The sequence below is a fragment of the Methyloceanibacter sp. genome, assembly GCF_035650995.1.
Classification (GTDB): domain Bacteria; phylum Pseudomonadota; class Alphaproteobacteria; order Rhizobiales; family Methyloligellaceae; genus Methyloceanibacter.
The window spans coordinates 1-53084 of the sequence record NZ_DASRGO010000190.1; the positions used below are offsets into that span (position 1 = coordinate 1).

Genomic DNA, 53084 nt, shown 5'->3' on the forward strand with positions numbered 1-53084 from the left:
GAAGCAGGTCGTCGCCGAAAAGAAGAAGCAGAAGGCCCAGCAAGAGGCCGAGACCGATCACGACGCGCCCTACAATCCCTACACCGGCAAAGAGACGCTTCTCGACAAGGCTTTCGCCAAGCTGTGGAGCAAGAAGACTGACGCGCAGCCGGTCGACGACGTGCCCGAGCCGGATCCCACCGATAAGCGCCCGGAGGACGAGGGCAAGACCTCAATCGCTTCTTCGACCGGTCCCAAGGCGCCGCAGGTGCCCGATGCCGTCCTGCCTGCGCCACAGGACGATCCATTCCACCCGGCCGCACCCGACAGCTACAAGGGTGTCTCCTCCGGCGAGAATGCCAAGAATTACTGACGCCTTCGCCTGCCCGAGCGGGCGAGCATTCTTTCCGAATTGGCTTGAAAACGCAGGGCCAACGCCTGAAATTCGTGGATCATGACGCGGAGAGGACCGGCGGCACGATCCTTGCTCCGTATTGCTCGATGTCTCACGCAAGGCCTCGCTCTATGCTGATGTGGATGGTTGACCAGCTTGGCGCGCTGTTCGATGCGCGGCTCCCCTTTTTGCTCGCGTGCGCGAGCCTCGCCTCGATGGCGGTTGCCGTCGCGGCCGAAAAGCCCTCTTCGGAGCGCGCCACGACCTTCAAGCTGGCAAACGGCCTCGACGTGGTGGTGATCCCCGATCATCGCGCCCCCGTTGTCACCCAGATGATCTGGTACAAGGTCGGCGCCGCCGACGAGCCGCCCGGCTCCTCCGGCATCGCCCACTTCCTCGAGCATCTGATGTTCAAAGGCACCGCCACCATCCCGAGCGGCCAGTTCTCCAAGATCGTCGCGCGGAACGGCGGCGAGGACAACGCCTTCACCAATCACGACGTCACCGCCTATTTCCAGCGCGTCGCCAAGGACCGGCTCGCGACGGTGATGGCCATGGAGGCCGATCGCATGGCCAATCTCAGACTGACCGAGGACGACGTTGTCACCGAGCGAAACGTCATCCTCGAGGAGCGCCGCTCGCGCGTCGACAACGATCCGGGCGCCATCCTGCAGGAGCAGATGATGGCGGCGCTTTACCGGAACCATCCTTATGGCATCCCGATCATCGGCTGGGAGCACGAGATCGAGGGTCTCGACCGCAACGACGCCCTGACCTACTACAAACGCTTCTACGCGCCCAACAATGCGATCCTCATCGTGGCCGGCGATGTCGAGCCCGATGAGGTGAAGAAGCTCGCCGAGGAGACCTACGGCAAGATCAAGCCGAACCCCAATGTGAACGGCCGTGCGCGGCGAAAAGAGCCCGAGCATTTCGCCCCGGTGAAGGTCACGCTCGAGGATCCGCGCGCCGGCCGCACCACGGTACAGAGATATTATCTCTCGCCGAGCTACGCCTCGGCGCCCGCCGGCGAGGCCGAGGCGCTCGATCTTCTGATGCGCGCCGCAGCCTCGGGTCCGGTCAGCCGCATCTACAAGAAGCTCGTGGTCGAAAAGAAGAAGGCCGCCAACGCCGGCGGCTGGTATTCCGATTCCGGCCTCGATTCGGGACGGCTCGGCTTCTACGCCATCGCCGCCGAGGGCGTCTCGGCTGACGATCTCGACCAGGCGATCAAAAGCGTGATCGAGGATTTGCGCGAAGACGGAATCAGCCAAGCCGAACTTGACCGTGCACGAGCCTCTTATCTCGCCGAATTCGTCTACACCCAGGACAGCCAGTCGCGCATGGCGCGCCACTATGGCTGGCGGCTCGCGACCGGCATGACGATCCGGGACGTCGAGAATTGGCCCGAGCGCCTGAAGCGCGTGACCGTCGAGGACGTGCGGGAGGTCGCGCGGAAATATCTCGTCGACAAGAATTCCGTCACCGGCTATCTGCTGCCGGCGCCCGAATATACGGGCAGCATGGGTGAGACGCCGGCCTATGTGCCAGTCAAAGGCAAGTCCTAACCATGGTCCGGCGGGGGGCGTTCGGACTCGTCTGGCTCTGCGCGCTTCTCGTTCCTCTCGCCACCGCCCCGGCAGCCCAGGCTAACGATATGAAGATCGAGCGCGTCACGAGCCCCGGCGGCATCGAGGCTTGGCTCGTCGAAAGCCACGCCAATCCCCTGATCGCCATCCGCTTCGCCTTTCGCGGCGGCGCGACCCAGGACGATCCGGGCAAGGAGGGGCTCAGCTATTTCGTCTCGGCGATGATGGACGAAGGCGCCGGCGAGCTCGACGCGCTCGCCTTCCAGGAGAAGCAGCAAGAGCTCGCTATGCGCATGGAATTCGACGCCGCGCGCGACGTGATGCTCGGCAATCTCCAGACGCTGACCGAAAACAAGGACCAAGTGTTCGATCTGGTGCGGCTCGCGCTCGCCGAACCGCGCTTTGATGAGGATGCGATCGCTCGCGTGCGGGCCCAGATCCTGGCCGGCCTCAAATTCGACGAGCATGATCCCGAGACCGTCGCCTCGCTCGCCTGGGACCGGCTCGCTTTCCAGGGTCACCCTTACGGCCGTCCGATCAAGGGCACGCCGCGATCGGTTGCCTCGATTACGCGCGATGATCTCAAGTCCTATGTCAGACGCGTTTTCGCCCGCGACAAGCTCCTGATCTCGGTGGTCGGAGACATCAACCCCGCGCAGCTCGGCAAGGCGCTCGACCACATGTTCGGGGCGCTTCCCGCCAAGGCCGACCTCACTCCGGTCGCCGACGCCGCCCCGCCGCTCGGGCCGACGCAGGAGATCATCGAGATGGACGTGCCGCAATCGGTGGCGCAGTTCGGCCATCGCGGCATCCCGCGCAAGGACAGCGATTTCATCGCCGCTTACGTGCTCAACTACATCATCGGCGGCGGCGGCTTCGCCTCGCGGCTCATGGAGGAGGTTCGCGAGAAGCGCGGTCTGGCCTATTCGGTCTATTCCAACCTCTATCCCTACCAGCACGGCGCCGTGTTCGTGGGCAGCGTGGCGACCAAAAACGAGGCGGTCGGCCAGTCGCTCGAAGTGATCGAGGGCGAGCTGAAACGCCTCGCCGAGCAGGGCCCGACCGCAGAAGAGCTCGCCAACGCCAAGAGCTATCTCACCGGCGCCTACGCTCTCAGATTCGAATCGTCGTCCTCGATCGCGAACCAGCTCCTCGCCATTCAGATCGAGGATCTCGGCATCGACTATGTGAACCGGCGCAACCAGTTGGTCGAGGCCGTCACGCTCGACGACATCAAGCGCGTGGCCAAGCGCCTGATCGAGGCCGACCGTCTCATCACCACCATCGTAGGCAAGCCGGTGGCCGTCGCGCCTGTGGGAACCCCCGGTTAAGGACGAACATTGTCATTTCCGCTAGGCGGATATCCAGTGGTCGTCGCGGAGCGCGGAGAATTATCGATCGATGCCGTTAAAACAATCCGTGGAAGGCTGTCTCGACTCCACCGTCGGCAGCCTCGGGCTTCCGCAAGGCTCGCTTGACAAAAACCTCGACAAGCTTGAGGCGCGTCTCGTCGCGCTCCGCGAAGCTCACGCGAAGGGAACACTCCCGCTGTTGCGCGTCCCGAAGTGGCGGGACGACATCGAAGCCGCGCGCACGAGCCTGAAGAAGCTGACGCACGGCGCCCGCACGCTCGTTTTCTTCGGCACCGGCGGGTCGAGCCTCGGCGGGCAGACGCTGGCGCAGCTCGGCGGCTGGGGCATCCCCGGGGACGACAAGCACGGCAGCGAAGAGCGCCCGCGCACGCGCTTCTACGACAATCTCGATGCCCGCACGCTCGATCTTGCGCTCGCCGGCCTTGACCTCAAGACGGCACGCTTCGTCGTCATCTCGAAATCGGGCGGCACGCCCGAGACTTTGGTGCAGATCGCCGCCGCTCTCGATGCCGGGCGCAAGGCCGGTCTCGAGACGCGCATCCCAGAGCTGTTTCTCGCCGTCACCGAGCCGGCCGTGAAAGGGAAGCCCAACGGCTTGCGCGCGCTCTGCCAGCATTTCTCCATCCCCGTGCTCGACCACGATCCCAATATCGGCGGCCGCTTTTCGGGACTCACCAACGTGGGTCTCCTTCCGGCTCTCGCCCGTGGCCTCGACGTGGTGGCGCTGAGGGAAGGGGCACAGAGCATCATTGATGCGCTGCTGAACACCAGGAGCGCTTGCGACTTCGCGCCGGCAGTCGGCGCTGCCGTCGCTATCGGTCTTGCCGGGGAGCGCGGCGTGCGCGCGAACGTCATGCTGCCGTACAGCGACCGCCTGTCGCGTTTTGCCGCCTGGTATGTGCAGCTCTGGGCCGAAAGCCTGGGCAAACACGGGGAGGGGACCACCCCGGTCGCGGCGCTTGGGCCGGTCGATCAGCACAGCCAGCTGCAGCTTTATCTCGATGGCGCGCCACAGCACTTCATCACTGTGATCCGCGAAGATTGTGTTGGCCGGGGGCCGCGCGTCGCTCCGGACCTCGCCAAGCTCGCCCACGCGGAATATCTCGCGGGCCAGGCGGCGGGAGACCTGGTCGCCGCGCAGCAGCGCGCCATCCCCGAGGCCCTGATCGGAGCCGGGCGGCCGGTGCGGACCATCGATCTGGAAGTCCTGGACGAGCGCTCGCTCGGCGCGCTCATGATGCATTTCATGCTGGAAACGATCCTCGCCGCCCACCTGCTCGGTGTCGACCCGTTCGACCAGCCGGCGGTAGAATCGGGTAAAGTGCTGACCCGCCGGTATCTCGCCGGCGCCGAGGCACGTCATGGCGATACGCGAGCTCCCGCCTAATCTCGTCAACCGCATCGCGGCCGGTGAGGTCGTCGAGCGGCCCGCGAGCGTGGTCAAGGAGCTGGTCGAGAACGCGATCGACGCCGGCGCTTCGCGCATCGACATCGTCGCCACCGGGGGCGGTCTCGGCGTGATCCGCGTCACCGACGACGGTTCCGGCATGGACAAAGCGGACCTTGTGCTTTCGGTCGAGCGCCACGCCACCTCCAAGCTCGCGGACGACGATCTTTCCCGCATCCTCACGCTCGGCTTTCGCGGCGAGGCGCTGCCGTCGATCGGCGCGGTGGCCAGGCTCTCCATCCAGAGCCGCGCCCGCGGCGCGCATGAGGCCTACGAGATCGCCGTCGACGGCGGACGGAAAGCGCCGCTGAAGCCTGCCGCGCTTGGCGCGGGCACGCGCGTCGAGGTGCGCGATCTCTTCTACGCCACGCCGGCGCGGCTGAAGTTCATGAAGTCGGAACGCGCCGAAAGCGCGGCCATCGCCGACATGGTGAAGCGGCTTGCGCTGGCGAAACCCGAGATCGCCTTCAGCCTCGCCAATGGCGAGCGCACCACGCTCAGACTCGAGCCATGCCCGCCCGGCCTCATCGATCATGGACTCACGCGGCTCGGCCGCATTCTCGGCGAGGATTTCGTCGCCGACGCGCTCGCCGTTGAGGGTGCGCGCGGGGAGGTGAACCTCGAAGGTTTCGCCGGACTTCCGACGTTGCATCGCCCCAACGCCGCGCAGCTTTACCTCGTGGTGAACGGGCGCCCTGTGCGCGACAAGCTCCTCGCCGGCACGGTGCGCGCGGCCTATGGCGACCTCCTGCCGCAAGGCCGCTATCCCATGCTCGCTCTGTTCCTCACGCTGCCCCCCGAGGAGGTGGACGTGAACGTCCACCCGGCCAAGACCGAGCTCAGGTTCCGCGATCCGAACGGCGTGCGTTCGCTTCTGATCGGGGCGCTCCGCGATGCGTTAGCCAAGGCCGGTCACCGCGCCACGGCCACCCTCTCTCAGGCGGCGCTCGAGCGCATGACGCGGCCCGACCTCGGCCGCGCGCCTGAAGCACAGAATGCCGGCCGTTACCACGTCGCCTACACGCGCGAACGCCGCGCCGTGGGTTTCGCCGAGCCCGCGCAAGCTCCGCTCTCACCGCTCGCCGAGCCGAGCGGCGACACGCGCGGCATGCAGGCTGACCATGAGCAAGACACGGCGCACCCGCTTGGGGCTGCACGCGCGCAGCTGCGCGACACGTTCATCATCGCCGAGACCGAGGATGCCCTCGTCATCGTCGATCAGCACGCGGCGCACGAGCGGCTTGTCTACGAGCGCTTGAAGCGCGCCTTCGCCAACGGCGGCATCTCCCGTCAGATGCTGCTCATTCCCGAAGTGGTCGAGCTCGACGCCGAGGCCGCCGCCAATCTCTGCGCCGCATCGGGCGAGCTTGAGCGCCTGGGTCTCGTCGTCGAGCCGTTCGGCGCGAGCGCCGTGGCGGTGCGCGAAGTGCCGTCGCTCCTCGGCACCTTCGCCGTCAAGTCCTTGCTCAAGGATCTCGCCGACGAACTTGCCGAGACGGAAGGCGAGCAAGGGAGCCGGCTCATCGCCGGTCGCCTCGATCGCGTGCTTTCGACCATGGCTTGCCACGGAAGCGTGCGAGCCGGGCGGAGGCTCAGCCCCGAAGAGATGAACGCGCTCCTGCGCGACATGGAGAGGACGCCCTTCACCGGCCAGTGCAATCACGGCCGCCCGACCTATGTCGAGCTCAAGCTCGCCGACATCGAGAAACTGTTCTCCCGCCGCTAGAGCGAACCAAATCCGCTCAAGCCACGGGCCGCTCGCCAGAGCCTGTTGTCCCTGGATGCCCGGCTGAAGGCCGGGCATGACGAGGCGATTGGGCGAAGTCTTGCTCTAGGTCGCTCAGACTCTCGGAGCCGAGGGAAGCTCGACCTTTTCGGTCGACTTGTTCTCCGTCACGCAGGCCGCAAGTTCGGCGATCGCGTCGCGCGTGCCGGTGAGCTTGAAGCTGACTTGCATGCCGTCGGTCTGGATGGTCAGCACGCGCCCCTCGCGCATTGCCTCGATCACGGGACTTGAATTGTCGAGCGGGATGAGGATGCCGTGGGGATCGACCACTTTGGCGAGAGCGGGAATCGGATCGCGCGCATCGACGAGGAGGATGACGCCGTGCGTTTCTCCGACCTCGAACTGGCGCCGTTCGTCGGCGAGCACGAGACCCCAATCGTAATCCTTGCTGATGACGAAACCGAGCAGGATGCCGTCGTCAGACTGCGCCGTCATGGTGCAGTCGCGGAAGTTTCCGTCCGAATCGTAGTTGGCCTCCCCCTTCCAGACGCCCGACACGAACGAGGTATCCGCCGACAACGGGGTCACGGCCGCCGCCATGAGCAGTGGCCCCAGGAGCATGGCTCTGATGGTCATGGCACTCCCCCGCGAGGCCGCAATTTCCAGCATTAAAGCACAACCGATCGAGAGAGGGTACGTTGCGCCATCACGCTTGCGTGTTATCCCCGGACCGGGCGAGAGCGACGATGGTGTCGCCGTAGCGGCGCCGGTCGATTTCCTCGAACGGCGCGGGCCAGGCGATCTTGGTTCCGGCGCGCTCCTCGAGGACCGCGATTGCGTCCTTGCCCACCCAACCTCCTGCAACGGCGGACGCGAGCGCTCGTTCCCCCAGGCCTTTACCATAAGGGGGGTCGCAGAAGATGAGGTTGAAGGGCTGGAGCGTGCCCGCCTCGCCGAGCCTGGTTGCGTCCCGCCGCCAGATCTTGGTCACCCCGGTCAGGGACAGCGCCTCGATATTGCGGCGGATGGCGGCCCGAGCCGCGGCGTCATCCTCGATCAGGATGGCGTAGCGTGCCCCGCGCGACAGCGCCTCAAGCGCGAGCGCGCCGGTCCCGGCGAAGAGATCGAGCACCCGCGCGCCCTCGAATTCGAACTGCGCCGGCCCGTGCTCGATCACGTTGAACAGCGCCTGTCGCACGCGGTCGGAAGTCGGGCGCGTGGCGAGCCCTTTCGGAGCCTGAAGCGCGGCGCCCTTGAACTTCCCGGCGACGATCCGCATCGGCCTAGCCGCGGCGCGCCTTGCGGCGTTCCTTGATGGCCTGAGCAAGGCCAAGATCGACGGCAAGCTTCCGCCCGAGCTGATCGGCAAGGATCTTCGGCCTGACCTCCGCGACCGCCCCTTCTGCGAGGTCGCCGAGCACGAACGGCCCGAACGAAACGCGGATGAGCCGGTTCACGGTGAGGCCGAGATGCTCGGCGATTCGCTTGACCTCGCGGTTCTTGCCTTCGCGGAGCCCGAGCATGAGCCAGAGATTTGCGCCCTGCTCGCGGTCGATGCGCGCCTCGACCGGCCCGTAGTGGATGCCGTCGATGCTCACCCCCTCGCGAAGCTTGTCGAGAGCCTCTTCGCTCACGCGGCCGTGGGCGCGCACGCGGTAACGCCTGAGCCAGCCCGTGCTCGGAAGTTCGAGGTGCCGCGCCAGCTCGCCGTCGGTCGTGAGCAGCAACAGTCCTTCGGTGTTGATGTCGAGCCGCCCGACCGAGACGACGCGGGGCATGCCCTCGGGCAGGGCCTCGAACACGGTCTTGCGACCTTGCGGGTCCTTGTGGCTTGTCACCAGCCCGCGCGGCTTGTGATAGCGGAAGAGACGCGGCGCTTGCGCTTCGGGCAACGGCTTGCCGTCGACCGTGATCTTGTCCTTACCGCTTACGACAAAGGCGGGCGAACTGAGCACCTTGCCGTTCACCGCGACGCGGCCAGCCTCGATCATCCGCTCGGCATCGCGGCGCGAGCAGAGCCCGGCATGCGCGATCGCCTTGGCGATGCGCATCGGCTCGGCCGACCTGGCGACAACCGGATTCGGTTCCGAATGGTCAGATTTGGGCTTCTGCGGCCGCTCAGGCCTGGGCTTATGCGGCCCTTGACCCGACACTCGCTTCACGCCCACCTTGCCGCCCATGGACGAGAAGCTTGCAGATGCCGCCCGAACAGGCAAGGCCGCGCATCCCATGGACCTCGCCTTGAAAGAGGCCGAAACCGCCGCGGCGCGGGGCGAGGTGCCGATCGGCGCCGTCGTCATCGGCGCCTCGGGCGAAGTGCTGGCCAGCGCCGGCAACCGCACTATAGAACTCCGCGACCCGACCGCCCATGCCGAGCTGCTCGCCATTCGCGCCGCATGCGCACGGTTTGGCAGCGAGCGGCTGACCGATTGCGACCTCTACGTCACGCTCGAGCCCTGCGCCATGTGCGCCGCAGCCATCTCCTTCGCCCGCATCCGCCGGCTCTATTTCGGCGCTTCCGATGCGAAAGGAGGCGCCGTCGAGCACGGGCCGCGCTTCTTCGCGCAGCCGACCTGCCACCACGCGCCTGAGGTGATCGGCGGCTTGGGCGAAGCGCGCGCGTCCGCCCTGCTCAAGACTTTCTTCGCCGCGCGCCGCTAGACGAGCGAAATCTAGTCGGTCAGCATCAAGTTCCACTTGGAAGGGGTGTACCAGAGGCAGGCGCCAAGCGGCTTCGACCACAGGCACACTTGGCCTGGCCTTGGGCCCGGCAGGGTGCCGTTCCGCTTGGCCGTGAGCAGCGCCTGCTCCCACTGCGCGCCGGCGCTCTGGCGGGCGAGGCTCAACTCGGTCGACAGCGCAAGAACACACATTGCCAACAGCATTGTTCGCATGACAGCCTCCTCAAAGGAGGTCTGCCTTACTCGGTAGCCTGCTAATAATTCATGGATAGCAAAAGTATTTGCGCGAAGAAATAGAGTATTGCTTCAATCGACCTATCAATCTCTCGGGGTATTGATCCGCACTTTATTAAAATTTGGGCAAAAAGTCGTGGGTTCTGGCCGCCAGCCATCGTCGCTAGAACTGGAAATAGATGAAGCTCAGGGGCTGGCCCTCGCCGACCTCGAGAATGCAGAGCACGGCGACGGCGACGAAGCCGATCGCCACCGGCCAGGTCGGGCGGATCCACATGGCAAGCTCCGCGCTCGGCACCTTGATCATCGCGAGCGAGCCTGCGATCGCGATCGGCACCACCGCCGACCACGACCAGGTTCCAAGTCCGCCCTCGCCGGCAAGGCCGACGAGCATACGCTCCGCTGCTGCAAGATCCGCCGCCCGGAACAGCACGAACAGCAGGACTACGAAGGCCATGGTGACGGCCCATGAGACGAGCGAGGGGAGGGGAACGCCGTAGCTCTGCCAGAAGCGGCAAACGAGGAGGCCGATGCCGTGGGCAACGCCCCACAGCACGAAGGTCCATCCCGCCCCGTGCCAGAGCCCGCATAGGCCCATGGTGACGAGCGTCGCCCAGATATAGGTCGCCACGCCCTCCCGGCTTCCCCCGAGCGGGATGTAGACGTAGTCGCGCAGCCAGCGCGACAGTGTGATGTGCCAGCGCCGCCAGAAATCGCGCAGGTTCAATGCGCGGTAAGGCGTATTGAAATTGAGAGGCAGCATCAGCCCGAGCGTAAGCCCGATGCCCATCGCCATGTTCGAATAGGCGACGAAGTCGAACAGGATCTGCAAGGAGAAGCCGAGCGCGCCGGTCAGGGAATCGGCAAGCGTCGGCACCTCGGTGGTGGCCCGCTTGAACACAGGATCGACGATGCCGGCAAGCCGATCGGCGATGAAGAATTTCTCCACGAAGCCGATGAAGAATAGGATCAAGCCGCGCCCGATCCGCTCGTACACGCCGGTGCGCAGAGGGTCGCAGGCGAACTGCGGAATGATCTCGTTGTGCCGCATGATCGGCCCGGCGATGAGATGCGGAAAGAGCACGACGAAGAGAGCGAAGTCGCGCAGTCGGTAGCGCGGCGCATCGCTTCGTAACCGGTCGGCGAGATAGGAAACGAGCTCGAAGGTGTAGAAGCTGATGCCGATCGGCAGCACGAGCGAGGCCTTGGCGAATTCGAGGCCCGTCACCTGGGCAAGGATGGTCGCGCCGAAGTCGAGATATTTGAACAGGCCTAGCACGGAAAGATTGGCCACGATGGCGAGCACGAGCGGCCAGCGTGTGCTGAGCGTGATGGAAAGCTCGACCAGGAGCCAGGTGACGAGAATCTGTGAGACGAGCAGCGGGACGAAGCGGACGTCCCACCAGCCGTAGAACACGAGCGAGGCGGCGATCAGCCACCAGTTGCGCAGGCTCTCCCGCTGCGCCAGCGCATAGAATATGCCGACGGCGACCGGCATGAAGAGGAGGACGAACGCCTGACTGTGAAAGAGCATGTCGATTTACGCGTCTGGGCGGCAATCAATCGCTCGAGACCGCAACCGCCCGCGGGCCGTCCAAATAGCGCCAGTCTCCGGCCGGGTCGTCCTGACGGGTGGCAAGCGCCCGCTCGATGTCGGCGACGATGCGCTCGGCGATCCCGACCCGGTAATGGAGCGGGTCCCAGTAGTTGGCGTCGTCGGTTGTAATCTCGGACGCAATGTCGAAGTCGATCACAGGCGCTGACTTGCCCTTGGCGACGGCAACGATGCGCGCCTTGCACTCGTCGAGCCTCGCCGCTTCCACGGATCCGGGCAATGGCTGGCTCGCGACATGCACCGGCATGAACGCGAGCACCACGCGGCCCTCGAACCGCCGCGTGATCTCATCGAGCCAGGCGAGCGCGGGAAACCGCCAGCGCGATCGCTCCGTGCTCGTCGGCACGTAGGCGGGCACGGCGGCCACGATCGCGTGCGGCTCCTCGTCCTTCCATAGTTTATGCCTGACTTTCACCGGATCGTAGGCAGTCTCGGGCGGCGTGAACACTTCGTAGCCTGCCGGAAAGCGGGCCTCGTTGATGCCGAGCGCCACACCCAAGCGCCGCCCGCTGATCTCGATGGCGCTGGCATTCAGCATGTAGCCGAAGTCATTCCACGAATTGTCGTCGTACATCCAATCGGGAAAGCCGCGGAACGTGGTTCGCACCGTGTCGGCGTCGTCGTCGCACCAGACATGGTCCAATCCGATCAGGAGGGTGCGCGGATGGGCGACCTCGCGCATGAAGAGATCGGCGAGCCGGTACTGCTCGTAAGCCTGCCCGGCATTGATGGCTAGGTTGACGAAGCGTCCGCCGAACACGCGCTCGAGTTCGGCCGGGCGAAGCAGGCGCGAGTCGGAAGCGCCGATGACGGCCGAATCGTACGCGCCTGAACGGATCAGCGCGGGAAACTGGAAGCGCTGGTTGATGTCGGTGATGGCGTGCTCGGCGAAAAGGATGCGGGGCAGGTTGCCGTACGGGTTCATCGCCAGGATGAAGAGGGCGAGCAGGACGAGAATCGCCGCCGATCCGCCCACTCCGACCCATACGAAACGCCGCCACCCCAACATGCCGAGCGTCCGCCTGTTTTGGAACCCCCGGTTAGGGTTCGCATAGCAGCGGATCGAAGGCAATAGCGTCGCCGCGGCCGCGCCAAAAAGAGCGCAAAATCGCGGAAACTCGCAAGAATAACGAAACGGTCTAGGGAATAGGCGAGCCGTCCTTCGGCGTCCAATAACGCATGCTCGGCGGGTAATTCGTCTCCGGAAACTGCCGTTGCAGCGCCTGGGTCTCGTAGTCCCCCTTGGCGTAGGGCACGAAGCCGAAATAGAAGCCGTAGCCCCCAGGGCGTCGAGGCGGCGAATAGAAATAGGGATAGATCGGCGGCCGCCCGCGCTTGAAGATCGGCTCAGCGCCGACTGGTTCGGTCGCGTAGAACATCGCAAGGCCAAGCACGATTGCGCCCGCCGCCGCGAGCCGTCCCGCCAGTTTCGTGATCATCGCCTGTCCCCGCGCCGTTTGGTTTTCAGCTTCCGATTCTGACTCTTTCACTCCCACGGCGCTGTGACAAGCTCACAAAGCAATGGCGCGCGGGGTCGACCTTATCGATCATGCAATTCCGCCATGAATGTGTCCCCGTGCGCCATCGAGATCTCAGACACTCTCCGTGAGCACGAGGAAGCGGTCGATCATGGCGTTGACCTGCTCGGGCACCTCAAGCTGGCAGAAATGACCCGAGCCCACCACCTGGCCGAAATAGAAACGCGGCACGAGGGCGCGCAGCCGCGCTATATCGGCGCGCGGCGGCCATTCGTCGGCGGCGATGTACAGCATGGGCGCGATGAGGCGTCCCTTGGCCTCATCGGCATCATAGGCGTGGCCGCCCTGCAGCGCGGAGATCATGACGTGCTGCGGCGCCCGCGTCATGATGGAAAGGATGCGTGCGCGCCGTTCGGCGTCGTCGGTGGGCAGGAACAGCACCGCGTCGGCATAGTCGCCGATCACCTTGCGGTAGCCCGGTCCGCGCAAACCGTCGATGAACTTGGCGAGCGCAGAACCGACCGTCTGCGGCGGCGTAAGCCCGGCATCGATCGTGACGATGGCCGAGGGAAGCTCGGCATGTCTCGCCGCGAAGGCGAAGGCGACCACACCGCCCATGCTATGGCCGATGACGACCGGTTCTTCCAATCCGAGCTCGCGGACGACGAACGCGAGGTCGTCGGCGAACAGCTGCATCGTGTAGTCTTGCCGCGGCTTCTCGCTTGCCCCGTGTCCGCGCAGATCGACAGCGACCACGCGATGGCCTTGCTGCGCGAAATGCGCAAATTGAGGCGCGAAGAAGCTGTGGTCGCAGCACCAGCCGTGCACGAACAGGAGCGGCCGCTTCGCGCCCATTGCTTCTTCATAGAAGAGCGACACCCCGTCCCGCTTCAGCGTCGCCATGCGCCTCTCTCGGTCCTCATGCGCCCGCGCGCCGCTTGCGCTCCATCAACTGCCAGACCATCGGCGTGAAGATCAATTGCATGGCAAGCGGCATCTTTGCGCCCGGACAGACGATGGTGTTCGGCCGCGACATGAACGAGGAGGGCAGCATCGTCAGGAGGTAAGGAAAATCGATGCCGCGCGGATTTCGGAAGCGGATGATGAGCATGCTCTCGTCCGCGCTCGGCACGTCGCGCGCGATGAACGGATTTGACGTATCGACGGTCGGCACGCGCTGGAAGTTCACATGCGTCTGCGAGAATTGCGGGCAGATGTAATTGATGTAGTCGGGCATGCGGCGGAGGATCGTGTCGACGATCGCCTCCTGGCTGTAGCCTCGCACCGATCTGTCGCGGTGGAGCTTCTGGATCCATTCGAGATTGATGACCGGCACGACGCCGATCAGGAGATCGGCGTGCCTCGCGACATCGACCGTCTCGGTCACGACCGCGCCGTGCAGTCCCTCGTAGAACAGAAGATCGGTCCCGGCCGGGAGGTCTTCCCATGGCGTGAAGGTGCCGACCGTCTGCCGATAAAGAACGGCCTCCTCCTCGTCGTGCAGATATTTGCGCACTCTGCCGGCGCCGCTCTCGCTGTAGACGCGGAACAGGGTCTCGAGCTCCTCGAAGAGATTGGCCTCGGGGCCGAAATGGCTGAAATTCGCGATGCCCTTGGCGTGGGCCTCGGCCATCTTTTCGTGCATCTCTTCGCGGTCGTAGCGGTGGAACGCGTCGCCATAGACGATCGCGGCGTTCACGCCCTCGCGCCGGAAGATCTGCTGGAACGTGGTCGTGACCGTGCTCGTGCCAGCGCCCGACGAGCCGGTGATGGCAACGACCGGATGCTTTGCCGACATGTCCCCTCCCGCCGTCATATTAGAGGGGAAGGGCACAGCGGCACCAGTAGCGCCCTTCTATGAAAGAGAGCAGCAGTCTATCCCCGCGCCACGGCGCGCCAGCCGATGTCGCGGCGGAAGAAGCCGCCCGGCCAGTCGATCTTGTTCGCGGCGGCGTAGGCGCGGCTTTGCGCCTCGCGGATATCTTTGCCGCGGGCGGTGACGCCGAGCACGCGCCCGCCGTCTGCCAAGACGTGCGCGCCGTCGCGCTTGGTGCCGGCGTGGAAGACCTGCACGGCGGGATCGGCGGAGGCTTTGTCCAGCCCCTTGATCTCGGTGCCCTTCGCGTAGGCGCCGGGATAACCCTGCGCCGCCATTACGATGCAGAGTGCGGCGTCGTCATACCAATCGAGCGCGAGGCGGCCGAGCTTGCCGTCTGCCACCGCGACGAGGGCGGGGAGCAGGTCCGACTTGAGCCGCATCATCAGCACCTGCGCCTCCGGATCGCCGAAGCGCACGTTGTATTCGATGAGCTTGGGCGCCCCGTCCTTGATCATCAGGCCGGCATAGAGCACGCCCTTGAACGGCGTTTCGCGCTCGGCCATGGCGGCAACCGTGGGCCACACGATCTCATCCATCACCCGCGCGCAGAGCTCTGGCGTCATCACCGGCGCGGGAGAGTAGGCCCCCATGCCGCCCGTGTTCGGGCCCTTGTCGCCGTCGAAGGCGCGCTTGTGGTCCTGCGCGGTTGCAAGCGGGAGCGCGGTGACGCCATCGACGAGGGCGAAGAAGCTCGCCTCCTCGCCGTCGAGGAACTCTTCGATCACGACGCGCGCGCCGGCTGCACCGAAGGCGCCTGAGAAGCAGGCATCGATCGCCGCCTCAGCCTCCTCTAGCGTCGTGGCGATGGTGACGCCCTTGCCGGCGGCGAGCCCGTCGGCCTTGATCACGATGGGCAAGGCTTGGCCGCGCGCGTAAGCCTTGGCGGGGCCGGCCTCGGCGAAGCGGTGATAGACCGCGGTCGGGATGCCGTAGGCGGCGCACAAATCCTTGGTGAAGCCCTTGGAGCCTTCGAGCGCGGCCGCGGCGCGCGACGGGCCGAATACTTTGATGCCGGCGGCTTCGAGATCGTCGGTAAGCCCTCCGACGAGCGGCGCCTCGGGTCCGATCACCACGAGGCCGATGTCCTTGTCCTTGCAGAAAAGGGCGACTTCGCCGTGATTGTCGGCATTGAGCGCGACGCATTCGGCGGCCTCGGCGATGCCAGCATTGCCGGGGGCGCAATAGAGCCTTTCAAGCAACGGGCTTTGCCTGAGCTTCCAGGCGAGCGCATGCTCCCGGCCGCCGCCTCCGATCAGCAACACGTTCATGGCGCCCTGGCTCCGCTTGTCGCCCGCATATTCGCCCTGTATTGCATGACCTCACGAGGACACCAATGGCCGACCGGACGCAAGCCGCAACGCAGACTAATCTCGTCGAATATACCGTCTCTGAGCTCGCCTTCGCTCTGAGGCGAACGATCGAGGATGCCTATGGCCTGATCAGGCTGCGCGGCGAGATCTCCGGCTACAAGGGTCCCCACTCCTCCGGCCATTGCTATTTCACGCTCAAGGACGAGAACGCATGTATCGAGGCTGTGATCTGGAGCACCACCTTCCGGCGTCTCAAGTTCAAGCCCGAAGCCGGCCTTGAGGTCGTAGTCAAGGGTCGCGTCACCACCTATCCGGACCGCTCCAAGTACCAGATCGTCATCGACGATCTCGAGCCGGCCGGCATCGGCGCCCTCATGGCTCTGCTCGAGCAGCGCAAGAAGATGCTCGCCGCCGAGGGTTTGTTCCACGAATCGCGCAAGAAGAATCTGCCCTTCCTGCCGCGCATCATCGGCGTGGTGACGTCGCCGACGGGCGCCGTGATACGCGACATCCTGCATCGGCTTAAGGATCGCTGCCCGTGCCACGTTCTGGTGTGGCCGGTGCGCGTGCAAGGCGAGACCTGCGCCGTCGAAGTCGCCGCCGCCATCACCGGCTTCAACGGGCTTTCGCCTGGCGCTGTCATACCGCGGCCCGATCTCATCATCGTGGCGCGCGGCGGCGGAAGCCTCGAGGATTTGTGGGGCTTCAACGAGGAGATCGTGGCTCGCGCCGCGGCCAGTTCTGTGATCCCGCTTATTTCGGCTGTCGGGCACGAGACCGACTGGACCATCATCGACTACGTTGCCGACTGGCGCGCCCCGACTCCGACCGCTGCCGCCGAGCGCGCCGTTCCGGTGCGCACCGAGCTTCTGATCACGGTAACCGGCTATGGCTTGCGCGCCGCGAGCACCTTGCGCCGCGCGCTCGAAGCCAGGCGCGGACGCTTCCTCGCCGCCACGCGCGGCCTGCCGCGCAAAGGGAACATCCTCGATCTTCCCCGCCAGCGCTTCGACAACGCAAGCGGGCGGCTCAAGCGTGCGCTTCTCGCCAATGCCCGCGTCCATCGCACGCAACTCGAGCGCGCCGCGACGCGGTTGAGACCGCACATCGTGGCGCGCGCCGCTTCTGCCGCGCGCGACCGGCTGATCCGCGCCGACCGCGCCAAGCGGATGGCGATCCGCGCCATGCTCGACCGCGCGGGACGAAAGCTCGACGGAGACGCGAAGCTGCTCGAGACGCTGGGCTATCACAACGTCCTCGCGCGCGGCTTTGCTCTCGTACGCGATGCCGAAGGCTCCATGGTACGGCGCGCGTCCGAGGTGAAGCCCGGAGCTGCGCTCGACATCGAGTTCGCCGACGGTCATGTGGGCGCTCATGCCGATGCCAGTCCGCGCAAAGAGGCCGCGCGCAAGAAGCCGCGTAGCGGCCATAGCGACAAGCAGGGAACTCTGCTTTAACTCTGTCGCTGATAGTCGCTCGCGAACCCGCATCGAAGGGGCGCTTTGTCGAGAACACTGGCGCGCCGCATTTGCTGACTATATTGTGACAATAACCAACAACACGAATCGAGCCGCTTCGCTTTGATGAACCGCTTCGAACGCAACCTCGGCTTCAAGGGCGAGGCCAAGCTCAGATATCTCGACGGCGAGGTCCAGGTGCTCTCGCCGGGCGAGTTCGTGCGCTGCGCCGTGACAGGACGCTCCATTCCGCTCGACGAGCTCCGCTATTGGAGCGTCGAGTTGCAGGAGGCCTATGTCGACGCCCCCACCTCGCTGAAACGCTACCGCGAGACTCACCCCCGGCCTGCTGTCGTGAAGTAAGCCTCAGCCGTGCGGCGATCTGCCCATCCCACCCCGCGAGGCGAGAGCGCCGGCGAGCAGCGCTTTCAGCGCCGCCTCGTCCTCGAACTCGATGGCGACCGGGAAGGGACGGCAACGGAACTTGAGCTCCCCGAGCGGCGTGCCCTCCTCGTCGGGGATGCGCACGAAGTCCTTCTCGGTGGTGACCAGCATCGCCTTCTTTTCCTCCGCCTCCTTGAGCAGAGCCTTGGCCTCGCGGCGCGTGTAGCGGTGATGGTCGCCGAAGGAGCGCTTGGCGAGGACGCGGGCGCCGTTCGACGATAGCGTGGCGTAGAACTTCTCGGGCGCTGCGATCCCGGCGAAGGCGATGACGGGGAGAACGCCGAGCCAGCGCTTGTCCTGGCGCGCCACGACGCGCGCCCTGAGCACGGGCTTGCCGCGGCTCGCGAAATTCTGTTCGAGCGAAACGGCGTTGCCGCCCGTGCCGACGACGATAAGTGCGTCGGCACGGTCGATCTGGGGCGAGAGCGGGGCGCGCAAAGGCCCCGCCGGCATGACGAGCCCGTTGCCGATGCCGAGGCTCGCATCGACGACGATCAGGGACAGATCCTTGGCGAGCCCCGGATTCTGAAAGCCGTCATCCATGACGATGGCAGTCGCGCCGGTTGCCTCGATCGCCTCGGCGCCTCGGGCGCGGTCGGCTGAGATCATGGTCGGCGCCACCTCGGCAAGGAGGAGCGCCTCATCGCCCACCTCTGCCGCGTTTGCGCCCGAAGCGACGAGCAGGGGGCCCTTGCTCCTGCCGCCATAGCCGCGGGTGAGAAAGCAAGGCTTGGCGCCCAGGTTTGCGAGGCAAGAGGCGACGGCGATCGCGGTCGGCGTCTTGCCGCCGCCGCCTGCGGTAAAATTGCCGATGCAGATTACCGGAAGGCGCGAGCGATAGGGCGTTGAGCGGGCGAACTTGGCTTCGGCTAGTTTGCCGTAGAGCGAGCCGAGAGGCGCAAGCGCCGCCGACAGCGCGCCCCGTTGCCGGTACCAGAATGAGGGTGCCTCAAGAGGCATGTTGCAGCGTCGTCTTGGGCGGGAGATAGGGTTCAAGCGCGGCAAGCGTGCGCGGCAGCGCCCCGCTCATGGTGGCGATCACGGAAGCCGCGCGCGAGGCCATCAGCCGCCGCGCGTCGGCGTCGGCAAGGAGAGCAAGCGCTTCCTCGGCAAGACTATCGGCGCCCGCCACTTCCTTGCAGCCGCCGGCGCGCAGGAGCTCGGTATAGGAGTCGCGGAAATTCCGCCAGTTCGGCCCGGTGAGCACCGCTGCTCCGAGCTTGATCGGCTCGACCGGGTTCTGGCCTCCGCGCGGCACGAGTGAGCCGCCGACCAAGGCGACTGGGGCGAGCGCATAGAATAGGCCAAGCTCGCCGATCGTGTCGGCGACATAGATGTCGGTCGAGGCTTCGGGCAGCTTGCCTTCCGATCGGAGCGCAACCTTGAAGTTGGCGGCCTCGAGCGTCTCGGCGATCTGCGGCCCCCGCTCGGGATGACGCGGCACGATAATGGTGAGCAGGCTTTCCTCCTTGGCTTTCATCTTGAGATGCGCGGCCGCAACCATGTCCTCCTCGCCATGATGCGTACTCGCGGCGAGGAACACCGTGCGGCCGGAAAGCGCAGCGGCAAGCCGCCTCCTGCCCGGAAGGTCGGTCGGCGGAGGGGGAGCATCGGCCTTGAGGTTGCCCGCGTCGAGCGCACGGGAAGCGCCGAGCTGGGCGAAGCGCTCGGCGAGGGTATCGTTCTGGGCAAGCACGAGATCGAAGGCCGAGAAGATCGGCCGGCTCATGCCCGGGCGACGGCGCCAGCGCCGGAATGAGGAGGTCGACATGCGTCCGTTGATGAGGAGGAGGGGAATACCGCGCGCTTTGGTTTCCAGCACGAGGTTGGGCCAGATCTCCGATTCGACCAGCACGGCGAGGTCCGGGCGCCAGTGCTCGAGGAATCGCTGCACGAAGCCCTGGTTGTCGAGCGGCACATATTGGTGGCGCGCCCCCTTTGGCAGCCTTGCGCGGGCAAGCCGCGCCGAGGTTACGGTTCCGGTCGTGAGCAGGATTCTGACCTCGGGGTGCTCGGCGGCGATGCTTTCGATCACCGGCAGGGCTGAGTTGGCCTCGCCCACGCTCGCCGCGTGGAACCAAGCGAGAAAGCCCGCCGGCCGCGGCGCTGTCGCAAGGCCATATCGTTCGGGCCTGCGCTCGATCTCTTCCTTGCCGCGCCGTGTGCGCCAATCGAGGATGAGCGGGGCAAGTGGAACGGCAAGCCTGGTGAAGGCGCGATAAGCCTTGAGCGTGAACCCGGGCTTCGCCGCGTCCTCCCGGTTCAGGGGGTCGCGGGCGTGCGCGAGCCGGTAGGCGCGCGCCGTCACCTCGTTGAGGGCCTCTTCGACCGCCTGACGCCCGGCATCGATCGCCTCAGGATCCTCGCTCTTCACCTTGACCGGGTCGCCGATCACGATGGCAAGCGTAGAGAAGGGTAGGTTGATGGTGAACGCGCTCCAGGTGGGAAGTGCGATGAACCTCCGCGTGGCAATGGCGAAAGGCACCACCGGGCGTCCCGACATCGCGGCGAGCGTGGCGATGCCCGTGCCCGCCTTGCGCGCAGGGCCCGGGGGCACGTCCGCGGTCATCGCCACCGTCGCGCCAGAGGCGAGCGCACGTAAGGATTCGCGCATCGCCGTGGCGCCGCCGCGGTTCCGCTTCCGCTTGCCGGCGCCCGCTCCCCTGATCAGGCTCATGCCGAAGCGCTCGAGCACGGCCCCGATGATCTCGGCGTCGGCGTGGCGGGACACCATGGCCCGTACGTCGGCCGGGCGCTTCGGCTTCAGCTTCGGCAGCAGAAGAAACTGGCCGTGCCACATGGCGAGTATCTGCGGATGCTGGTCGAACAGCTTGGCGTCGGGGTCGGGCGGATCGCGCTTGATCGTGCTCGTCGCATAGACGAGGCGGATGTAGGCGGCGAGCAGCGCGCTGCCTATGGCCGCGGCGGGCTTCGATGCTAGCAGCCGTTTCAACATCAAGCTTTACGCGTTGCTACTCGCCGGCCACGGCGATTGCGCTTGCACTCTGGGACTCAGGCGCGGCAGCAGCGAATCCTCCGGCGATGCCGAACTGGGTCCGGTGCAGCCTGGTATAGAGGCCGCCTTTGGCGACGAGCTCGTCATGCCGCCCGGTCTCGACGATGCGGCCCTGATCCAACACGCAGATGAGATCAGCCTTCTTCACCGTCGAAAGCCGGTGGGCGATCATCAGCACGGTGCGGCCGCGCATCAGCTCCTCGAGCGCCAATTGCACTTTGGCCTCGGCCTCCGAATCGAGCGAGCTGGTCGGCTCGTCGAGCAGGAGGATCGGCGCATCCTTGTAGATCGCCCGCGCAAAGGCGATGCGCTGGCGCTCGCCCCCCGAGAGGAGCCCGCCGGCCTCGCCGACGCGTGTGTCGTAGCCGTTGGGCAGCGCCATGATGAAATCGTGCGCGGCCGCGGCTTTGGCGGCGGCGATCACCTGCTCCTCCACGATCGGCTTCGACCCGTAGGCGATATTGGCGCGGATCGTGTCGTCGAACAGAACCGGGTCCTGCGTCACGAGAGCGATGTTGTCGCGGAGCGAATCGATGGTCGTGAATTTGATGTCCTGCCCGTCGATCGTCACCTTGCCGCGCTCAGGGTCGAAGAAGCGGAGCGCGAGATTGACGAGCGTGCTCTTGCCCGAGCCCGACGGACCGACGAGGGCGACCGTACGGCCCGGCGGCACTTTCAGGCTCACCCCCTTGAGCACGGGATTTTGCGGCTCGTAGGCGAACGAGACGTTGGCGAATTCGATCTCGCCCCTTTCCAGCTTCAGCGGCTTGGCGTCCGGTGCTTCGCCGAGATGCACCTTGAGGTCGATCACTCCGAACACGCGGCTCGCCGCCGCCATGCCTTCCTGCAACTGCGTTTGCAGCGTGGCCGCGCTCTTGAGCGGCGTATAGATCAGAAGCGCCGCCGTCATGAAGCCCATGAAATGGCCGAGCGTGAGATCGCCGCGCACGCCCTTGGTGCCGGCGAAGAAGATCGCGAGCGCGAAGCCGAGCCCGGTCAGAAGCTCGATCGAGGGGCTCGACAGCGCGCGTGCGCGCGTGCCGCGCATGGTGAATTCGAGCGCGCGGTTGATGGTGATCACGGCGCGCTCCTGCTCGCGCTCTTCCTGGCGATAGGCCCGCACCACGCGCATGCCGCGCAAGGTCTGGGTAATGAGCGCGGAGAGGTCCCCTGTCTCCTGCAGCGATTTTGAGGTCGATTTCCGCATCGTGCGGCGCTGGCGCGACAGCATGAACCAGGCGAGCGGCATGAAGAACAGCACGAGCACCGCGAAGCGCGCATCCATGTAGAACATTGTGGCGACGAGGATGATGACCTTGAGATAGTTCTCGCCGAGGGTCACCAGCGAGCGGCTCGCCGTGGCGCGGATCAGCGTTGCGTCGTTGAGGAAGCTCGACAGCAGGCGTCCCGAATGCACCGTCTGGATGAAGCTCAGATCGGCGCGGGCAAGCTTGCCGAACATCTGGATACGGAGATCGGCGATGAAACGGTTGCCGAGATAGTTCACGGTGACATCGCCGACATATTCGGCGATCGCCTTGACGATGGTCACCGCCACGATGGCTGCGGTGATCAGGTAGACCATCTCCTGATTCTTGGCGACGAACACGTCGTCGGCCGTGCGCTGGATGAGGAAGGGAATGGCGCCGGTCGTGGCGGCGGTGAGGACCATGGCGATGCCGGCGATCAGGAGAAGGCCGATGCGCGGGCGCAGATGCTCGCGCCAGATGCGCACCACGATTTCTCCGGTCGAGTATTCGACCTGAAGCTCGTCAGCGCCCCGCGTGATGCCGCTGACGTCCCTGAACAACTGATCTTTCAAGCGCTTCCCCGATTTTCCGGCGGTTTCGCCGATGGACCCTGCCGCTCTTCTAGCACGCTGTGCCCCCGTGCCTAAGGCGAAAAACCTCGCCCGTCTCAAGCCCTTGCCATCAAGCCGCGCCATCCGCTTCGCCCGGGTCGAGCAACCGGTGCAGGTGCACGATGAAATAGCGCATATGCGCGTCGTCCACCGTGCGGTGGGCGGCATCCTTCCAGGCGTCGTAGGCCTCGGCATAGTTGGGATAGATGCCGACGATGTCGAGCTTCTTGAGGTCGCTGAACTCGATCTTGTCGAGCGATGTCAGCTCGCCCCCGAACACAAGATGAAGCAACTGCCTCTTGCCGGCTCTAGTCCCCGCCATGCCCACTCCTGCCGATCTCATCGAAACCTCGCGACTTCGGAAAACCGCCCGCGACTTTGCCGGATCGAGGGCTATAGGTCTACGCGGTTTGTGCGCTCGATGATGAGCGGATGGAGCTTCGGCCCGCTTGCGACCAGGCTCGGCAGGCGCGGCGAGGGCGAATTATAGGGATGCGACTTCCCCTTGTGATCGGTGATGATGCCGCCGGCCTCGGTCAGAATGACGGCCGCCGCGGCCAAGTCCCACTCGCTCTTGGCCGAGAGCGAGATGGTGGCGTCCGCCTCTCCGCAGGCCACCAGCGCGAGCCGGTAGGCGACCGAGTTCACCCACCGCGTCTGCACCTCGGGCCAAGGTTCCTTCCAGATCTTCTTCTTGAAAAGGCCGCCGCTTGCGATCAGCAGGGCCCCGTCGAGCGAGCTCTTGTCGCTTACCTTGATCGGCTTGTCGTTGAGGAAAGCGCCCTTGCCGCGCATCGCCGAGAAGAACTGCCGGGTCGCAGGATTGAACACGGCGCCGAGCACCGGCACGCCGTCCTCGACGAGAGCGGCCGACACCGTCCATTCGGACACGTGGCGCAGGAAAGCGTTGGTGCCGTCGATGGGATCGACCATCCACACGCGGGCGTGCTTCAGCCGCTCGCCGTCGTCGAGGCTCTCCTCCGACAGCCAGCCGTAATCGGGACGCTTGGCGGCGAGGTCGAGCTTGAGAGCGGTATCGACGGCGAGGTCGGCTTCACTCACCTCAGAGCCGTCGGGCTTGCGGTTGACGGTGATCTGCTGGCGGAAATAGCTGAGCGCGAGCGCGCCCGCATCGCGCACCGCCTGTTTAAGAAGCTCGTAATCTTCCTCGAGCGTGGCGGGCTCTTGCGGCCTTTGTCTTGGTTCAATTGCTGTCATCTGCACTCGGGAAGATTCTCTCAACCATGCGGCAAGCTAATTACCGCATACCGCTCGTTAACAACGTCCATTAAGCCTATCGGAAATCTTCTGTGGCACGATCGTGGCAATAAAGGGCTGCCAAAGGCGGCCACAGGGGGAAGCTAACAGCAAGGCGTCGTCCTCTACGCGAGGAAGATAACAGTAAGGCGTCATCCGGGCCTCGGGGCGTTCGCGCCCCGAGGCCCTCTGTCTATCTGCTCTCCTCAGAAGATTGCCGCAAGACCCATATCGAGGAGAATCGAGCCGAGCACGATGGCAGCGAAGTCGCGGTTCGAGCGGAAGCGGGCGAGGCAATTCTCCGCATCGTCGATGTCGAGCGTGACCACCTGCCAGGCGAGTTGGCCTGCGGCGGCCGCCATGCCGAGGAGGAAGGCGAATCCGGCGCCGGCCAGAAGTCCGGCCGCGGTAATGGCGAGCCAGGCGATTGCGTAGAGAACCGTGAGCCATAACTTGGTGGCGCGCCCGAAGCGGAGGGCCGTGGATTTCACTCCGAGCAGTCCATCGTCCTCGCGATCCTGATGCGCGTAGATCGTGTCGTAGCCGATGGTCCAGCAGACGGCGCCCGCATAGAGGACGAGTGGGGCCAAGTCGAGGCGATCGAGTGCGGCGGCCCAGCCCATCAGCGCGCCCCAGTTGAAGGCAAGCCCGAGCACGGTCTGCGGCCAATGGCTGAAGCGCTTGACGAAGGGATAGAGCGCGACGATCGGAAGCACCCCGAGCCCGATCAAGATGGTGAAGCGGTTGAATGAGACGAGCACGGCAAGGCCGATCAGCGAAAGGGCCACCATGAACAGAAAGGCCGCCCTGGGCGTGACCTTGCCGCTCGGCAGCGGACGCGTCCTCGTCCGCGCGACGCGCGCGTCGATGTCGCGATCGACGATGTCGTTATAGGTGCAGCCGGCGCCTCTCATGACGATCGCCCCGATGAGGAAGAGAACGAGCAGCCAAGGATCGGGATAGGGATCGCCGATGCTCCGCGCCGCGAGCGACGCCGACCACAGGCAGGGGAAGGCGAGGAGATAGATGCCGATCGGCCGGTCGAAGCGGGCAAGCCTGAGATAGGGAAGGATCGCCTCCGGCACGAACCTCTCGACCGGATTGCCGGGTGGGTTTGCGGGGATCGCGCCCTCTTTGCCTTGCGAGGTTGGACGTGGCATGTGTCGTTTGCTGCTCTTCGACGAACTCTTTTCTATGCCCTCTAAGCTCCAGCGGCTATTCGTCAAGTCAAAGCTCGCGCCCGGCGGCGAGGTCGAGCTCGATTCGGGTCAAGCGCACTATCTCGGCAATGTCCTCCGGCTGCGGGAGGGCGATGAGATTCTGCTGTTCAACGGCAAGGACGGGGAATGGTGCGCTTCGCTCGCCGCCATCGGCAAGAAAAAGGCGCGCGCCCAGGTTTCGCACCAGACGCGCCCGCAAGAAGCGGGGCCCGATCTTCATTATCTGTTTGCGCCGCTTAAGCGGGCGCGGCTCGACTACATGGCGCAGAAGGCCACCGAGCTCGGCGCGAGCATGCTTCGCCCCGTCCTAACCCGCCGCACCGTGGCCGAGCGCCTCAAGGTGGACCGGCTCTTCGCCAACACGGTCGAGGCGGCAGAGCAGTGCGGCATTTTGCGCGTGCCCGAGATCGCGGAGCCTGAGCCGCTGATAAAGGTGCTCGCCACATGGGACGCCGGCCGGCCCCTGATCTTCGCCGACGAGGCTGCGCCATCGGCCTCTCCGCTCGAGACCCTCGCCGCGCTCGAGCCGGGTCCCGTTGCCGTCCTGATCGGGCCGGAGGGCGGTTTCGATCCCGAGGAACGCGCTCTCCTTCTTGCAAAACCTTTCGTTCACCCCATTTCGCTGGGGCCAAGGGTGATGCGCGCCGACACCGCCGCCGTCGCCGCTCTCGCCCTTGTGAACGCGGCGCTCGGCGATTGGCGCTAAGGAAGAAACGCTTGTAAGGTCCGCGCGGCGGGCGCGATAAAGGCCCCTCTTGCGTTCTGAGTCTCGCTGCTCCTTTCGCAAGCATCCCCAACAACCCTCAAACCTCGAGCCGGAGCACTTCTGATGTCGACACGGGTGAGTGGGCCTGAAAGCCCGATCATCGAGTCGCGCGATGCGCTCGTGGCTTATCTCGAGGCCGGCTGCAAGCCTCGGGGCGAATGGCGGATCGGCACCGAGCACGAGAAATTCGTGTTCCACACATCGGACCACTCGCCGGTCCCTTATGACAGCGATCGCGGCATCCGCGTCCTGCTGCAATCTCTGCGCGACCGGTTCGGCTGGGACGAGGTCCTGGAGAAGGGCAACATCATCGCGCTCCGCCGCAAGGATTGTCCCAAAGGCGGGGCGATCAGCCTCGAGCCCGGTGGTCAGCTCGAGCTTTCTGGCGCGCCTCTGGAGACCGTGCACCAGACACACGAGGAGACGCGCCAGCATCTCGCCGAGGTGAGGGAGGTGGGCAAGGAGCTCGGCCTCGGCACGCTCGGCCTCGGCTTCTCGCCGCAATGGACGCTCGCCGAGACGCCGGTCATGCCGAAGGAGCGCTACCGCATCATGAAGCGCTACATGCCGACGCGAGGAAAGCTCGGCCTCGACATGATGTTCCGCACCGCCACCGTACAGGTGAACATGGATTTCGCGAGCGAAGCCGACATGGTGAGAAAGATGCGCGTCGGGCTCGCTCTCCAGCCGGTCGCGACCGCGCTCTTTGCCAACTCGCCCTTCACCGATGGCAAGCCGAACGGCTACCAGTCCTATCGCGCCGAGATCTGGCGCGATACCGACCCCGATCGCACCGGCCTGCTCCCCTTCGCCTTCGAGCCCGGCATGAGCTTCGAGCGCTACGTCGACTACGCACTCGATGTGCCGATGTATTTCGTCTACCGCGACGAGAGCTATATCGATGTGGCCGGCGCCTCGTTTCGCGATTTCCTCGAAGGCAGGCTCGCCGCTCTTCCCGGCGTGCTGCCGACCATCGACGATTGGGCCGATCATCTCACCACGCTTTTCCCCGACGTGCGCCTGAAGCGCTTCCTCGAGATGCGCGGGGCTGACGCCGGCGACTTCCGCCGGCTTTGCGCGCTGCCGGCGCTCTGGGTCGGGCTCCTCTACGACAGCGCGGCACTCGATCAGGCGTTGGCCCTCACCGCTGATTGGACTCTCGCGGAAATCCAGGCGCTGCGCGATTCCGTGCCGCGGCTTGGTCTTTCCGCGCCGTTCCGCAAGCGGAGGCTGGCCGATGTGGCCCGCGAAGTACTGACGATCGCGCTCGGCGGATTGCAAGGCAGAGCCCGGCTCGACCGGAACGGCGAGGACGAGCGGAAATGGCTCGTGCCGCTTCTCGAGACGCTGGGGGAGGGGCGGTCACCCGCCGACCGGCTGCTCGCCGAGTACGAGGGTCCGTGGCAGGGCGACATCGACAAGATCTTCGAGACCGAGGCGTTCTAGAATCGAGATCATCGCGGGTTGATTGCGGCTGGCGGGCAGGGGAAACTACTCTTTCCTTCTGGGCGGCCGTTCCGTCATGAGCCGCGAACGCCACGGAGTCTCGCGATGATCGACTCACGGCAGCGCCTGTCCGCGAACGACCAGAAGGAAGCCAGCCCCGAACTCGCCGCAAGATTGATCCGCCTCGTGCGGGACCTCGTATTGGAGCTGCATCCGGAGATGCAGCGCAAGGTGGCCGTCACCCTCGACAGCGATCTCGACCGCGACCTCGGCCTCGACAGTCTCGGCCGGACCGAGCTTGTGCTCAGGCTCGACCGGGCCTTCAAGATTCGCCTGCCCGACCGGCTGCTCGCCGATGCGAGAACGCCGCGCGACCTTCTCGAAGCGGTTCTCGCCGCGGCGCCCGAGAGTGCCGCAGCATTGGAGGCTCTACCGCCCCAGCGCGTCGAGCTTCCCGAGATCGCCGTGCCGTTCTCCGAGCCGACCCTGATCGCCGTGCTGGCGCATCATCTGCGCGCCCACGGCGACCGCCCGCACATCCTGCTGTGGCAGAGCGAGGATGACGAACGGACCATCACCTATGCCGCGCTCCACCGGGAAGCCCGCGCCGTCGCCGCCGGGCTGATCGCGCGGGGGCTCGAGCCTGGCGACCGCGTGGCCATCATGCTGCCGACCGAGGCCGCGTTCTTCGCCGCCTTCATCGGCGCGCTTTACGCGGGCGGCGTGCCAGTCCCCATCTACCCCCCGTTCCGGCAGGCGCAGGTCGAGGAGCACCTCCGGCGACAAGCCAAGATCCTCACCAACGCCGCCGCCAGCCTTCTTATCATTGGAGCGGAATTCCGCGCCGTCGGCCAGCTGATGCTCGGGCTCGTCGAAGATTTGCGTCACGTGGAAACGGTGAACGATCTCAAGCACACGGGAGAAATCGAGCAGCCGCTGCCTGCGGGCCCCGATACGATGGCGCTGATCCAGTACACTTCGGGCAGCACCGGCGACCCCAAAGGCGTCGTTCTCACCCACGGAAACCTCCTCGCCAACATTCGCGCCGTTGGCGAGGCACTCGATGCAAGCTCCTCTGACGTCTTCGTGAGCTGGCTGCCGCTCTATCACGACATGGGACTGATCGGCGCCTGGCTCGGCGCGCTGCATTACGGCGTGCCGACGGTCATCATGCCGCCGCTCGCCTTCCTCTCCGATCCGGGACGCTGGCTGCGCGCGATCGGCCGCCACCGGGCCACGCTATCGGCGGCGCCGAATTTCGCCTACGAACTCTGCTGCAAGAGCGTGCACGATGAGGACATCGCGGGTCTCGATCTCGGCTCGCTCAGGATGCTGATGAACGGAGCCGAGCCGGTGAGCCCCGGCACCATCGCCCGCTTCACCGATCGCTTCGCCAGATACGGATTTTCTCCCAAGGCCATGGCTCCGGTCTATGGCATGGCCGAGAACTCCGTCGGGCTGACCTGTCCTCCCGTGGGGCGCGGACCGATCGTCGATCGGGTGAAGCGCACCGCGCTCTCCCGCGACGGAAGGGCCGAGCCGGCTGAGCCCGACGATCCGACCGCGCTCGCATTCGTGGCCTGCGGCCGCCCGATCCCGAGGCACGAAATCCGCATCGTCGATGAGGCCGGCGTCGAGGTCCCCGAGCGCACCGAGGGGCGCCTCCAGTTCAAAGGGCCATCGGCGACGAAAGGCTACTTCCGCAACGAGGAGAAGACCAAGGCGCTGTTCGAGGGCGAATGGCTCGAGAGCGGCGACAGGGCTTATATCGCCGGCGGCGACGTTTACATCACCGGCCGCATCAAGGACATCATCATCAAGGCCGGGCGCAACATCTACCCGCAGGAGCTCGAGGCGCTGGTCGGCGACGTGGAGGGCGTGCGCAAAGGATGCGTGGCCGCGTTTCCGAGCGCGCTCGGAGGCCAAGGCACCGAGCGGCTCGTGTTGCTCGCCGAAACGCGCCTCACCGCGCCGGGCGACCTCGACGCCCTTAGGAACAAGATCATCGAGGTCGCCAGAACCCATCTCGATATGGCGCCCGACGAGGTTGTGCTGGCGCCTCCCAACACGGTGCCCAAGACCTCGAGCGGCAAGCTCAGGCGCTCGGCGGCGCGCGCGCTCTATGAAAGCGGCTCGCTTGCGAAGAAGGGCTATGCGCTTTGGTGGCAGCTTGCGAGACTATCTTTGTCGGGGCTTGGCCACCGCGCCCGCCGCCTCCGCCGCAGGATTTTGGACCTGCTCTATGCAGCTTATTGGTGGACGCTGTTGGTCGCGGGCGCCGGCATCACCTGGTGTGGGGTTCTTCTCCTGCCGCGCCGGACTTGGCGCCACACGCTCATCAACCGCATGGCGCGCGGCTTCTTGTGGCTCACCCGACAGTCGCCCACGGTCGTGTCCGAAGCCCCGATCCCCGAGCGGGACGTCCTGCTCGCCGCTAATCACGCAAGCTACCTCGACCCACTCGTGCTTTTGGCGGCGATCCCGGGGCCGTTGTCCTTCGTCGCCAAGGAGGAGCTTGCGGGCCAGCGGATCGCGGGTCCCTTCCTGCGCCGCATCGGCACCCTGTTCGTGCGCAGAACCGACGTCGAGGGCGGCGTCGAAGATGCCCGCAAGGTGCTCGAAGCGGCGCGCTCGGGCGAACGCATCGTCTTCTTTCCGGAAGGAACGCTCACCCGGATGCCGGGCCTTCTCGGATTCCGTCTTGGGTCGTTCCAGGTTGCCGCCGAGGCCGGCCTCCCCGTGGTGCCGGTCGTGATCGGCGGAACGCGCTCGGCATTGCGCGGCGGACAATGGTTTCCGCGAGCGAGCCGGATCAGCGTCCATGTCGGCAAGGCGATGCGGGCCGACGGCAACGATTTCAGCGCCGCCGTGCGGCTTCGCGATGCGGTGCGCGCGAAGATGCTTGCGCTGTGCGGCGAGCCCGACCTGGCGCTCGAGAAGCTGCCGCTGTGAGGGGTTGGGCAGGCTGGCGGGGTGGCCCGCCGCAGGCCCTTGAAGGGGTGTGCCGCGCTAACCATATCGGGGGTAAGTCACCGTCCCATCTGCCACCCTGCACTGATGGGACGCTAGTCCGTCCCCCAAGACGGATGTGATCGGCGGCGGATTCTCCTTTTCTGCCGCCGATTTTTTTTGCGAAGCCGCCCCTATTTCAGATTTGCGAGCGCGTCACCGAAGCCTTGCAGGCTGACCGGGATGCCGATGCCGGCTTCGGGCGTATCGAAGATGATGAACATGGCAGTGGTGCCGGTCTTCATCTTGTTGATCACCTCGTCCTGCAGCACGACCTCCGCCACGCAGCCGCGCTTGCCGCATTTCAGGAACGGAGCGTTGCCCACGTCCTGGCCGTCGATCTTGAGTCCGAGCCCCGTAGGCAACAACACGCCGAGCGGCACCACCACGCGCAGCAGCTTCTTGTCCTCACCGACCGCTTTGTAGAACACGACCGTGAGCCCGACATTCGGCCGGTCCTCGGCGGTGACGCTCTGCACCAGCGCGCATTTCTCCTCCTTGGCGCCCGGCGGCGTGCGGCAGGAGACCTGCCAGGCGCCGTGCGTCTCGCGCACCACGCTTCCTGGCCCCGTGGCGACGGACGAAGCCTCGGGAGCTGCGCCTTGCGCGTCGACATGGCCAACAAGTCCAAGCACGACGGCGACCGCGGCCAGGACCCGGCCAAGCGGCCGGTGTGAAAAGAATCGCATCTGGCGCATTGTCGCCATGGGCCCTAGAGAAACCTTTCGGCGCGGGCAGTCGCGCCTGCGGGCGGTGTAGGGAGAGAAGGCGGGAAGAAAAAGCGGGATGTTAGGGAAGCAAGCGACATGGAAGACGGCCTTCGCCGAGTATTGGGGCCAAATTTCGACGTTTGACTCCGGGAACTTTTGACGGCCCCCACGGCCAAACGATAAGCGTGCATATGCCGCAGTAGCACGCGGAATCTCATGAATCATGAGTGTTGCCAATTTGTGGCCTTTATGATTTGAACATCGGAAAACAGCCTCCAAGCCCCCGCGCGGGGCTTGGCGCCAAGAATTCACGGTGGGGGCGACGCCTGATATCGAGACGAACCTTCGCGCCGCCCCTTGCCTTCGGCCAAGCGGCGTGGGCGACGCTGGTCTCGCCCTATCCGTCGCGGATTGCAATCCATCTGTCTCTATGCGGGGAGAGGGTGGGCAAAGGGAGCAGGCTTTAGGAGTGCAAGAATGGCGATTCTCAAGCGAATTCTGATGGTTGCGTTCGGCCTTGCGTTTGCGTGGCCGGCCTTCGCGGAGACCGGCGACGGTCAGCCCGCTCCCTGGCAGATGGGCTTCCAGAGGGCCAACACGCCGATCATGGAACAGATCGAGTCGTTCCACACCTACGTGACCATCATTATCACCCTGATCGCGCTCTTCGTTCTTGTGCTTCTCGTCTATGTGATGGTCCGCTTCAACGAGAAGCGTAATCCAGAGCCGACCCGCACCACCCACAACACGCCGCTGGAAATTCTGTGGACGGTGGTGCCGATTCTGATCCTCGTCGCCATCGCCATCCCCTCGTTCCGGCTGTTGTTCGCCCAGTACGACTTCCCCAAGGCCGATCTCACCATCACCGCGACCGGCAACCAGTGGTACTGGAGCTACGAATATCCCGACCAGGGCATCAAATTCGACTCGATCATCGTGCAGGATGCCGATCTCAAGCCGGGACAGCCGCGCCTTCTCACCGTCGACCACGAGGTGGTGGTGCCGGTCGGCAAGAACGTCGTCGTCGGGCTCAAGTCCAACGACGTGATCCACGACTGGGCCGTGCCCTCCTTCGGCGTCAAGCTCGACGCCGTGCCGGGCCGCCTCCAGCTCACTTGGTTCAGGGCCGAGCGCGAGGGCATGTATTATGGCCAGTGCTCCGAGCTGTGCGGACGTAACCACGCCTTCATGCCGATCGCCGTGCACGTCGTTTCGGAGCAGGAGTTCAACGACTGGGTCGCCAAGAACAAGGCCCCGAGCGCGGAACTCGACACCAAGAACAAGATCGCGGCGGCGAAGGACTAGGAGCCGAGCCTTTCACCCGATCGTCGCGTGGTCGACAGACCATCAAGGAACGCTAGGAAGACAAGGAAAACTGCCATGGCAAAAGCCGCCCATGTAGAGGAAGCCCACCACGACGAGCATCCGCACGGATTGCGGCGTTGGCTCTTCTCCACCAACCACAAGGACATCGGCACGATGTATCTCGTGCTCGCCATGTTCGGCGGCGTTGTCGGCGGGGTGTTTTCCATTCTGATGCGCGCCGAGCTCATGGAGCCCGGCATGCAGATCTTCTCGAACCCCGAGGTGTTCAACGTCCTCGTCACCGGCCATGGGCTGCTCATGGTGTTCTTCATGGTGATGCCGGCGACCATGGGCGGGTTCGGCAACTGGATGGTGCCGCTCATGATCGGCGCCCCCGACATGGCCTTCCCGCGCATGAACAACATCTCGTTCTGGCTCCTGTTCGCCTCGATCTGCCTGCTCGTCCTCTCGCTGTTCATGCCGGGCGCTCCCGGCTCGAACGGCGTGGGCGGCGGCTGGACGATCTATGCCCCGCTCACCACCAAGGGCATTCCCGGCATCGCCATGGATTTCGCCATCCTGTCGCTGCATCTTGCCGGCGCCTCCTCGATCCTCGGCGCCATCAACTTCATCACCACCATCTTCAACATGCGCGCGCCGGGCATGACGCTGCACAAGATGCCGCTGTTCGTGTGGTCGGTGCTCGTTACCGCCTTCCTCTTGCTGCTGTCGCTGCCGGTGCTGGCGGGCGCCATCACCATGCTGCTCACCGACCGCAATTTCGGCACCGCCTTCTTCGACTCCTCGAAGGGCGGCGACCCGCTCTTGTGGCAGCACCTGTTCTGGTTCTTCGGCCATCCCGAGGTGTACATCCTGATCATCCCCGGCTTCGGCATCGTGAGCCAGATCGTGTCCACCTTCTCGCGTAAGCCGATCTTCGGTTATCTCGGCATGGCCTACGCCATGGTCGCCATCGGCGTGATCGGCTTCGTGGTGTGGGCCCATCACATGTACGCGGCCGGCATCAGCGTGAACACGCAGGCCTATTTCGTGTTCGCCACCATGGTCATCGCCGTCCCCACCGGCATCAAGATCTTTTCCTGGATCGCCACCATGTGGGGCGGCTCGCTCAGCTTCCGCACGCCAATGCTGTGGGCGCTCGGCTTCATCTTCCTGTTCACCATCGGCGGCGTGACCGGCGTGGTCCTGTCCAATGCCGGCGTCGACCGTTCCTTCCACGACACCTATTACGTGGTGGCGCACTTCCACTACACGATGTCGCTCGGGGCGGTGTTCTCGATCTTCGCCGCCTGGTACTACTGGTCGCCGAAGATGACGGGCTACATGTACTCCGAGACGCTCGGGAAGCTGCATTTCTGGCTGATGTTCATCGGTGCCAACCTGATCTTTTTCCCGCAGCATTTCCTCGGGCTTGCCGGCATGCCGCGCCGCTACGCCGACTATCCGGATGCCTTCGCCGGCTGGAACATGGTCTCCTCGATCGGGTCCTACATCTCCTTCGCCGGCGTGATCGTGTTCTTCATCGGGATCGCCTACAGCTTCGCCCGCAAGGAGCGCGCTGCCGCCAATCCTTGGGGTCCGGGCGCAACGACCCTCGAATGGACGCTGCCTTCGCCCCCGCCGTTCCATACCTACGAGACGCTGCCGCGGATCAAATGAGGCACCTTTGTGTGAGCCTGCAGCGGGGTTCGACCGCGCTGCCGTGTGCCGATTGGCTCGCCGCCGCGCCGCGGGCCTTGAGTGAGTAGATGATGGCCGAGACGGTCGAAGCGATTGCAGCCGAGCTCGATCCCGCGATAGGAGGCGACGTCGCCGACTATGTCGGGCTGATGAAGCCGCGCGTGATGTTCCTCGTGGTCTTCACCGCGCTGGTCGGTCTCGTCGCGGCGCCGGGCTCGATGCATCCCGTGCTCGCAATCGCCGCCCTCATCTGCATTGCGGCGGGCGCAGGCGCTGCCGGCGCCCTCAACATGTGGTACGACGCCGATATCGACGCGCGCATGGCGCGCACCGCGGCACGGCCCATTCCCCGCGGTCACGTCAGTCCCTCCGAGGCGCGCGCCTTCGGCGCCGTGCTCGCCTTGGGCTCGGTCGTCTGTCTCGGGCTGATGGCCAACTGGCTTTCCGCGGCGCTGCTCGCCCTCACCATCGGCTTCTACGTGTTCGTCTATACGATGTGGCTCAAGCGCGCGACGCCGCAGAACATCGTCATCGGTGGGGCGGCCGGCGCGCTTCCGCCGATGATCGGCTGGGCGGCCGCGACCGGTACGATCAGCCTCGCGCCCGTCATCCTCTTTCTCATCATCTTCGTGTGGACGCCGCCCCATTTCTGGGCGCTCGCGCTGCTCAGGACCCGCGACTACGAGCGGGCCGGAGTTCCCATGCTGCCGGTGGTGAGCGGGGAGGACGCGACCAGGCTTCAGATACTCGTCTATAGCCTCATCCTCGCCCCGCTCAGCATGGTGCCGGCGATCATCGGCCTCGGCGGCACGCTCTATGCGGTTGCGGCTTCGGTGCTCGGCGCGATCTTCGTGGTGCTCGCTTATACTTGCTACCGTGAGCGGGAAGGCGAGAGAGCCGCGCGCGCGGCGAAGGATCTGTTCGCCTATTCCGTGCTCTATCTCTTCCTGCTGTTCGCCGCCATGCTCGTCGAGCAGGCCTTCGGGGTCGGCGGAGCGCTTCCCCTTGTCCGGACGTTGTGATGCAAGATGTCGAAGAGGAGCGCAAACGCCGTCAACGCAAGCGATCGCTGGCCATCGCTTGGGTCTTGTTCGGCCTTGTTGTGCTGTTCTTCATCGTCACCATCGTCAGGCTGGGCGGTCATGTCGCCGATCGGCCAATCTGAGCGAGACGTAAAGCCATGAGTGAACGGGAGCAGGACAGCAAAGCACGGGGAGGGCGCTCCCGTCTGACCGCGTTTGCCCTCACCGGGCTGGTCGCGGCCATGGTCGGCCTCGCCTTCGCCTCCGTCCCGCTCTATCGGCTCTTCTGCCAGGTGACCGGCTATGGCGGTCTGCCGCAGCGCGCCGAGCATGGCGCCGGCAAGGTGCTCGACCAGACCATCAAGATTCGCTTCGACGCCAATGTCGACGGGGCGCTCCCCTGGAGCTTCGCGCCCGATGAGCGCGCCATGACCGTCAAGATCGGCGAGACGGCTCTGGCCTTCTTCAAGGCCACCAACAATTCGTCCGAGCCGGTCACCGGGCAGGCCATTTTCAATGTGGCGCCAGAGCTTGCCGGCCGCTACTTCACCAAGATCGAGTGCTTCTGCTTCAAGCAGCAGACGCTTGCCCCGCATGCAAGCGTCGAGATGCCGGTGACTTTCTTCGTTGATCCCAAGATCGTCGACGACATCGATACCAAGTCGATCAGCGAGATCACCTTGTCTTACACCTTCTACCGCAGCGACAAGGGCGCGGGCGTTGCCGCCGCCCCGGCCGCGGGCAATTCGGGATCATAGTGGACAGTGAGGCGAGTGGGGTCGCCTTCAGGAGCTTTTGAGAAACGGGAGCGAAACATGGCCGAAGCGCACGCCAAACCACAGCACGACTACCATCTCGTCGACCCGAGCCCGTGGCCCGCGGTCGGTGCCGCCGGCGCCTTTACGCTCGCGATCGGCGCGCTGCTCTATTTCATGTCGAAGAAGGCGGGCACCCCGCACCTCTGGTACGTCATTCCTGGCCTCGTCCTCGTCATCTTCACCATGTTCGGCTGGTGGCGCGACGTCATCAAGGAGGCGCATGAGGGCTACGAGACGCCGGTCGTGCAGCTTCACCTGCGCTACGGCATGATCCTTTTCATCGCCTCTGAGGTGATGTTCTTCGTCGCTTGGTTCTGGGCCTATTTCGATGCTGCTCTTTATCCCGACAGCGTGGTCACCTATGCCAGGACCCAGGTGCTCGGCGGGCAATGGCCGCCGGTGCCGAGCGCCGATACCGATGTCGCCGGCCTCGGCTGGTTCGCTCACACCTTCAATCCGTGGGGATTGCCCCTCGTCAACACCCTGATCCTGCTCACCTCGGGCACCACGGTGACCTGGGCGCATCACTCCCTGCTCGAGGGCAACCGGCGAGGCCTCGTCATGGGCCTGCTGTGCACCATCGGGCTCGGCATCATGTTCACCCTGTGCCAAGCCTATGAGTACTCGCACGCCGGCTTCGCCTTCGCCCATCACATCTACGGCTCGACCTTCTTCATGGCCACCGGCTTCCACGGCTTTCATGTCATCGTCGGCACGATTTTCCTGACGGTCATGCTGTTCCGCGCCATGGGCGGTGACTTCACCCCGAAGCAGCATTTCGGCTTCGAGGCGGCCGCGTGGTATTGGCACTTTGTCGATGTGGTCTGGCTGTTCCTGTTCACCTGCATTTATGTGTGGGGTGCAGGGAGCAACTATCCGGCTGGCTAATCGCAGCCGACCGGCGCAATCTCGGGGGGCGGTCTCACCACGGCCGCCCCTTTTTCGTTTGAGGCTATCGCCATGGGCAATGTTGCGACGCGGCCCGAACCGCAATCCTTTGGGGCGACTCTATGGTCGGGGATCGCCGGCCATTGTCCCGCCTGCGGGCGCGGCAAGCTGTTCGACGGCTATCTCAGCCTCGCACCGCGCTGCAATTCGTGCGGGCTCGACTATGACTTCGCCGATTCGGGCGATGGACCCGCCGTCTTCGTCATCCTGGTGACGGGCTTCATCGTGTGCGGCGCGGCGCTCATTGTCGAGGTGCTCTACTCTCCGCCTTATTGGCTGCACGCCCTTCTTTGGGGTTCGCTCGCGATCGTCTTGCCGCTCGTGCTGCTCCGTTCCTTCAAGGGCATCCTCATTGCCCTCCAATTCAGGAACAAGGCCGAAGAGGGCAGGCTCGCCTCGAAGTAGGCCTTTCCCATGCCGCGCAAAGGCTTCGTCTGGTTCACTCTGTTCACGCTCTTCGCCTTGGCGCTCCTGATCGGGCTCGGGGTCTGGCAATTGCAGCGTCTCGCCTGGAAGGAAGGGCTGATCGCCGAGATCGAGATGCGAGCCAAGGGGACGCCGGTCACGCTCGAGGAGGCGGTCGGCGCGGCGCGTGCCGGCAAGGACCCAAGCTACGACCGCGTGCGCGTCAAAGGCCGCTACGACAACGGCAAGGAACGCTACCTCTATGCCCTCTCCGACGACGGGGAACCGGGCTGGCACGTCATCGCGCCGTTCAGCACCGATGCGGGTGACCTCGTCCTGATCGACCGAGGCTTCGTGCCGGAGAAGCTGCGCGATCCTTCGACCCGTTCGGCCGGTCAATTGGAGGGTGAGGTCGAGGTGACGGGGCTCGTCAGGCTCCCGGACAGGCAAGGCCTCTTCACGCCCGACAACGAGCCTGAGGCCAATCGCTGGTTCTGGCGCGATCTGAACGGCATGACCTTTTCGATGTTCCCGACCGCCACCATGCACCCCGCGCCGTTCTTCCTCGAGGCCGAGAAGAGCGATGTGCCCGGCGGCTTCCCCGAAGGCGGCCAGACTCGCCTCGAGCTTCCCAACAACCACCTGCAATACGCGATCACGTGGTTCCTGCTCGCGGGCGCCGTGCTCGTCATCTATATCATTCGCGCCGCGGGTCTTTGGCGCGAGGGTGGGCGGCAGGAAGCGCCGGGCAACGTGGCCGCCGAAGATCGCAGGTGATGCGTCGTTCATGCTACTTCCCGCCCATGTTGCGGGGGCGGCCCCACAAGGCTAGGGTCACGCCCGTAAACCGCCCGATTTCCTGGATTTGAGGTCAAAGGTGAGGTTCATCTCGACGCGCGGCGAGGCGCCGGCGCTCTCTTTCGAGGGCGCGCTCCTTGCCGCCATGGCGCGCGACGGCGGGCTCTTGATGCCGGAGTCCTGGCCGAGCCTCACGCCCGGCGAGATCTCGGCGCTCGCCGGCCTCGACTATGCCGATGCCGCCTACCGCGTCATCAGCCCCTTCCTTAAGGATGATCCCTGCCTTCCCGACCTCGAGCAGGTTTTGGAAGAGGCATATGGCACCTTTCACCACCCGGCTGTGGCGCCGCTCCGCCAGATCGGGCCGAACAGCTTCCTGCTCGAGCTGTTTCACGGTCCGACGCTCGCCTTCAAGGACCTCGCCATGCAGGTGGTGGCGAGGCTCATGAACCGCGCTCTCGTGCGGAGAGGCGCCCATGCCACCGTGATCGGTGCCACCTCCGGCGACACCGGCGCCGCCGCGATCGAGGCCTTTCGCGGGCTTGAGGCGATCGACATCTTCATCCTGCATCCCAAGGGCAGAGTGAGCGACGTCCAGCGCCGCCAGATGACGTCTGCGGCCGAGCCGAACGTGCACAACATCGCGCTCGAAGGAACCTTCGACGACTGCCAAGCCATCGTGAAGGGACTGTTCGCCGATCATAAGCTCCGCGACTCCTTCGCGCTGACCGGCGTCAATTCGATCAACTTCGCGCGCATCGTCGCCCAGATCCCCTACTACTTCACCGCCGGCGTGAGCCTCGGCGCGCCGCACCGCCCGGTCGCCTTCTCCGTCCCAACCGGAAATTTCGGTGATATTTTCGCAGGTTACGCCGCGAGAATGATGGGTCTTGCGGTGTCGCGCCTCGTTATCGCCACGAACCTCAACGACAGTCTTCCTAGGGCGCTTGCCTCGGGGGTCTACGAGCCGCACGGCGTGATTGCCACGTCAAGTCCGAGCATGGACATCCAGCTTGCGAGCAATTTCGAGCGCCTCCTGTTCGAGCTTGCCGGCCGCAATCCTGTTCGCGTGAGGGCGCTGATGGACGAGCTCAGAAATGCCGGCGCCTTCCGCTTAAGCCAATCCGAGCTTCATGACTTGCGCGCGCTGTTTGCGGCTCATTCCGTGGGGGAGCACGAGACGGAGATGACCATCCGCTCGCTCGCTGAGGAGACCGGCGTGATCGCCGATCCGCATACTGCCGTGGGCGTCGCCGCCTCGAGCATGGAGACCGGCCTCGGGACAACGCCGATGGTGGTTCTTGCCACGGCGCATGCGGCCAAGTTCCCCGAGCTCGTCGAGCGCGCCACCGGCCGCGCCCCCGAGCAGCCCGAGCGCCTGCGGCTGAGATTGAGCCAGCACGAGCGCTGCACCACGCTTCCCAACGACTATGCGGCGGTCGCCGATTTCATTACAGGGCGCGCGCGTGCGGGGAATGCGAGGCAATCGCACGGGCGCCGCGCCGGAGTTGGCGCGTGACTGTCGAGCGCTCACAGCTTGCGAATGGTCTGACCGTGATCAGTCAGGCCATGGCCGAGGTCGAGACCGTTTCGCTCGGCATCTGGATCGGCGCCGGCAGCCGGAGCGAGAGCCTCGCCGAGCACGGCGTCGCGCACTTCCTGGAGCACATGGCCTTCAAGGGAACGGCGCGGCGGAGCGCGCGCGACATCGCCGAGGAGATCGAGGCGGTCGGCGGCGAACTGAATGCCGCGACCGGTGTCGACTCGACCGCCTATTATGCGCGCGTGCTACGCAAGGACTTGGACCTCGCCCTCGACATCTTGAGCGACATCATCGTCGCGCCGCGCTTCGACCCCTCCGAGTTTTCGCGCGAGCGCGATGTGATCCTCCAGGAGATCGCGGCCGCCATGGACTCGCCCGAGGACATAGCGTTTGACTTGGCCCAGGAAGCCGCCTTCCCCGATCAGCCGGTCGGCCGCCCGATCCTCGGCACGGCGCGCAGCGTCAAGGGCTTCAGGCCGCCACATCTCGGGGCCTACCTTTCCGCCCACTATCACGGGCCCAACATGGTCCTCGCGGCGGCTGGTGCCGTCGACCACGCGGAACTTGTCGCCGGGGCCGAGCGGCGTCTTGCCACCTTCGATGCCAACAGCGGCCCCGAGCCGGAACGCGCGGTTTATGCCGGGGGCATAAAGCGCTCGGAGCGGCCTTTCGAGCAGACCCATCTCGTGCTCGCCTTCGAAGCGCCCGCCTATCGCCATCCGAACTACTTCGTCGCGCAGACCCTGGCCGGAGCGCTCGGCGGCGGCATGTCATCGCGCCTCTTCCAGGAGGTGCGCGAGCGGCGCGGCCTCTGCTACGCGATCTACGCCTTCGCGAGCGGGCTCACCGACAGCGGTATGTTCGCCATCCATGCCGCTGGCGGCCCCGACCGGGCGCATCAGCTGATCGCCGTCATTCGCGAGGAGCTGATGAAAGCGGCCGATCAGGGCTTCCGCGCGGAGGAGATCGCTCGCGTCAAGGCGCAACTCAAAATGGGGCTGCTCGCCGGGCTCGAAAGCTCGAGCGCCCGCGCCGAGCAGCTTGCCCGCCAGGTTCTGATCCACGGCCGGCCGCTCACCACGGCCGAGTTGATCGAGAAGGTCGAGCAAGTTGAGGTCTCTGACCTGCAAGCCATGGTTGCGGCCCTGCTCGCATCTCCGGTCAGCCTTGCCACGGTTGGGCCCATTCTTCATGTTGCAAGATTCGACAGGGTGGCGGAAAAATTCACAATTCCCGCGAGCCGGGCCGCTTGAAGGGGGTCTTTTGAACCATGGCTTTGTTGCGAGCAGCGTCCGCGAGCGACCTCGGTCCGGTGCTTGAATGCGATCGGGTTGTCTTGCGCACGCCGCAAATGTCCGACTATGCCGCCTGGGCCGAGCTCAGGACGGCGAGCCGCGACTTCCTAACGCCATGGGAGCCGCTCTGGGCTAACGACGAACTCTCGCGCGCCTCCTTCCGCCGCCGGGTGCGCCATTATCTGCGCGATTTGCGCGAGGACGTGGGCTATGCGCTGTTCGCGTTCTCGGCCACGAGCGGAGCCTTGGTAGGCGGGCTTACGCTGTGCAACGTGCGGCGCGGGGTGACGCAATCCTGCACTCTCGGCTATTGGGTCGGCGCCAAATATGCCCGTCAGGGCTACATGACCACCGCGGTCCGCGCCGTCATCCCCTTCGTTTTCGACTCGCTCGAGCTGCACCGACTTGAGGCGGCGTGCCTGCCGACCAATGCTGCCTCGATCAAGCTTCTGGAGAAAACCGGGTTCCAGCGGGAGGGTCTTGCCCGCCGTTATCTCAAGATCAACGGCGTCTGGCAGGATCACCTGCTTTACGCGCTGCTCGACACCGACATACGCCGCTAGCGCCGTCGGGCAGCGTTAAACACGAGACGGGGAGGGTGGGTCAGTTGAGCGGCTTCAAGCGAGAGCATGCGGCCGCCTGGCTTCGCCGCCCGGGGGAGCGGCAACGCGCGTTCGCGCGCGCGGCGGTGCTTGCTCTTTTGCTTCTGCCCTCGTCGTTCGCTCAAGCCGTCGAGGCAATCAAGGTCACGCCCGACCAGCAGAACATCGACATCACCGCCAAGGGTGAGCTCTACGAAGGCCGCGGCGACAAACTCCAGATCGAGACGGCGCCGGGTCCCGACGGCTATATCGGGCGCATGGCCGTGCAGGCCGCCCATCCCGGCACCAATCCGAGCTGGGTCGTGTTCGCTCTCACCAACCCGACCTCCGACCCGATCGTGCGCTGGCTGGTCGCCCCGCGCTACACGCTGGCCAATTCACGCGTGTTCTGGCCCGACCTCGATTCCCCCCGCATCGCCGCGGTGACGCCCTCTCTCGGCTTCCGCCCCGAGCCGCTCAAGAGCGATCGCGCCGACATGTTTCGCCTCAATCTCGAACCGGGACAGACGGTCACCTTCGCCGCGGAGCTCAGCTCGGCGCAAGTCCCGAGTCTGCATTTGTGGGACCCCAACGCCTATCAGGCCAAGCAGCAAGACCGCATGCTGTTCAACGGCGTGCTCCTCGGCATCACCGGGTTGCTGGCGATTTTCTTGACCGCAATTTTTGCAGCCAATCACCGCGCCATCTTTCCCGCCACCGCACTCGTGGCCTGGGTGGCGCTCGTCTATTTCTGCGTCGATTTCGGCTTCTGGAACAAACTCTTCCCCGTAGGGCCGGACCGTACGGCGCTTTACCGCGCCGCAGCCGAGGCGGGGCTCGCCGCAAGCCTTGTCCTCTTCCTCTACACCTTCCTCCGTATCGGTCTTTGGCACAGCTGGATCAAGACGCTCTTCTGGGGATGGATCGCGGCGCAATTCGCGCTCGTCGCCTTTGCTGTGATCGACCCGGCCCTCGCGGCGGGGCTCGCCCGAATTTCCACCATTGCGATCGCGGGGGTCGGCACCGGGCTGATCGCCTTTCTCGCCCTGCGCGGCCAGGACCGCGCGCTTTCCCTCATTCCGAGCTGGCTGCTCCTGATCGTGTGGTTGTTCGGCGCCGCCATGATCGTGCTCGGTAAGCTCTCCGGCGACATCGTCATTTCTGGACTGGTCGCGGGCCTGGTGCTTATTCTCGTCCTGCTCGGCTTCACGGTCACCCAGTTTGCCTTCCGCTCGGCCGGCGGGCAGCTTCAGCTCGGGCCGCCGAGCCTCGTGCAGATGAAATCGCTCGCTGTCGATGGCTCGGGCGCCCATGTGTTCCAGTGGAGCGCCGGCAAGGATCAAGTCATCGTGGCCGAGGAGGTCGAGAGGGACCTCGGCTTCGATCCTGGCGCGCTCAACGTCTCGGTCGACGAGTTCCTGCAACAAATGCACGCCGCCGACCGCGAACGCTTTCGCCTGATGCTGTGGTCGTTGCAGGAGAAGCAGGGCGGCGATCTTGTGCTCGATTTCCGCCTGCGCCGCCACGACGGCACCTATCTCTGGTACGAACTGCGCGCCCATGCGGCGCCGAGCGAGAACACCCGGCTCTTGCGCTGCGTCGGTCTGATGCGCGACGTGACCAGCCTCAAGCGCGCGCACGAACGGCTCATGCACGATGCCGTGCACGACAGCTTGACCGGACTTCCCAACCGCGAGCTGTTCATGGATCGCGTGTCCGGCGCCATCACCCGCGCGCGCGAGGGCCAGGGCGGCCGCCCGACCGTGCTGTTCATCGACATCGACCGCTTCAAGAACGTCAACAAGAGCTTCGGCCTCGTCATCGGCGATTCGATGCTGCTCACCCTCAGCCGCAGGTTGGCGCGCCACCTCAATCCGCAAGACACGCTCGCGCGCCTCGGCGGCGACCAGTTCGCCATCCTTCTCATCTCGGGCAGCGACCCGCATCAGGTCGCGACGCTTGCCGAGCGGGTGCGCCGCGCGCTCCGGACGCCGATGAAGATCAGCAACAAGGAAATCATCCTCACCGCCTCGATCGGCATCGTCGTGCACGACGGCACGCAGGCAACCGCGCAGGACCTCGTGCGCGAGGGCGAGATCGCCATGTTGCGAGCCAAGCGCTCAGGCGCCGACCGCATCGAGATTTTCAATCCCGCCATGCGCGGCGAGGACGAAAGCAAGCTCCCGCTCGAAAGCGACCTCCGGAAGGCGATCGAGCGTCAGCAGATCGCCGTTCTCTATCAGCCGATCACGCGGCTCGCGTCGAACCAGCTTGCCGGCTTCGAGGCGTTGCTGCGCTGGGATCACCCGACCCGCGGCCGCCTCGGCCCCGAGGACTTCATCCCCATCGCCGAGGAAACCGGTCTGATCGTCGAACTCGGCAGCTATGTGCTCGGCCAGGCGCTCGAAGAAGCCGTGCGCTGGCACAAGGTGCTGCCGCGCGAGCGCGACCCGCTCTTCGTCAGCGTCAACGTGTCGAGCCGCCAGCTTTTCCGTCAGGACATGGTGCAGGAGATCAGGCTGATGCTCGCGCGCGAGACGGTGCCCAAAGGCACGCTCAAGCTCGAGATCACCGAGTCGCTCGTCATGGAGAACCCGGAGCGCGCCGTCGAGATCCTGACCTGGCTCAAGAGCTTCGGCGCGAGCCTCGCGCTCGACGATTTCGGCACGGGCTATTCCTCGTTGAGCTATTTGCACCGCTTCCCCTGCGACACGATCAAGGTCGATCGTTCCCTGGTGCGCGACAGCGGCCTCAACGGTTCGGCACCGCTCATCTTGCGCTCGGTCATCGCGCTGGCCCACGAGCTCGGCAAGGAAGTCGTTGCCGAGGGCGTCGAGACGGCGGCCGATGCCGCTTATTTGCGCTCGATCGGCTGCGAATACGGCCAGGGCTTCTATTACGGAGAGCCGATGGCCCCCAAGGAGGTCGCCGATCTCCTCGCCGCTCTCGCCACCCATCGCAAGCGCAGACAGCGCGAGAGGGCGAGGGCGCAGCCCAATGCTCCTAAGGGCATGGAGGTCCAGCCGGCCGCCGCGGCGCCGCTCCAGGCACTGCCGGTGCCTCGTCCGACGTCCTAAGCGTGGCCTGAATCGCTCACCAGGCGGAACGGATCGATGCCAATCTTGCCGAGCGCGCGGCCATATTTGCGGTCGATCTCGGGATCGAAGATCAGCTCCGGGTCGGCCGGACAGTTGAGCCAGCCATTGGCATGGATTTCGTTCTCGAGCTGCCCCGGTGCCCAGCCCGCATAGCCGAGGGCGAGCAGCGCCTTGTCGGGACCGGTGCCCTTGGCGATGTCGCGTAAAATGTCGATGGTCGCGGTAAGGCACACGCTCTCGTCGATCGGCAGCGTGCTCTCGGCCTTGAAGTAGTCGGCGCTGTGCAGCACGAAGCCGCGCCCCGTCTCGACCGGGCCGCCGAGATGCACCGCCATGCCGGTGAGACCCTCGGGAAGCCTGATGCGATCGGCGGGCGGCACGATGTTGAGCTGCTCGAGCAGCTCGGTGAAATTGATGTTCGGCGCGCGCTGATTGATGATGATGCCCATCGCCCCGTCGGCCGAGTGCGCGCACATATAGATGACCGCGCGTGTGAAGCGCGGATCTCCCATCGTCGGCATGGCGATTAGCAGCTGACCGTCGAGATAGCCTTCGCGATGCGGCCGGTATGCGGTGCGGGCAGGCATTGGATTAGACTACAACAGTTCTGACGCTTGGGAAGAGGAAACGCTCAATTAACGGCAACAGAGGCATTTTCGCCGCAATTGCCCTCACAAAAGAGTGACGCCTTTGCACGCGCTGCGAGTCGCGCAAGCTCCCTCCTCCCGCTAGAGTTCGTCGGCCAGAAATCCTCCAAACCATGCACGAGCCTCACACTTCTTCTCGCTGTCTTGCGTGGGCATTCGCACTGGCGCTCGCCTTATTGTGCCTCGCCGCAGTGGGCGGAGCGCACGCCGCAAGCCAAGGCGAGTCAGCCTGGGTCGCCTCGACCGATTCCAAGGCACGCCTCGTCTCGGGCACGCCCGAGGTCGACGGCAAGCCAACGCTCATGGCCGGCGTTCAGCTCCGTATGGAGCCCGGCTGGAAGACGTATTGGCGGAACCCCGGTGACTCCGGGGTCCCGCCGAGCTTCGACTTCAAGGGCTCCAAGAATCTCAAGCAGGCCGAGCTGCTCTATCCGGCGCCGCACCGCATTGCCGAGGCGAACGGTACCGCCATCGGCTACGAGGAGGAGGTCGTTTTCCCGATCAAGGTCACGCCGGAACGGGACGGCGAGCCGGTCACGCTCAAGCTCGCCTTCGAGTACGGCCTGTGCAAGGAGCTCTGCGTGCCGAACGAGGTCGATCTCGAGCTTCTCGTGTCTCCCGGCGACGGCAAGGGCGATGCGCTCCTTCTCGAGAATGCGCTGGCTCAGGTGCCGAAGGCAGCAAGCCCAGATCACTTGCCTGCCGTCGAGAGCGTGACCGCGGACCTCAACGCGCCCAAACCCACGATTGCGATCGATGCGACATTCCCCGAGGGCGCGCGCGGGACCGACCTCTTCATCGACGGCGGGGACGCGTACGTGCCGATGCCCAAGCCGGAAACCCCGCCCATCGACGGCAAGCAGCGCTTCTTGGTGAGCTTCGGTTCGGCGGCAGAGGCAGCTTCCGTCAAAGGCAAGACCTTGACCCTGATCCTCGTCTCGGACCTCGGCGCGACGGAAACGAAGTGGACGGCGAAATAGGGCCTCACTTGGCCGGGCAAGACCGAGCCGCTATGGTGCGGTCTGACGGAACGAAGACCCGGAGGAGAACGATGAGCATTGCCAAAGGAGACCGTCTGCCCGAGGCTACCTTCAGGATCATGACGCAGGACGGCATCAAGACCCTGACCACAAACGAGATCTTCGCCGGCAAGAAGGTCGTTCTGTTCGCCGTGCCCGGCGCCTTCACGCCCACCTGCCACCAGAAGCACCTGCCGGGGTTCATCGAGAGCGCCAAGAAATTCAAGAAGGCAGGCGCCGACACCGTGGCTTGCGTCGCCGTGAACGATCCCTTCGTGATGGCGGCCTGGGAGAAGAAGTCGGACGGCAAGGACAAGGTTCTCTTCCTGTCCGACGGCAACGCCGAGTTCACCAAGAAGATCGGCATGGATTTCGACGGCAGCGGGTTCGGCCTCGGCACGCGCTCGAAGCGCTACGCCATGTTCGTCGACGACGGCGTGGTCAAGATTCTCGACGTCGAGGAATCGCCGGCAGCGTGCGAGGTGACCAGCGCCTCGCATCTTTTGGAGCAGCTCTAGCCCTCGTCGCCGCTTCTCTTGCGGCGCCCGGCAAGGAACGGCGCCATGCCTTGGCGCGCGAGTTCGTCGGCGCGCTCGTTCTCGTCATGGCCGTGATGACCTTTGACCCAGTGCCAGCGAATGTCGTGCTGGCTCGCCGCCTTTTCGAGTTCCTCCCAAAGCTCGGCGTTCTTCACCGGCTTCTTGTCCGCCGTGCGCCAGCCGTTCTTCTTCCAGCTCTTGATCCAGCCTGTGATGCCGCCGCGGAGATAATTGGAGTCGGTGTAGAGCTCGACCTCCGAAGGTCCCTTGAGCGCCTCAAGCGCCTTGATGGCGGCGGTAAGCTCCATGCGGTTGTTGGTGGTCAGGGGCGCGCCGCCGCAAAGCTCCTTGCGGTGCTCGCCAGACTGAAGGATCACCCCCCAGCCGCCCGGTCCTGGATTGCCCGAGCAGGCGCCGTCGGTATGGATGATCACCTTGGGCTTCGCCATGCTCAGTGCTTCCCAAGCCCATAGTCGCGGTAGGATTTGACGCGCTGATGGAACCTCAACTTGCGCAAATATTCGTTGGGGTCCTTGAACCGAACTAGCGCGTTCTCGTCGGTGTTCAACCAGTCATAGGTGCGGGTCAGGAGGAAGCGCAGCGCCGCACCGCGCGCGAGCAGCGGCAGGCTTTTGAGCTCGGCCTCGCTCAAGGGCCGCACGCCTTCGTAGGCCTGAAGCAAAGCGCGTGCCTTGGTGACATTGAAGCCGCCGTCTGACTCGAAGCACCAGGCGTTGAGGCAAACCGCGACGTCGTAGGCGAGCGCATCGTTGCAGGCGAAGTAGAAATCAATCAGCCCCGACACCTTGTCGCCGAGGAAGAAGACGTTGTCGGGAAAGAGGTCGGCGTGGATGACGCCGTCGGGCAGGTCGGAGGGCCAGTTCTGCTCGAGAAAGGCAAGCTCCTTGGTGATCTCGGCGGCCAGTCCCGGGACTACCTCGTCGGCGCCCGCGCCGATGTCCTTGCCGAGCGCGCCCCAGCCGGGAAGCGATAGGTCGTTGGCGCGAAACATGGGGAAGTCGGCGCCGGCGAGATGCAAGTGAGCGAGCGCATCGCCGAGCGCGTGGCAATGCTCCATGTTCGGGCGCCTTACCCACAATCCATCGAGGAAGGTGATGAGCGCGGCGGGGCGTCCGGCGAGCTCTCTCAGCGTCCGGCCTGAGCGGTCCTTCACCGGAAGCGGGCAGGAGATGCCACGCGCCACGAGATGCTGCATGAGCCCGAGGAAATACGGCAGGTCCTCACGCCGCACCCGCTTCTCGTAGAGCGTCAGGATGTAACGTCCGCTCTCGGTGTTGACGAGGTAGTTCGAGTTCTCGACGCCTTCGGCGATGCCCTTGAACGAGGTCAGCGCGCCGACATCATAGCTGGCGATGAATTCCTCGAGCTCCTCGTCGGAGACGTCGGTATAGACGGCCATCTAGAGCGCCGGCGCCTCCCGGAGCTCGCGCGGAAGTTTGAAAGCGACGTCCTCCTCGGCCGTGGTCACCGTTTCGATCCGCGTGGCGAAACGCGCCCTGAACGCGTCGATGATCTCCTCGACCAGGACCTGGGGGGCCGAGGCTCCGGCGGTGAGTCCGATGGACCTGATGTCTTTGAAGGCGTTCCATTCGATCTCCGCCGCGCGCTCGATCAAGACCGCTTGCGGGCAGCCGGCGCGCTGCGCCACCTCGACCAGACGGAGCGAGTTCGAGCTCGTCGGCGAACCCACCACGATCATGCGGTCGCAACAGGGGGCGATGCGCTTGACTGCGTCCTGGCGATTGGTGGTGGCGTAGCAGATATCGCCCTTGCGCGGCGTGATCAGCTTGGGGAAGCGCTCCTTCAGCACGGCGATGATCTCGCGCGTATCGTCGACCGAGAGCGTGGTCTGGGTCAGCACCGCGAGGCGATTGGGGTCACACGGCGCAAAAGTGCGAGCGTCCTCGATACTCTCGATCAGATGTACCGCCCCCTTGGGCAATTGACCCATCGTGCCGACGACCTCGGGATGGCCGGCGTGTCCGACGAGGAGAAGTTCGCGGCCATTGGCGAAGTGCCGTGCGGCCTCGACATGGACCTTGGCCACCAGCGGGCAGGTCGCGTCGAGCACAAACAGACGCCGCCGCGAGGCCGCCTCAGGCACGGCTTTCGGCACGCCGTGGGCCGAAAAGATGATCGGCGCGTCGGTCTCCGGAATCTCGTCGATCTCCTCGACGAAGATCGCGCCCTTGGCCTTGAGATCCTCGACCACGGTGCGGTTATGGACGATGGCATGGCGCACATAGACCGGTGCGCCGTAGCGCTCGAGCGCGAGTTCGACAATCTGGATCGCGCGGTCGACGCCGGCGCAAAAGCCCCTGGGAGCCGCCAGATAGATGGTCAGCTCGGGGCGATCGCCTATGCATCCGTTCGATTTCGGCATGCTCGTCATTTTTGTGCCAGGGAAAGGGTTAAGGGTGGCAAAAGCGCGTCAAGTCGGACCTTGTGGCGCTTACCGAGTACGGATAGGTTGGCGCCCATTGCTGGAGACCGGCAGCTCGCAAAACCGAGACAATAAGCCGAGCCCGGGCATATCAGGCGGGGATGCCTGGCATGTCAAGCCAAGGACGGGGTGAGTTGAGGCGTTTCAACGCTGTTTGGTGGCTGCGTACCTGGCCGCTGGCCGGGCTCCTTGCCGCACCCTTTTGCCTGTCGGGCTGCGCCGTTTCCAAGATTTCCAATCCCTTCAGTGCCGGTAGTCCCGACACTTCGGCTTCTGCCGTCACCGAGGACCGGCTGCTTGAAACCGCCAAGGCGGATTCCGGCGCCGATCTGCCGGGCGGAATGAGCGCGCATTGTCCGCAAGTGGTGGCGTGGCCGCGCGACCGGCTCCTGACTATCTACCAGCCCGGCCATGTCGGCGACACCCTTGCCGTGATTCACCGCGGCGAGATCACCAAGATGGCGCGCGAGTGCCAAGTCTATGCGGACCGAGTGGTGGTGCGTTACGGCTTCGCCGGCCGCATTCTGCTCGGGCCCAAGGGCGCTCCCGGGACGGTCAATATGCCGGTCAGCATTCGCGTCGCCGGCACCGACCAGAAGACGCTGGTGACCGACAAGATGACCGTCTCGGCGACCGTGCCGCCGAACGATCCTGCGGGATATTTCTCGATGGTGCGCGAAATCGCCTTCCCCATCCAGGTCGGCACGCGGCCCGAGGACTATAAGGTGTTCATCGCCTTCGACCGCACGCAGCCCGGCGCGGGCTAGTCTCGCTCCGCCTCATCCGGGCTCAATCGCCGACCGCCGCGGCCCGCCATGATCGAGCCCCGCAGTTTCCACCTTGGCGCCCCAAAATCGGTCTGCCGGGCTGTTAACCACTTTGCCGTCCGGGCCCAAGCGGCCGCTCGCGGTTTGGGCGCGATGATTTAAATCGGCGCGACCGGGGAACCTTGGCGAGGTCTCGCGGTTGGAAACGCCAAAGAGGGAATGCGGCTTGACGAGAATGGGTCTGCTGTCTCGCGACAGTCTCTTCTTTCGCCGTGGCGATTGCCGCTCTTCCTCGCGTTTCAGTCGCGTCAGTGAACTGCTCAGGTGATGCGAAGCCTCCCAACGCCCGAAGACGCGAAAGGGAGACTCATTCGCCAAAGGGGGAGGGCCGTCGACCGGCCCTGGACTTTCATGGCGCAGCTCAACGTCGTCGCCCAGAGCGACAAGACCGGAGATCATCGCCAGAGCGGAGACAAGCCGAGTGGCGCGCGCATCGGACCCATTCAGCCTCAGGTGCAGCGAGCGCCGCGCTCGCCCGAGGCGAGGAAAGAAGCGGTCCGCCGCGCGGAGCAGGCCGCCGCGACGCGCGTAACCCGATTCGAGGCCCAAGCGCCGGAAGCCCGGCCTGCTCCGACCGCCTTTCGGCTCTCGCAAGCAGCCTGGCTACGCATCCTCTTCATCGGGCTCATTCTCGTCGCGCTTGTCCCGAACGTCACGCTCGCGATCGTGCTTTGGCTCGGCCTGATCGACCCGCCGTGGTCGAAGCAAGAATCCCCGTCACCGCCGGCGGCTGTGCAAGTGTCGGCCCCCGCGGCCGTGCTCACCGTGCCGGCGACGCTCGAAGCGATTGCGGGCGAGACGATTGCCCTGCCGCTCGCTCTCGACGGCACCGACGGCGTTCCCGCTCGCAGCATCATCGCCCTCAAGGGGCTGCCGCCGGGGAGCACGCTCTCGGACGGACGGCCCTACGGCGATACCGAATGGAATCTGAAGCCTGACCAGATCGGCGACCTGCACCTCGCCGTGCCCGCGAATGCGGAAGGCGAGTTCCACTTGAGAATCAGCCTGCTTGCGCCGGACGACAAGAGCATTGCCGACACCGAGACGGCGCTGAAGGTGTCGCCGGTGCCGAAAGTGTCCGTGGTTCACACCGAGCAAATTTCGGCCGATTACGCCGAGACACGGGCCGAAGCGGCGGACGAGCCGAACGAAGACGACGGCTCGCGCGCAGGCGGAGAGGTCGCGCCGGCACAAGATGCGCAAGCCGAAGCTGCCGTCACGGAAAGCGGCGATACGGCGTCTGCTGCATCAGAGTCCGTCGATACCGGCAAAGAACCGTCGCAATGGGTCACGCCCTCGGCCTACGTCAATCTCCGCGAGCAGCCCTCGTCGTCGTCGCGCGTGGTCGGCGTGATCGCCAAGGGCACCAGAGTGCCGGTGCTCGACCGCAAGCGCGGCTGGGTCAAGGTCAAGAATCCAGCGAGCGCCGACACGGGCTGGATCTATAGCGGCTATGTCGGCGGAGGGGGCCACGCCCGGCCGCGCAAGCGCGCCGAAGCCGCGCCAGCGCAGAAGACCGAGCAGTCGTCGTCATTCTGGAAATGGCTGCTGCAATGAACCTGAAGCGGAAGGCTAGTTCAGCTTGGTCCTAAGCGCCGCGACGCCTTGCGTGACGAGGCCGTCGGCAAGCTCGGGGGTGAGCTTCGCCTTGATCACCGCCTGCGCCGCGCTCACCGCGGCCTCGGCCGCAGCCACTCTCACCTCGCGCAGAGCATCGGCCTCGGCGCGCGCGATCTTGTCCTCGGCGAGCTTCATGCGCCGCTCGAATTGCTCGGCCATCGAGGCTCGCGTCTCGGCGGCCATCTCCTCGGCCTCCTTCTTGGCGAGGCTGATGATGGCTTCGGCCTCCTTAACCGCGCCGCCCTGCTTGCGCTTGTAATCGGCGAGCACCTTCTCGGCTTCTTCGCGCAGGTGTTTGGCCTCGTCGAGCTCCTTGGCAATCGCCGCGGCGCGCGCGTCGAGCGCGGTAGCGACCTTCTTGTGCACGCCGAGATAGATCACCCCGCCGAGGAAGATGAAGAACGAAACGGCGACCCAGAATTCCGGCTCGAAGATGAAGTCCATGGCTCAGCCCTTCCGCGCCGTGTCGACCGCCTTCTCGACCTCGGCCTTGGCCGGCGCGACTCCGATCAACCGGCGCACGATGTCGGCGGCGACGTCGGCGGCCACAACGTTCACGTCCTTCATCGCCGCCGCCTTGGCCGCAGCGATGCGCGCCTCGGCCTCTTCGCCCTTCTTGGCAAGGTCCCGCTCGAGCTTCTCGCGCTCGGCCGCGAGCTCCTCCTTCAGCTTGCCACGGCCCTCCTCGATGATCGCGTGCGCCTTCTGCTTGGCCTCCGCGAGCGCCTGCTCGTAGGCCGCGATCGCCTCTTCGGTCTGGCGCCTCAGCCGGTCGGCTTCGGCCAGGTCCTTGGCGATATGGGCGGCCCGCGCGTCGATCACGCCGCCGATACGCGGCAGCGCCACCTTCACCATCAGGAGATAAAGGACGCCGAAGGTGATGACGAGCCAGATGATCTGCGGCGCCCAGTCGAGCGGATTGAGTTGCGGCATGGCGGCGTCGCGGCCTTCTCGGCGCGCGTCCCGGACGGTTCTAGAACACGAACAGGATGATCAGCGCCACCACGAGGCCGAACAGGCCCGTGGCTTCGGCGAGAGCGAAGCCGAGCAGGAGGTTGGCGAACTGGCTCTGCGCCGCCGAGGGGTTGCGCAACGCGCCCTGGAGATAATTGCCGAAGATCGTGCCGATGCCGACGCCGGCGCCGACGAGGGCGATCGAGGCGAGACCCGCACCGATCAATTTTGCTGCTGATGGATCCATTTCACTCTCCCTTGTGACGAGATTGGCTGGTGATGATGACTAGTGATGCATGTGCAGCGCATCGTTGAGATAGATGCAGGTGAGGATGGCGAACACATAGGCCTGGAGGAATGCGACCAGAATCTCGAGCCCAGTGAAGGCGACCATGAAAGCAAGCGGGGCCCATCCGCCGAGCAGGCCGAGCGCCACGACGAAGGCGCCGAACACTTTCAGCATGGTGTGGCCGGCCATCATGTTGGCGAACAAACGCACTGACAGCGACAACGGGCGGGTGAGGTAGGAGATCACCTCGATCACCACGAGCAGCGGCAGCATGACGAAGGGCACGCCCTCGGGCACGAAGAACTTGAGGAACTTCGCGC

General features: G+C 65.2%; 52 protein-coding genes. 27 read left to right on the forward strand and 25 right to left on the reverse strand.

The window, feature by feature from the left end:
• From VFB18_RS14090 to mutL, 5 genes are all read left to right on the forward strand, one after another.
• Positions 1 to 352 (forward strand): hypothetical protein (locus VFB18_RS14090; protein WP_324976594.1); only part of this gene is annotated, 352 nt, incomplete at its 5' end.
• A gap of 164 nt (positions 353 to 516) precedes the next feature.
• Complete coding sequence (locus VFB18_RS14095; RefSeq protein ID WP_324976596.1) at positions 517 to 1941, forward strand: pitrilysin family protein; 1425 nt, start codon at positions 517 to 519, stop codon at positions 1939 to 1941.
• Between the two features lie 2 nt (positions 1942 to 1943).
• Positions 1944 to 3293 carry a pitrilysin family protein gene (locus VFB18_RS14100; RefSeq protein ID WP_324976599.1) on the forward strand — a complete coding sequence of 450 codons (1350 nt, stop codon included), beginning with the start codon at positions 1944 to 1946 and terminating at the stop codon, positions 3291 to 3293.
• A 70-nt stretch (positions 3294 to 3363) separates the two neighbouring features.
• Positions 3364 to 4722, forward strand: coding sequence for a glucose-6-phosphate isomerase (locus VFB18_RS14105; protein ID WP_324976602.1), 1359 nt, complete (start codon positions 3364 to 3366; stop codon positions 4720 to 4722).
• Positions 4697 to 6508 carry a DNA mismatch repair endonuclease MutL gene (gene mutL / locus VFB18_RS14110; RefSeq protein WP_324976605.1) on the forward strand — a complete coding sequence of 604 codons (1812 nt, stop codon included), beginning with the start codon at positions 4697 to 4699 and terminating at the stop codon, positions 6506 to 6508. Before VFB18_RS14105 ends, mutL begins: the two co-directional genes overlap by 26 nt.
• Positions 6509 to 6622: 114 nt before the next feature.
• On the opposite strand, the gene VFB18_RS14115 is transcribed toward mutL, so the two are convergent.
• From VFB18_RS14115 to VFB18_RS14125, 3 genes are all read right to left on the reverse strand, one after another.
• Complete coding sequence (locus tag VFB18_RS14115; protein WP_324976608.1) at positions 6623 to 7144, reverse strand: hypothetical protein; 522 nt, start codon at positions 7142 to 7144, stop codon at positions 6623 to 6625.
• A gap of 70 nt (positions 7145 to 7214) precedes the next feature.
• A complete protein-coding gene (rsmD, locus tag VFB18_RS14120; protein ID WP_324976611.1) occupies positions 7215 to 7787 on the reverse strand; it encodes a 16S rRNA (guanine(966)-N(2))-methyltransferase RsmD in 573 nt (190 codons plus the stop codon).
• Between the two features lie 4 nt (positions 7788 to 7791).
• The gene (locus VFB18_RS14125) at positions 7792 to 8688 is read right to left on the reverse strand and encodes a pseudouridine synthase (RefSeq protein ID WP_324976613.1); all 897 of its coding nucleotides are present in this window, start codon (positions 8686 to 8688) and stop codon (positions 7792 to 7794) included.
• A gap of 49 nt (positions 8689 to 8737) precedes the next feature.
• Here VFB18_RS14125 and VFB18_RS14130 point away from each other — a divergent pair, with 49 nt between their 5' ends.
• A complete protein-coding gene (locus tag VFB18_RS14130; protein ID WP_324976616.1) occupies positions 8738 to 9169 on the forward strand; it encodes a nucleoside deaminase in 432 nt (143 codons plus the stop codon).
• 11 nt (positions 9170 to 9180) lie between these two features.
• Here VFB18_RS14130 and VFB18_RS14135 read toward each other — a convergent pair whose 3' ends face one another.
• The 7 genes from VFB18_RS14135 to purD form a co-directional block, all read right to left on the reverse strand.
• Positions 9181 to 9402: a hypothetical protein gene (locus VFB18_RS14135; RefSeq protein WP_324976619.1), complete on the reverse strand. Its 222-nt coding sequence runs from the start codon at positions 9400 to 9402 to the stop codon at positions 9181 to 9183.
• Positions 9403 to 9586: 184 nt separating this feature from the next.
• Entirely contained in the window at positions 9587 to 10957 is a 1371-nt protein-coding gene (locus VFB18_RS14140) for an MBOAT family O-acyltransferase (RefSeq protein ID WP_324976622.1), read from the reverse strand.
• A 25-nt stretch (positions 10958 to 10982) separates the two neighbouring features.
• On the reverse strand, positions 10983 to 12047 hold the full coding sequence (locus tag VFB18_RS14145) for a hypothetical protein (protein ID WP_324976625.1): 1065 nt from the start codon (positions 12045 to 12047) through the stop codon (positions 10983 to 10985).
• Positions 12048 to 12177: 130 nt separating this feature from the next.
• On the reverse strand, positions 12178 to 12477 hold the full coding sequence (locus VFB18_RS14150; RefSeq protein ID WP_324976628.1) for a hypothetical protein: 300 nt from the start codon (positions 12475 to 12477) through the stop codon (positions 12178 to 12180).
• A 153-nt stretch (positions 12478 to 12630) separates the two neighbouring features.
• Positions 12631 to 13419, reverse strand: a complete 789-nt coding sequence (locus VFB18_RS14155; protein WP_324976630.1) for an alpha/beta hydrolase — start codon at positions 13417 to 13419, stop codon at positions 12631 to 12633.
• Between the two features lie 16 nt (positions 13420 to 13435).
• Positions 13436 to 14314 (reverse strand): phosphoribulokinase, encoded by an 879-nt coding sequence (locus VFB18_RS14160; RefSeq protein ID WP_324976633.1) that lies wholly within the window; start codon positions 14312 to 14314, stop codon positions 13436 to 13438.
• Positions 14315 to 14391: 77 nt separating this feature from the next.
• Positions 14392 to 15663: a phosphoribosylamine--glycine ligase gene (gene purD, locus VFB18_RS14165; RefSeq protein WP_324976636.1), complete on the reverse strand. Its 1272-nt coding sequence runs from the start codon at positions 15661 to 15663 to the stop codon at positions 14392 to 14394.
• A gap of 65 nt (positions 15664 to 15728) precedes the next feature.
• Between purD and xseA the strand changes: the two genes are divergently transcribed.
• Both xseA and VFB18_RS14175 read left to right on the forward strand, forming a co-directional pair.
• Positions 15729 to 17162 carry an exodeoxyribonuclease VII large subunit gene (gene xseA, locus VFB18_RS14170; RefSeq protein WP_324976639.1) on the forward strand — a complete coding sequence of 478 codons (1434 nt, stop codon included), beginning with the start codon at positions 15729 to 15731 and terminating at the stop codon, positions 17160 to 17162.
• Between the two features lie 126 nt (positions 17163 to 17288).
• The gene (locus VFB18_RS14175; protein ID WP_324976641.1) at positions 17289 to 17525 is read left to right on the forward strand and encodes a DUF2093 domain-containing protein; all 237 of its coding nucleotides are present in this window, start codon (positions 17289 to 17291) and stop codon (positions 17523 to 17525) included.
• 3 nt (positions 17526 to 17528) lie between these two features.
• Here the strand turns inward: VFB18_RS14175 and lpxK are convergent, their stop codons facing one another.
• From lpxK to ubiA, 6 genes are all read right to left on the reverse strand, one after another.
• Positions 17529 to 18566, reverse strand: coding sequence for a tetraacyldisaccharide 4'-kinase (lpxK, locus tag VFB18_RS14180; RefSeq protein ID WP_324976644.1), 1038 nt, complete (start codon positions 18564 to 18566; stop codon positions 17529 to 17531).
• Positions 18556 to 20562 carry a glycosyltransferase N-terminal domain-containing protein gene (locus VFB18_RS14185; protein WP_324976648.1) on the reverse strand — a complete coding sequence of 669 codons (2007 nt, stop codon included), beginning with the start codon at positions 20560 to 20562 and terminating at the stop codon, positions 18556 to 18558. The genes lpxK and VFB18_RS14185 overlap by 11 nt, the downstream gene beginning before the upstream one ends.
• A 16-nt stretch (positions 20563 to 20578) precedes the next feature.
• Complete coding sequence (locus VFB18_RS14190; RefSeq protein ID WP_324976651.1) at positions 20579 to 22444, reverse strand: ABC transporter ATP-binding protein; 1866 nt, start codon at positions 22442 to 22444, stop codon at positions 20579 to 20581.
• A gap of 109 nt (positions 22445 to 22553) precedes the next feature.
• Positions 22554 to 22805 (reverse strand): DUF4170 domain-containing protein, encoded by a 252-nt coding sequence (locus VFB18_RS14195; RefSeq protein WP_324976655.1) that lies wholly within the window; start codon positions 22803 to 22805, stop codon positions 22554 to 22556.
• Between the two features lie 71 nt (positions 22806 to 22876).
• Complete coding sequence (locus VFB18_RS14200) at positions 22877 to 23701, reverse strand: 3'(2'),5'-bisphosphate nucleotidase CysQ (RefSeq protein ID WP_324976659.1); 825 nt, start codon at positions 23699 to 23701, stop codon at positions 22877 to 22879.
• Positions 23702 to 23946: 245 nt separating this feature from the next.
• Positions 23947 to 24900, reverse strand: coding sequence for a 4-hydroxybenzoate octaprenyltransferase (gene ubiA / locus VFB18_RS14205; RefSeq protein ID WP_324976662.1), 954 nt, complete (start codon positions 24898 to 24900; stop codon positions 23947 to 23949).
• A gap of 34 nt (positions 24901 to 24934) precedes the next feature.
• On the opposite strand from ubiA, the gene VFB18_RS14210 reads away from it, so the two are divergent.
• The 3 genes from VFB18_RS14210 (at position 24935) to VFB18_RS14220 (ending at position 30124) form a co-directional block, all read left to right on the forward strand.
• On the forward strand, positions 24935 to 25666 hold the full coding sequence (locus VFB18_RS14210; RefSeq protein WP_324976665.1) for a 16S rRNA (uracil(1498)-N(3))-methyltransferase: 732 nt from the start codon (positions 24935 to 24937) through the stop codon (positions 25664 to 25666).
• A 123-nt stretch (positions 25667 to 25789) separates the two neighbouring features.
• Entirely contained in the window at positions 25790 to 27172 is a 1383-nt protein-coding gene (locus tag VFB18_RS14215) for a glutamate--cysteine ligase (RefSeq protein ID WP_324976667.1), read from the forward strand.
• A 105-nt stretch (positions 27173 to 27277) separates the two neighbouring features.
• Complete coding sequence (locus VFB18_RS14220; protein ID WP_324976671.1) at positions 27278 to 30124, forward strand: AMP-binding protein; 2847 nt, start codon at positions 27278 to 27280, stop codon at positions 30122 to 30124.
• 191 nt (positions 30125 to 30315) lie between these two features.
• On the opposite strand, the gene VFB18_RS14225 is transcribed toward VFB18_RS14220, so the two are convergent.
• The gene (locus tag VFB18_RS14225; RefSeq protein ID WP_414675754.1) at positions 30316 to 30870 is read right to left on the reverse strand and encodes an invasion associated locus B family protein; all 555 of its coding nucleotides are present in this window, start codon (positions 30868 to 30870) and stop codon (positions 30316 to 30318) included.
• A 498-nt stretch (positions 30871 to 31368) separates the two neighbouring features.
• Between VFB18_RS14225 and coxB the strand changes: the two genes are divergently transcribed.
• The 12 genes from coxB to VFB18_RS14285 all read left to right on the forward strand — a co-directional run bounded on the left by coxB (position 31369) and on the right by VFB18_RS14285 (position 44384).
• Positions 31369 to 32196, forward strand: coding sequence for a cytochrome c oxidase subunit II (gene coxB / locus VFB18_RS14230; protein ID WP_414675756.1), 828 nt, complete (start codon positions 31369 to 31371; stop codon positions 32194 to 32196).
• A 75-nt stretch (positions 32197 to 32271) separates the two neighbouring features.
• Positions 32272 to 33876: a cytochrome c oxidase subunit I gene (gene ctaD, locus VFB18_RS14235; protein ID WP_324976678.1), complete on the forward strand. Its 1605-nt coding sequence runs from the start codon at positions 32272 to 32274 to the stop codon at positions 33874 to 33876.
• 92 nt (positions 33877 to 33968) lie between these two features.
• Positions 33969 to 34919 carry a heme o synthase gene (locus VFB18_RS14240; protein WP_324976681.1) on the forward strand — a complete coding sequence of 317 codons (951 nt, stop codon included), beginning with the start codon at positions 33969 to 33971 and terminating at the stop codon, positions 34917 to 34919.
• A complete protein-coding gene (locus tag VFB18_RS14245) occupies positions 34919 to 35062 on the forward strand; it encodes a hypothetical protein (protein ID WP_324976684.1) in 144 nt (47 codons plus the stop codon). Before VFB18_RS14240 ends, VFB18_RS14245 begins: the two co-directional genes overlap by 1 nt.
• Positions 35063 to 35077: 15 nt before the next feature.
• Positions 35078 to 35677: a cytochrome c oxidase assembly protein gene (locus VFB18_RS14250; protein ID WP_324976687.1), complete on the forward strand. Its 600-nt coding sequence runs from the start codon at positions 35078 to 35080 to the stop codon at positions 35675 to 35677.
• 57 nt (positions 35678 to 35734) lie between these two features.
• On the forward strand, positions 35735 to 36625 hold the full coding sequence (locus tag VFB18_RS14255) for a cytochrome c oxidase subunit 3 (protein WP_324976690.1): 891 nt from the start codon (positions 35735 to 35737) through the stop codon (positions 36623 to 36625).
• A 72-nt stretch (positions 36626 to 36697) separates the two neighbouring features.
• Entirely contained in the window at positions 36698 to 37090 is a 393-nt protein-coding gene (locus tag VFB18_RS14260) for a DUF983 domain-containing protein (RefSeq protein ID WP_324976693.1), read from the forward strand.
• A 9-nt stretch (positions 37091 to 37099) separates the two neighbouring features.
• A complete protein-coding gene (locus VFB18_RS14265) occupies positions 37100 to 37867 on the forward strand; it encodes an SURF1 family protein (RefSeq protein WP_324976697.1) in 768 nt (255 codons plus the stop codon).
• 100 nt (positions 37868 to 37967) lie between these two features.
• Positions 37968 to 39407 (forward strand): threonine synthase, encoded by a 1440-nt coding sequence (gene thrC / locus VFB18_RS14270; protein WP_324976701.1) that lies wholly within the window; start codon positions 37968 to 37970, stop codon positions 39405 to 39407.
• The gene (locus VFB18_RS14275) at positions 39404 to 40684 is read left to right on the forward strand and encodes a pitrilysin family protein (protein WP_324976704.1); all 1281 of its coding nucleotides are present in this window, start codon (positions 39404 to 39406) and stop codon (positions 40682 to 40684) included. Before thrC ends, VFB18_RS14275 begins: the two co-directional genes overlap by 4 nt.
• 17 nt (positions 40685 to 40701) lie before the next feature.
• On the forward strand, positions 40702 to 41289 hold the full coding sequence (locus VFB18_RS14280) for a GNAT family protein (RefSeq protein WP_324976708.1): 588 nt from the start codon (positions 40702 to 40704) through the stop codon (positions 41287 to 41289).
• 44 nt (positions 41290 to 41333) lie between these two features.
• On the forward strand, positions 41334 to 44384 hold the full coding sequence (locus tag VFB18_RS14285) for an EAL domain-containing protein (RefSeq protein WP_324976711.1): 3051 nt from the start codon (positions 41334 to 41336) through the stop codon (positions 44382 to 44384).
• Here the strand turns inward: VFB18_RS14285 and VFB18_RS14290 are convergent.
• Positions 44381 to 44992 carry a YqgE/AlgH family protein gene (locus tag VFB18_RS14290; RefSeq protein ID WP_324976713.1) on the reverse strand — a complete coding sequence of 204 codons (612 nt, stop codon included), beginning with the start codon at positions 44990 to 44992 and terminating at the stop codon, positions 44381 to 44383. The two genes, VFB18_RS14285 and VFB18_RS14290, sit on opposite strands and share 4 nt — an antisense overlap.
• A gap of 236 nt (positions 44993 to 45228) precedes the next feature.
• On the opposite strand from VFB18_RS14290, the gene VFB18_RS14295 reads away from it, so the two are divergent.
• Positions 45229 to 46032 (forward strand): protein-disulfide reductase DsbD domain-containing protein, encoded by an 804-nt coding sequence (locus tag VFB18_RS14295; RefSeq protein ID WP_324976716.1) that lies wholly within the window; start codon positions 45229 to 45231, stop codon positions 46030 to 46032.
• A gap of 71 nt (positions 46033 to 46103) precedes the next feature.
• Positions 46104 to 46589, forward strand: a complete 486-nt coding sequence (locus tag VFB18_RS14300; RefSeq protein WP_324976719.1) for a peroxiredoxin — start codon at positions 46104 to 46106, stop codon at positions 46587 to 46589.
• On the opposite strand, the gene rnhA is transcribed toward VFB18_RS14300, so the two are convergent.
• From rnhA to ispH, 3 genes are read right to left on the reverse strand one after another with little or no spacing between them, the layout of a single operon-like run.
• The gene (gene rnhA, locus VFB18_RS14305) at positions 46586 to 47059 is read right to left on the reverse strand and encodes a ribonuclease HI (protein ID WP_324976722.1); all 474 of its coding nucleotides are present in this window, start codon (positions 47057 to 47059) and stop codon (positions 46586 to 46588) included. The genes VFB18_RS14300 and rnhA overlap by 4 nt on opposite strands.
• A gap of 2 nt (positions 47060 to 47061) precedes the next feature.
• Positions 47062 to 48030, reverse strand: a complete 969-nt coding sequence (gene thrB / locus VFB18_RS14310; protein ID WP_324976725.1) for a homoserine kinase — start codon at positions 48028 to 48030, stop codon at positions 47062 to 47064.
• A complete protein-coding gene (ispH, locus tag VFB18_RS14315) occupies positions 48031 to 49023 on the reverse strand; it encodes a 4-hydroxy-3-methylbut-2-enyl diphosphate reductase (protein WP_414675762.1) in 993 nt (330 codons plus the stop codon).
• 185 nt (positions 49024 to 49208) lie between these two features.
• Between ispH and VFB18_RS14320 the strand changes: the two genes are divergently transcribed.
• Both VFB18_RS14320 and VFB18_RS14325 read left to right on the forward strand, forming a co-directional pair.
• Positions 49209 to 49841 (forward strand): hypothetical protein, encoded by a 633-nt coding sequence (locus VFB18_RS14320; protein WP_324976731.1) that lies wholly within the window; start codon positions 49209 to 49211, stop codon positions 49839 to 49841.
• Between the two features lie 411 nt (positions 49842 to 50252).
• Positions 50253 to 51458 (forward strand): SH3 domain-containing protein, encoded by a 1206-nt coding sequence (locus VFB18_RS14325; RefSeq protein WP_324976734.1) that lies wholly within the window; start codon positions 50253 to 50255, stop codon positions 51456 to 51458.
• A gap of 15 nt (positions 51459 to 51473) precedes the next feature.
• On the opposite strand, the gene VFB18_RS14330 is transcribed toward VFB18_RS14325, so the two are convergent.
• From VFB18_RS14330 to atpB, 4 genes are all read right to left on the reverse strand, one after another.
• Complete coding sequence (locus VFB18_RS14330) at positions 51474 to 51965, reverse strand: ATP F0F1 synthase subunit B (protein WP_324976737.1); 492 nt, start codon at positions 51963 to 51965, stop codon at positions 51474 to 51476.
• A gap of 3 nt (positions 51966 to 51968) precedes the next feature.
• Positions 51969 to 52454 carry an ATP F0F1 synthase subunit B gene (locus tag VFB18_RS14335; RefSeq protein ID WP_324976740.1) on the reverse strand — a complete coding sequence of 162 codons (486 nt, stop codon included), beginning with the start codon at positions 52452 to 52454 and terminating at the stop codon, positions 51969 to 51971.
• Positions 52455 to 52494: 40 nt separating this feature from the next.
• Positions 52495 to 52722, reverse strand: coding sequence for a F0F1 ATP synthase subunit C (locus VFB18_RS14340; RefSeq protein ID WP_324976744.1), 228 nt, complete (start codon positions 52720 to 52722; stop codon positions 52495 to 52497).
• Between the two features lie 39 nt (positions 52723 to 52761).
• The coding region (atpB, locus tag VFB18_RS14345) for a F0F1 ATP synthase subunit A (protein WP_324976747.1) at positions 52762 to 53084 on the reverse strand (323 nt) is incomplete at its 5' end.

Coding starts and splice junctions, on each gene's coding strand:
- VFB18_RS14095 (WP_324976596.1), top strand. CDS start 517: ATGGTTGACCAGCTTGGCGCGCTGTTCGATGCGCGGCTCCCCTTTTTG.
- VFB18_RS14100 (WP_324976599.1), top strand. CDS start 1,944: ATGGTCCGGCGGGGGGCGTTCGGACTCGTCTGGCTCTGCGCGCTTCTC.
- VFB18_RS14105 (WP_324976602.1), top strand. CDS start 3,364: ATGCCGTTAAAACAATCCGTGGAAGGCTGTCTCGACTCCACCGTCGGC.
- mutL (WP_324976605.1), top strand. CDS start 4,697: ATGGCGATACGCGAGCTCCCGCCTAATCTCGTCAACCGCATCGCGGCC.
- VFB18_RS14115 (WP_324976608.1), bottom strand. CDS start 7,144: ATGACCATCAGAGCCATGCTCCTGGGGCCACTGCTCATGGCGGCGGCC.
- rsmD (WP_324976611.1), bottom strand. CDS start 7,787: ATGCGGATCGTCGCCGGGAAGTTCAAGGGCGCCGCGCTTCAGGCTCCG.
- VFB18_RS14125 (WP_324976613.1), bottom strand. CDS start 8,688: ATGGGCGGCAAGGTGGGCGTGAAGCGAGTGTCGGGTCAAGGGCCGCAT.
- VFB18_RS14130 (WP_324976616.1), top strand. CDS start 8,738: ATGGACCTCGCCTTGAAAGAGGCCGAAACCGCCGCGGCGCGGGGCGAG.
- VFB18_RS14135 (WP_324976619.1), bottom strand. CDS start 9,402: ATGCGAACAATGCTGTTGGCAATGTGTGTTCTTGCGCTGTCGACCGAG.
- VFB18_RS14140 (WP_324976622.1), bottom strand. CDS start 10,957: ATGCTCTTTCACAGTCAGGCGTTCGTCCTCCTCTTCATGCCGGTCGCC.
- VFB18_RS14145 (WP_324976625.1), bottom strand. CDS start 12,047: ATGTTGGGGTGGCGGCGTTTCGTATGGGTCGGAGTGGGCGGATCGGCG.
- VFB18_RS14150 (WP_324976628.1), bottom strand. CDS start 12,477: ATGATCACGAAACTGGCGGGACGGCTCGCGGCGGCGGGCGCAATCGTG.
- VFB18_RS14155 (WP_324976630.1), bottom strand. CDS start 13,419: ATGGCGACGCTGAAGCGGGACGGGGTGTCGCTCTTCTATGAAGAAGCA.
- VFB18_RS14160 (WP_324976633.1), bottom strand. CDS start 14,314: ATGTCGGCAAAGCATCCGGTCGTTGCCATCACCGGCTCGTCGGGCGCT.
- purD (WP_324976636.1), bottom strand. CDS start 15,663: ATGAACGTGTTGCTGATCGGAGGCGGCGGCCGGGAGCATGCGCTCGCC.
- xseA (WP_324976639.1), top strand. CDS start 15,729: ATGGCCGACCGGACGCAAGCCGCAACGCAGACTAATCTCGTCGAATAT.
- VFB18_RS14175 (WP_324976641.1), top strand. CDS start 17,289: ATGAACCGCTTCGAACGCAACCTCGGCTTCAAGGGCGAGGCCAAGCTC.
- lpxK (WP_324976644.1), bottom strand. CDS start 18,566: ATGCCTCTTGAGGCACCCTCATTCTGGTACCGGCAACGGGGCGCGCTG.
- VFB18_RS14185 (WP_324976648.1), bottom strand. CDS start 20,562: ATGTTGAAACGGCTGCTAGCATCGAAGCCCGCCGCGGCCATAGGCAGC.
- VFB18_RS14195 (WP_324976655.1), bottom strand. CDS start 22,805: ATGGCGGGGACTAGAGCCGGCAAGAGGCAGTTGCTTCATCTTGTGTTC.
- VFB18_RS14200 (WP_324976659.1), bottom strand. CDS start 23,701: ATGACAGCAATTGAACCAAGACAAAGGCCGCAAGAGCCCGCCACGCTC.
- ubiA (WP_324976662.1), bottom strand. CDS start 24,900: ATGCCACGTCCAACCTCGCAAGGCAAAGAGGGCGCGATCCCCGCAAAC.
- VFB18_RS14210 (WP_324976665.1), top strand. CDS start 24,935: ATGCCCTCTAAGCTCCAGCGGCTATTCGTCAAGTCAAAGCTCGCGCCC.
- VFB18_RS14215 (WP_324976667.1), top strand. CDS start 25,790: ATGTCGACACGGGTGAGTGGGCCTGAAAGCCCGATCATCGAGTCGCGC.
- VFB18_RS14220 (WP_324976671.1), top strand. CDS start 27,278: ATGATCGACTCACGGCAGCGCCTGTCCGCGAACGACCAGAAGGAAGCC.
- VFB18_RS14225 (WP_414675754.1), bottom strand. CDS start 30,870: ATGCGATTCTTTTCACACCGGCCGCTTGGCCGGGTCCTGGCCGCGGTC.
- coxB (WP_414675756.1), top strand. CDS start 31,369: ATGGCGATTCTCAAGCGAATTCTGATGGTTGCGTTCGGCCTTGCGTTT.
- ctaD (WP_324976678.1), top strand. CDS start 32,272: ATGGCAAAAGCCGCCCATGTAGAGGAAGCCCACCACGACGAGCATCCG.
- VFB18_RS14240 (WP_324976681.1), top strand. CDS start 33,969: ATGGCCGAGACGGTCGAAGCGATTGCAGCCGAGCTCGATCCCGCGATA.
- VFB18_RS14245 (WP_324976684.1), top strand. CDS start 34,919: ATGCAAGATGTCGAAGAGGAGCGCAAACGCCGTCAACGCAAGCGATCG.
- VFB18_RS14250 (WP_324976687.1), top strand. CDS start 35,078: ATGAGTGAACGGGAGCAGGACAGCAAAGCACGGGGAGGGCGCTCCCGT.
- VFB18_RS14255 (WP_324976690.1), top strand. CDS start 35,735: ATGGCCGAAGCGCACGCCAAACCACAGCACGACTACCATCTCGTCGAC.
- VFB18_RS14260 (WP_324976693.1), top strand. CDS start 36,698: ATGGGCAATGTTGCGACGCGGCCCGAACCGCAATCCTTTGGGGCGACT.
- VFB18_RS14265 (WP_324976697.1), top strand. CDS start 37,100: ATGCCGCGCAAAGGCTTCGTCTGGTTCACTCTGTTCACGCTCTTCGCC.
- VFB18_RS14280 (WP_324976708.1), top strand. CDS start 40,702: ATGGCTTTGTTGCGAGCAGCGTCCGCGAGCGACCTCGGTCCGGTGCTT.
- VFB18_RS14290 (WP_324976713.1), bottom strand. CDS start 44,992: ATGCCTGCCCGCACCGCATACCGGCCGCATCGCGAAGGCTATCTCGAC.
- VFB18_RS14300 (WP_324976719.1), top strand. CDS start 46,104: ATGAGCATTGCCAAAGGAGACCGTCTGCCCGAGGCTACCTTCAGGATC.
- rnhA (WP_324976722.1), bottom strand. CDS start 47,059: ATGGCGAAGCCCAAGGTGATCATCCATACCGACGGCGCCTGCTCGGGC.
- thrB (WP_324976725.1), bottom strand. CDS start 48,030: ATGGCCGTCTATACCGACGTCTCCGACGAGGAGCTCGAGGAATTCATC.
- ispH (WP_414675762.1), bottom strand. CDS start 49,023: ATGACGAGCATGCCGAAATCGAACGGATGCATAGGCGATCGCCCCGAG.
- VFB18_RS14325 (WP_324976734.1), top strand. CDS start 50,253: ATGGCGCAGCTCAACGTCGTCGCCCAGAGCGACAAGACCGGAGATCAT.
- VFB18_RS14330 (WP_324976737.1), bottom strand. CDS start 51,965: ATGGACTTCATCTTCGAGCCGGAATTCTGGGTCGCCGTTTCGTTCTTC.
- VFB18_RS14335 (WP_324976740.1), bottom strand. CDS start 52,454: ATGCCGCAACTCAATCCGCTCGACTGGGCGCCGCAGATCATCTGGCTC.
- VFB18_RS14340 (WP_324976744.1), bottom strand. CDS start 52,722: ATGGATCCATCAGCAGCAAAATTGATCGGTGCGGGTCTCGCCTCGATC.